Origin of the sequence: Kroppenstedtia sanguinis (assembly GCF_050433445.1) — a bacterium.
GTDB classification, from domain to species: Bacteria; Bacillota; Bacilli; order Thermoactinomycetales; family DSM-45169; genus Kroppenstedtia; species Kroppenstedtia sanguinis.
The window spans coordinates 1-57,671 of record NZ_JBNPXF010000020.1 but is presented as its reverse complement, the minus strand read 5'-3'; the positions used below and the strand labels follow the sequence as shown (position 1 = coordinate 57,671).

The 57,671-nt window shown below is 50.3% G+C and carries 52 protein-coding genes, 12 tRNA genes, 3 pseudogenes and 1 riboswitch; of the genes and pseudogenes, 20 read left to right on the top strand and 47 right to left on the bottom strand.

All coding sequences use genetic code 11. The features are described from left to right. Window positions 1-224 precede the first annotated feature (224 nt). Genes JOD24_RS12325 through JOD24_RS12310 form a run of 4 tightly spaced genes read right to left on the bottom strand, consistent with a single transcriptional unit; the run spans window position 225 to window position 4,135 of the window. A complete protein-coding gene (locus tag JOD24_RS12325; protein WP_429246999.1) occupies window positions 225-1,028 on the bottom strand; it encodes an ABC transporter ATP-binding protein in 804 nt (267 codons plus the stop codon). Next, window positions 1,028-2,065 (bottom strand): FecCD family ABC transporter permease, encoded by a 1,038-nt coding sequence (locus JOD24_RS12320; RefSeq protein WP_380164641.1) that lies wholly within the window; start codon window positions 2,063-2,065, stop codon window positions 1,028-1,030. Before JOD24_RS12320 ends, JOD24_RS12325 begins: the two co-directional genes overlap by 1 nt. Then, window positions 2,062-3,105, bottom strand: coding sequence for a FecCD family ABC transporter permease (locus tag JOD24_RS12315; RefSeq protein ID WP_429246998.1), 1,044 nt, complete (start codon window positions 3,103-3,105; stop codon window positions 2,062-2,064). Before JOD24_RS12315 ends, JOD24_RS12320 begins: the two co-directional genes overlap by 4 nt. Beyond that, window positions 3,095-4,135 carry an iron-siderophore ABC transporter substrate-binding protein gene (locus JOD24_RS12310; RefSeq protein ID WP_380164645.1) on the bottom strand — a complete coding sequence of 347 codons (1,041 nt, stop codon included), beginning with the start codon at window positions 4,133-4,135 and terminating at the stop codon, window positions 3,095-3,097. The genes JOD24_RS12315 and JOD24_RS12310 overlap by 11 nt, the downstream gene beginning before the upstream one ends. Before the next feature lie 204 nt (window positions 4,136-4,339). Here JOD24_RS12310 and JOD24_RS12305 point away from each other — a divergent pair. Further along, window positions 4,340-4,942: pseudogene (locus JOD24_RS12305) on the top strand (magnesium transporter); the annotation flags it as partial. A gap of 345 nt (window positions 4,943-5,287) precedes the next feature. Further along, complete coding sequence (locus JOD24_RS12300; RefSeq protein WP_380164647.1) at window positions 5,288-6,727, top strand: glycoside hydrolase family 30 protein; 1,440 nt, start codon at window positions 5,288-5,290, stop codon at window positions 6,725-6,727. A gap of 1,771 nt (window positions 6,728-8,498) precedes the next feature. On the opposite strand, the gene guaA is transcribed toward JOD24_RS12300, so the two are convergent. Then, window positions 8,499-10,025 carry a glutamine-hydrolyzing GMP synthase gene (guaA, locus tag JOD24_RS12295; RefSeq protein WP_380164659.1) on the bottom strand — a complete coding sequence of 509 codons (1,527 nt, stop codon included), beginning with the start codon at window positions 10,023-10,025 and terminating at the stop codon, window positions 8,499-8,501. Window positions 10,026-10,140: 115 nt separating this feature from the next. Further along, window positions 10,141-10,242, bottom strand: a riboswitch (purine riboswitch). A 254-nt stretch (window positions 10,243-10,496) separates the two neighbouring features. Here guaA and JOD24_RS12290 point away from each other — a divergent pair. Further along, window positions 10,497-11,360 carry a cation diffusion facilitator family transporter gene (locus tag JOD24_RS12290; RefSeq protein WP_380164661.1) on the top strand — a complete coding sequence of 288 codons (864 nt, stop codon included), beginning with the start codon at window positions 10,497-10,499 and terminating at the stop codon, window positions 11,358-11,360. Next, window positions 11,329-11,550 carry a hypothetical protein gene (locus JOD24_RS12285; protein WP_429247003.1) on the top strand — a complete coding sequence of 74 codons (222 nt, stop codon included), beginning with the start codon at window positions 11,329-11,331 and terminating at the stop codon, window positions 11,548-11,550. Before JOD24_RS12290 ends, JOD24_RS12285 begins: the two co-directional genes overlap by 32 nt. A 372-nt stretch (window positions 11,551-11,922) precedes the next feature. Here JOD24_RS12285 and JOD24_RS12280 read toward each other — a convergent pair whose 3' ends face one another. Beyond that, on the bottom strand, window positions 11,923-12,162 hold the full coding sequence (locus JOD24_RS12280; protein WP_380164665.1) for a hypothetical protein: 240 nt from the start codon (window positions 12,160-12,162) through the stop codon (window positions 11,923-11,925). A gap of 557 nt (window positions 12,163-12,719) precedes the next feature. Between JOD24_RS12280 and JOD24_RS12275 the strand changes: the two genes are divergently transcribed. Further along, entirely contained in the window at window positions 12,720-13,154 is a 435-nt protein-coding gene (locus JOD24_RS12275) for an Hsp20/alpha crystallin family protein (protein WP_380164667.1), read from the top strand. A 206-nt stretch (window positions 13,155-13,360) separates the two neighbouring features. Here JOD24_RS12275 and JOD24_RS12270 read toward each other — a convergent pair whose 3' ends face one another. Both JOD24_RS12270 and JOD24_RS12265 read right to left on the bottom strand, forming a co-directional pair. Further along, window positions 13,361-14,017: a hypothetical protein gene (locus JOD24_RS12270; RefSeq protein ID WP_380164669.1), complete on the bottom strand. Its 657-nt coding sequence runs from the start codon at window positions 14,015-14,017 to the stop codon at window positions 13,361-13,363. A 307-nt stretch (window positions 14,018-14,324) separates the two neighbouring features. Next, a complete protein-coding gene (locus tag JOD24_RS12265) occupies window positions 14,325-14,594 on the bottom strand; it encodes a hypothetical protein (protein ID WP_429246997.1) in 270 nt (89 codons plus the stop codon). 84 nt (window positions 14,595-14,678) lie between these two features. Between JOD24_RS12265 and JOD24_RS12260 the strand changes: the two genes are divergently transcribed. From JOD24_RS12260 to JOD24_RS12235, 6 genes are all read left to right on the top strand, one after another. Beyond that, a complete protein-coding gene (locus tag JOD24_RS12260) occupies window positions 14,679-17,426 on the top strand; it encodes a sigma-54-dependent transcriptional regulator (protein WP_429246996.1) in 2,748 nt (915 codons plus the stop codon). Window positions 17,427-17,571: 145 nt separating this feature from the next. Next, on the top strand, window positions 17,572-17,874 hold the full coding sequence (locus JOD24_RS12255; protein WP_380164675.1) for a PTS sugar transporter subunit IIB: 303 nt from the start codon (window positions 17,572-17,574) through the stop codon (window positions 17,872-17,874). A 49-nt stretch (window positions 17,875-17,923) separates the two neighbouring features. Then, on the top strand, window positions 17,924-19,231 hold the full coding sequence (celB, locus tag JOD24_RS12250) for a PTS cellobiose transporter subunit IIC (protein WP_429247002.1): 1,308 nt from the start codon (window positions 17,924-17,926) through the stop codon (window positions 19,229-19,231). 139 nt (window positions 19,232-19,370) lie between these two features. Next, window positions 19,371-20,117 carry a chitin disaccharide deacetylase gene (chbG, locus tag JOD24_RS12245; protein ID WP_380164677.1) on the top strand — a complete coding sequence of 249 codons (747 nt, stop codon included), beginning with the start codon at window positions 19,371-19,373 and terminating at the stop codon, window positions 20,115-20,117. Window positions 20,118-20,139: 22 nt separating this feature from the next. After that, on the top strand, window positions 20,140-20,472 hold the full coding sequence (locus JOD24_RS12240) for a PTS lactose/cellobiose transporter subunit IIA (RefSeq protein WP_380164679.1): 333 nt from the start codon (window positions 20,140-20,142) through the stop codon (window positions 20,470-20,472). Beyond that, window positions 20,469-21,806, top strand: a complete 1,338-nt coding sequence (locus JOD24_RS12235) for a 6-phospho-beta-glucosidase (protein WP_429246995.1) — start codon at window positions 20,469-20,471, stop codon at window positions 21,804-21,806. Before JOD24_RS12240 ends, JOD24_RS12235 begins: the two co-directional genes overlap by 4 nt. A 97-nt stretch (window positions 21,807-21,903) precedes the next feature. On the opposite strand, the gene JOD24_RS12230 is transcribed toward JOD24_RS12235, so the two are convergent. From JOD24_RS12230 to JOD24_RS12195, 8 genes are all read right to left on the bottom strand, one after another. Continuing rightward, window positions 21,904-22,263: a DUF4870 domain-containing protein gene (locus JOD24_RS12230; RefSeq protein ID WP_429246994.1), complete on the bottom strand. Its 360-nt coding sequence runs from the start codon at window positions 22,261-22,263 to the stop codon at window positions 21,904-21,906. A 133-nt stretch (window positions 22,264-22,396) separates the two neighbouring features. Further along, the gene (gene splB / locus JOD24_RS12225; protein WP_380164685.1) at window positions 22,397-23,425 is read right to left on the bottom strand and encodes a spore photoproduct lyase; all 1,029 of its coding nucleotides are present in this window, start codon (window positions 23,423-23,425) and stop codon (window positions 22,397-22,399) included. Continuing rightward, complete coding sequence (locus tag JOD24_RS12220) at window positions 23,418-23,684, bottom strand: transcriptional regulator SplA domain-containing protein (RefSeq protein WP_429246993.1); 267 nt, start codon at window positions 23,682-23,684, stop codon at window positions 23,418-23,420. The genes splB and JOD24_RS12220 overlap by 8 nt, the downstream gene beginning before the upstream one ends. Window positions 23,685-23,944: 260 nt before the next feature. Continuing rightward, window positions 23,945-25,579 (bottom strand): chaperonin GroEL, encoded by a 1,635-nt coding sequence (gene groL / locus JOD24_RS12215; RefSeq protein ID WP_380164689.1) that lies wholly within the window; start codon window positions 25,577-25,579, stop codon window positions 23,945-23,947. 50 nt (window positions 25,580-25,629) lie between these two features. Then, window positions 25,630-25,911, bottom strand: a complete 282-nt coding sequence (gene groES / locus JOD24_RS12210; protein ID WP_380164691.1) for a co-chaperone GroES — start codon at window positions 25,909-25,911, stop codon at window positions 25,630-25,632. Window positions 25,912-26,488: 577 nt separating this feature from the next. Beyond that, window positions 26,489-27,283, bottom strand: coding sequence for a twin-arginine translocase subunit TatC (tatC, locus tag JOD24_RS12205; RefSeq protein WP_380164693.1), 795 nt, complete (start codon window positions 27,281-27,283; stop codon window positions 26,489-26,491). Window positions 27,284-27,318: 35 nt separating this feature from the next. Then, window positions 27,319-27,999: a redox-sensing transcriptional repressor Rex gene (locus JOD24_RS12200; RefSeq protein WP_380164695.1), complete on the bottom strand. Its 681-nt coding sequence runs from the start codon at window positions 27,997-27,999 to the stop codon at window positions 27,319-27,321. A gap of 56 nt (window positions 28,000-28,055) precedes the next feature. Continuing rightward, entirely contained in the window at window positions 28,056-29,051 is a 996-nt protein-coding gene (locus tag JOD24_RS12195) for a molybdopterin-binding protein (protein ID WP_429246992.1), read from the bottom strand. A 536-nt stretch (window positions 29,052-29,587) separates the two neighbouring features. Between JOD24_RS12195 and JOD24_RS12190 the strand changes: the two genes are divergently transcribed. Beyond that, window positions 29,588-29,794: a hypothetical protein gene (locus tag JOD24_RS12190; protein WP_380164699.1), complete on the top strand. Its 207-nt coding sequence runs from the start codon at window positions 29,588-29,590 to the stop codon at window positions 29,792-29,794. 60 nt (window positions 29,795-29,854) lie between these two features. Here JOD24_RS12190 and JOD24_RS12185 read toward each other — a convergent pair whose 3' ends face one another. Next, window positions 29,855-31,399, bottom strand: a complete 1,545-nt coding sequence (locus tag JOD24_RS12185; RefSeq protein WP_429246991.1) for a C69 family dipeptidase — start codon at window positions 31,397-31,399, stop codon at window positions 29,855-29,857. Window positions 31,400-32,562: 1,163 nt separating this feature from the next. On the opposite strand from JOD24_RS12185, the gene JOD24_RS12180 reads away from it, so the two are divergent. Next, window positions 32,563-33,798, top strand: a complete 1,236-nt coding sequence (locus JOD24_RS12180; RefSeq protein WP_429246990.1) for an MFS transporter — start codon at window positions 32,563-32,565, stop codon at window positions 33,796-33,798. A 468-nt stretch (window positions 33,799-34,266) separates the two neighbouring features. On the opposite strand, the gene JOD24_RS12175 is transcribed toward JOD24_RS12180, so the two are convergent. Continuing rightward, complete coding sequence (locus JOD24_RS12175; protein WP_429246989.1) at window positions 34,267-34,863, bottom strand: 5-formyltetrahydrofolate cyclo-ligase; 597 nt, start codon at window positions 34,861-34,863, stop codon at window positions 34,267-34,269. 15 nt (window positions 34,864-34,878) lie between these two features. Between JOD24_RS12175 and JOD24_RS12170 the strand changes: the two genes are divergently transcribed. After that, window positions 34,879-35,091 carry an ATP-binding cassette domain-containing protein gene (locus tag JOD24_RS12170; protein WP_429246988.1) on the top strand — a complete coding sequence of 71 codons (213 nt, stop codon included), beginning with the start codon at window positions 34,879-34,881 and terminating at the stop codon, window positions 35,089-35,091. A gap of 7 nt (window positions 35,092-35,098) precedes the next feature. Here JOD24_RS12170 and JOD24_RS12165 read toward each other — a convergent pair whose 3' ends face one another. Then, the gene (locus JOD24_RS12165) at window positions 35,099-35,371 is read right to left on the bottom strand and encodes a DUF2651 family protein (protein ID WP_429246987.1); all 273 of its coding nucleotides are present in this window, start codon (window positions 35,369-35,371) and stop codon (window positions 35,099-35,101) included. Between the two features lie 492 nt (window positions 35,372-35,863). Continuing rightward, complete coding sequence (locus JOD24_RS12160) at window positions 35,864-36,046, bottom strand: 5-formyltetrahydrofolate cyclo-ligase (protein ID WP_429246986.1); 183 nt, start codon at window positions 36,044-36,046, stop codon at window positions 35,864-35,866. Between the two features lie 121 nt (window positions 36,047-36,167). Between JOD24_RS12160 and JOD24_RS12155 the strand changes: the two genes are divergently transcribed. From JOD24_RS12155 to JOD24_RS12140, 4 genes are all read left to right on the top strand, one after another. After that, complete coding sequence (locus tag JOD24_RS12155) at window positions 36,168-38,081, top strand: ABC-F family ATP-binding cassette domain-containing protein (RefSeq protein WP_429246985.1); 1,914 nt, start codon at window positions 36,168-36,170, stop codon at window positions 38,079-38,081. A gap of 96 nt (window positions 38,082-38,177) precedes the next feature. Beyond that, on the top strand, window positions 38,178-39,563 hold the full coding sequence (locus JOD24_RS12150) for a vWA domain-containing protein (protein WP_380164715.1): 1,386 nt from the start codon (window positions 38,178-38,180) through the stop codon (window positions 39,561-39,563). A 38-nt stretch (window positions 39,564-39,601) separates the two neighbouring features. Further along, on the top strand, window positions 39,602-40,072 hold the full coding sequence (locus JOD24_RS12145) for a hypothetical protein (RefSeq protein ID WP_380164717.1): 471 nt from the start codon (window positions 39,602-39,604) through the stop codon (window positions 40,070-40,072). A 91-nt stretch (window positions 40,073-40,163) separates the two neighbouring features. After that, on the top strand, window positions 40,164-40,277 hold the full coding sequence (locus tag JOD24_RS12140) for a cation diffusion facilitator family transporter (RefSeq protein WP_429246984.1): 114 nt from the start codon (window positions 40,164-40,166) through the stop codon (window positions 40,275-40,277). Window positions 40,278-40,447: 170 nt separating this feature from the next. On the opposite strand, the gene JOD24_RS12135 is transcribed toward JOD24_RS12140, so the two are convergent. The 25 genes from JOD24_RS12135 to JOD24_RS12015 all read right to left on the bottom strand — a co-directional run bounded on the left by JOD24_RS12135 (window position 40,448) and on the right by JOD24_RS12015 (window position 55,220). Next, window positions 40,448-41,227, bottom strand: coding sequence for a putative hydro-lyase (locus JOD24_RS12135; RefSeq protein WP_380164719.1), 780 nt, complete (start codon window positions 41,225-41,227; stop codon window positions 40,448-40,450). Between the two features lie 11 nt (window positions 41,228-41,238). After that, window positions 41,239-42,186, bottom strand: coding sequence for a 5-oxoprolinase subunit C family protein (locus JOD24_RS12130; RefSeq protein WP_380164721.1), 948 nt, complete (start codon window positions 42,184-42,186; stop codon window positions 41,239-41,241). Between the two features lie 4 nt (window positions 42,187-42,190). Continuing rightward, window positions 42,191-42,976: a LamB/YcsF family protein gene (locus tag JOD24_RS12125; RefSeq protein ID WP_380164723.1), complete on the bottom strand. Its 786-nt coding sequence runs from the start codon at window positions 42,974-42,976 to the stop codon at window positions 42,191-42,193. Beyond that, a complete protein-coding gene (gene pxpB, locus JOD24_RS12120; RefSeq protein WP_380164725.1) occupies window positions 42,973-43,659 on the bottom strand; it encodes a 5-oxoprolinase subunit PxpB in 687 nt (228 codons plus the stop codon). Before pxpB ends, JOD24_RS12125 begins: the two co-directional genes overlap by 4 nt. Before the next feature lie 159 nt (window positions 43,660-43,818). Beyond that, on the bottom strand, window positions 43,819-46,050 hold the full coding sequence (locus tag JOD24_RS12115; protein WP_380164727.1) for a hypothetical protein: 2,232 nt from the start codon (window positions 46,048-46,050) through the stop codon (window positions 43,819-43,821). A gap of 327 nt (window positions 46,051-46,377) precedes the next feature. Next, window positions 46,378-47,385, bottom strand: coding sequence for a tRNA (adenosine(37)-N6)-threonylcarbamoyltransferase complex transferase subunit TsaD (gene tsaD, locus JOD24_RS12110; RefSeq protein ID WP_380164729.1), 1,008 nt, complete (start codon window positions 47,383-47,385; stop codon window positions 46,378-46,380). Continuing rightward, window positions 47,357-47,851: a ribosomal protein S18-alanine N-acetyltransferase gene (gene rimI, locus JOD24_RS12105; RefSeq protein WP_380164731.1), complete on the bottom strand. Its 495-nt coding sequence runs from the start codon at window positions 47,849-47,851 to the stop codon at window positions 47,357-47,359. The genes tsaD and rimI overlap by 29 nt, the downstream gene beginning before the upstream one ends. Then, the gene (gene tsaB / locus JOD24_RS12100; protein WP_380164733.1) at window positions 47,848-48,561 is read right to left on the bottom strand and encodes a tRNA (adenosine(37)-N6)-threonylcarbamoyltransferase complex dimerization subunit type 1 TsaB; all 714 of its coding nucleotides are present in this window, start codon (window positions 48,559-48,561) and stop codon (window positions 47,848-47,850) included. Before tsaB ends, rimI begins: the two co-directional genes overlap by 4 nt. Further along, window positions 48,558-49,019, bottom strand: a complete 462-nt coding sequence (gene tsaE, locus JOD24_RS12095; RefSeq protein ID WP_380164967.1) for a tRNA (adenosine(37)-N6)-threonylcarbamoyltransferase complex ATPase subunit type 1 TsaE — start codon at window positions 49,017-49,019, stop codon at window positions 48,558-48,560. The genes tsaB and tsaE overlap by 4 nt, the downstream gene beginning before the upstream one ends. A 274-nt stretch (window positions 49,020-49,293) precedes the next feature. Then, window positions 49,294-49,367 (bottom strand) — tRNA-Gly (locus JOD24_RS12090). 25 nt (window positions 49,368-49,392) lie between these two features. Continuing rightward, window positions 49,393-49,469: transfer RNA gene (locus JOD24_RS12085), tRNA-Pro, on the bottom strand. A gap of 19 nt (window positions 49,470-49,488) precedes the next feature. After that, a tRNA-Leu gene (locus JOD24_RS12080) sits at window positions 49,489-49,575 on the bottom strand. A gap of 20 nt (window positions 49,576-49,595) precedes the next feature. Beyond that, a tRNA-Leu gene (locus JOD24_RS12075) sits at window positions 49,596-49,679 on the bottom strand. 159 nt (window positions 49,680-49,838) lie between these two features. Beyond that, a tRNA-Lys gene (locus JOD24_RS12070) sits at window positions 49,839-49,914 on the bottom strand. Between the two features lie 8 nt (window positions 49,915-49,922). Continuing rightward, window positions 49,923-49,997, bottom strand: a tRNA-Gln gene (locus tag JOD24_RS12065). A gap of 16 nt (window positions 49,998-50,013) precedes the next feature. Next, window positions 50,014-50,088, bottom strand: a tRNA-His gene (locus tag JOD24_RS12060). 11 nt (window positions 50,089-50,099) lie between these two features. Further along, a tRNA-Asp gene (locus tag JOD24_RS12055) sits at window positions 50,100-50,176 on the bottom strand. 32 nt (window positions 50,177-50,208) lie between these two features. Beyond that, window positions 50,209-50,283 (bottom strand) — tRNA-Val (locus JOD24_RS12050). 94 nt (window positions 50,284-50,377) lie between these two features. Then, window positions 50,378-50,453 (bottom strand) — tRNA-Glu (locus JOD24_RS12045). A 17-nt stretch (window positions 50,454-50,470) separates the two neighbouring features. After that, window positions 50,471-50,561: transfer RNA gene (locus JOD24_RS12040), tRNA-Ser, on the bottom strand. A 6-nt stretch (window positions 50,562-50,567) separates the two neighbouring features. Beyond that, window positions 50,568-50,642: transfer RNA gene (locus JOD24_RS12035), tRNA-Asn, on the bottom strand. A 598-nt stretch (window positions 50,643-51,240) separates the two neighbouring features. Then, on the bottom strand, window positions 51,241-51,729 hold the full coding sequence (locus JOD24_RS12030; protein ID WP_380164735.1) for a MogA/MoaB family molybdenum cofactor biosynthesis protein: 489 nt from the start codon (window positions 51,727-51,729) through the stop codon (window positions 51,241-51,243). Continuing rightward, entirely contained in the window at window positions 51,698-52,216 is a 519-nt protein-coding gene (gene moaC / locus JOD24_RS12025) for a cyclic pyranopterin monophosphate synthase MoaC (RefSeq protein WP_429246983.1), read from the bottom strand. Before moaC ends, JOD24_RS12030 begins: the two co-directional genes overlap by 32 nt. 14 nt (window positions 52,217-52,230) lie before the next feature. Continuing rightward, complete coding sequence (gene moaA / locus JOD24_RS12020; RefSeq protein WP_380164739.1) at window positions 52,231-53,259, bottom strand: GTP 3',8-cyclase MoaA; 1,029 nt, start codon at window positions 53,257-53,259, stop codon at window positions 52,231-52,233. Next, window positions 53,256-55,220: a molybdopterin-binding protein gene (locus JOD24_RS12015; protein ID WP_380164741.1), complete on the bottom strand. Its 1,965-nt coding sequence runs from the start codon at window positions 55,218-55,220 to the stop codon at window positions 53,256-53,258. Before JOD24_RS12015 ends, moaA begins: the two co-directional genes overlap by 4 nt. A gap of 127 nt (window positions 55,221-55,347) precedes the next feature. On the opposite strand from JOD24_RS12015, the gene JOD24_RS12010 reads away from it, so the two are divergent. Beyond that, a complete protein-coding gene (locus JOD24_RS12010; RefSeq protein ID WP_380164743.1) occupies window positions 55,348-56,451 on the top strand; it encodes an aminotransferase class I/II-fold pyridoxal phosphate-dependent enzyme in 1,104 nt (367 codons plus the stop codon). A 90-nt stretch (window positions 56,452-56,541) separates the two neighbouring features. Here JOD24_RS12010 and JOD24_RS12005 read toward each other — a convergent pair whose 3' ends face one another. After that, on the bottom strand, window positions 56,542-56,793 hold the full coding sequence (locus JOD24_RS12005; RefSeq protein WP_380164979.1) for a hypothetical protein: 252 nt from the start codon (window positions 56,791-56,793) through the stop codon (window positions 56,542-56,544). Window positions 56,794-56,805: 12 nt separating this feature from the next. Here JOD24_RS12005 and JOD24_RS12000 point away from each other — a divergent pair. Beyond that, a pseudogene (locus JOD24_RS12000) lies at window positions 56,806-56,916 on the top strand (helix-turn-helix transcriptional regulator); the annotation flags it as partial. A 395-nt stretch (window positions 56,917-57,311) separates the two neighbouring features. On the opposite strand, the pseudogene JOD24_RS11995 reads toward JOD24_RS12000, so the two are convergent. Beyond that, window positions 57,312-57,671, bottom strand: a pseudogene (locus tag JOD24_RS11995) (transposase); the annotation flags it as partial.

The following is a 57,671-nucleotide window of genomic DNA, read 5'->3' as shown; positions in this document are numbered from 1 at the left end:
CCTGTTCGCTCGGATCTGGGCTTAAAGCCTCACTCAATCATAGTTTAAAGCTACCCGATCGGAAGATTCTTAAGCAGTTGGTGAATCTCAAGGACATCCGCTGGCAAATGAAGATTTTTTCGTGGCTCAATCAACATCTAAAAGTTGCGATTCTGAGCTTGTATAGCCTCTGTTTTGCTTCATGTCCTTTATCACTGGAAGAAGCCTCACCGCATCAATATATGTCAATCATTTACATGATAACGTCCTTTGGGAATAATTAAAGGGGTATCTGAAACGGGATCTGGAATGACAACACAGTTTAAATCAAAAACAGATTTGACAAGATCGCTTGTTAAGACTTCAGTAGGTTTTCCTTCTGCAACCAGCTCTCCACTTTTCACGGCAAAAATATAGTCTGCATAGCGTGCGGATAAATTAATATCGTGCAATACCATGACGATCGTGGTTCCATATTTCCGATTTAAATTTGTTAGTAAGTCCAGGATCTCGATCTGATACGTGATATTTAAAAAGGTCGTCGGTTCATCTAGAAATAAAATATCTGTTTGTTGGGCTAGGGCCATGGCAATCCATACACGCTGCCTTTGTCCCCCTGAGAGTTCATCAATATCATGATTTGCAAACTCAGTAATATTCATAAATTCCATCGCATCTTCGACAGCTTCATAATCCTTTTTCGTCCATCCGCTAAATAATGATTGATGCGGAAACCTCCCTCTACCGACTAAATCCGCAACCGTAATCCCATCAGGAACGACGGGAGACTGCGGAAGAAGCCCCAAAATACGCGCCAATTGCTTGGGAGGATATTTGTGAATCGCTTTACCGTTGAGCGTGACATTCCCTTCTGTAGGTTTGATCAGTTTGGCCATCGTCTTTAACAATGTGGACTTTCCACAACCATTTGCACCGATCATGACACTGATTTTGTTTTTTGGAATTTCAAGGTCAATTCCATGAATGATCATGTGATCGTCATAGCCAGAAATCAACTGATCGACTCGAAAATCATGTGTATTGCTCATTACAATTCTCCCTTTCGGTTCATTCGGATGAGTAAATAGATTAAATAGGGCGCTCCGATTAATGCCGTAATCACACCGACTGGGAATCTATATTCAAATGCAAACTGTCCGATTAAATCTGCAAATAATACAAGATTCGCACCCACTAAACCTGCTGGGAGAAGATTTGAAGCACTCACACCCACGAGCCGATTCGCGATGGGCCCCGCTAAAAAGGATAGAAAAGCGATGGGTCCCGTGGTTGCTGTAGCCATTGCAATCATAAATACGGAACTTACGATTAAGATCACTCGCAATCTATCGGTTGCTACACCCAGTGACGTTGCCATGGGGTCGCCTAATTCGAGCATGCTTAACTGTTTGCTAAGTAATAGCATGATGGGTGTCAATACAGCCACTATGGTCATTAGAGGAAGTACTTCATCCATTTTTATGCCATTTAAACTACCACTTAACCATCTCAGTGCTCCCGCAATATCTTGTTGAGCACTTTGAAGAATCAAATACGAAATAACTGCATCTAACATCGCTTGCAACCCAATTCCAACTATAATTAAACGGCCAATAGAGAAAGATCGGCCACGAGAAAATAGATACATGACGATGACTGTAATTAATCCTCCAATAACAGCTGCAATAGATTCAACCGTTTTACTTGCATGGAGTACGGTAATACAAAATACAGCGGCAGCACTGGAGCCAGAAGTAATCCCTAAGATATTGGGATTGGCTAATGGGTTTCGTAACAGCGTTTGAAAAATATACCCGGCTACACCAAAAGCAAATCCAGCAAATAAGCCCGAGAGCATTCGCGGAAGTCGAATCATATTGACTGCAAAATTGGCTCCTGGGATTTCTTCGCCTAATAATGAACGAATCACGACATCCACTGGATAAATCGTATTCCCTAATAATAGCATGGCACAACAAAGTGCCACAGCTAAAACACTTAGAAGTGAGGTCACAAAAACCCAACGTCTTTTCCTTTGATGCATACCTTCCTTAATCAAATTCACTTCAGCAAATTGCTTGCTCATAATGACCTCACCTTCGATTTCTTAGCTAGTAAGATGAGGATGGGTGCACCGATAAACGCTGTAACAATACCTACTTCAAGCTCTCCAGGGCTTCCGATCAGTCTACCAACCACATCAGAAAATGTTAAAATAATCGCTCCAGCCAATGCTGACATAGGAACTAGAAAACGTAAATCTGGACCAACAACTAAGCGCATCGCATGTGTGGCTAAAAGGCCAATAAAGCCAATGGGCCCCGCCAAAGCAGTCGTTACTCCGCATAAAATAACGCCTGCACAAATTGCAATGACTCGTAGCAAACCCGGCCTTACACCCAGACCTGTGGCAGTATCATCACCTAATGCCAATGCATTTAGTGCAGGTGCTGAGATAAATGCAATCACCACTCCAAATAGTAAAAAAGGTAAAAAGCTGATGATGGAATCCCATGATCCTGAGCCGACACTCCCTACCTGCCAATATCTAAATTGATCCATCGCATATGAACTCGGAATCATAATAGCTGTTACCAATGAAGATAAAGCCGCACTCGTGGCAGATCCGGCTAAAACCAATTTAATGGGCGTGGCGCCGCCACGCCCCATAGAACCTATTCCAAATACGAAAACGGCTGTTACAGTAGCTCCGATTAATGCTAACCCAATGTACTGACCTGCTGAAGTGATATTAAAAAATGTAATACCACTTACTACAAACAAGGCCGCACCTGTGTTCACGCCTAAAATACTCGGGTCAGCTAATGGGTTACGTGTCACAGATTGCATAAGCACACCCGCAATTCCTAATGATGCACCACAGCACAAACTAAAGATCGTCCGCGAAATTCGCTTTTGCACTACGATCGCACCATAAGAATCCTGATTTTGATAAAACAACCCATCTATTAATTCTTGAAAACGAACCACCTTAGCGCCTAATACAAGTGAAGCCATGATTGTCACAATCAATAAAACAAGTCCCACCACTAAAATGAGCGAAAAGTGCTTCGGTACATGTAAATCAAGACGCTTTTTAACAGAGGGAGAGGAATTATTGTTCAATTTTATCTATTGCACCACCAATTAACTCCAAATATTCATCAATGGTATATTCGATGGAAAGTGGGGTTGGAGTTCCTGCCGCTACAATAGGCGATTCACTTGGAATGAAGGCCACAGAGCCTCTTTTAACTGCAGGAATTTTCCCTAGTAGCGGGTCTGCTTTAATTGTTTTGTATAAAGCATCATCCCCATAACCCACGATGAGATCTGCATCGTATAAAGCCTCTACATTTTCAGCACTCAACCTCAAAGTGTAGTCCTTTGGATCTTTAATCATTTCCTTAACACTATCTGGATACTTCAAACCAAACTCTTCCAAAAGAGCTCCGCGGGAATCAGCTGGAGTATAAATGTGCAATTGAGATAAATCTTTAGCTGAGAAGTTCACCCACACTACTTTTTTACCTTTAATTTGTGGGTAATCAGCTAATTTTTTAGAAATGAGGTCTTCCGTGTCTTTAATTAATTGTTCACCCTCTTTTTTCATACCCATGCCGGCAGCATTCAATTTAACTTGTTCACGCCATGTAGTTGTCCATGGTGAAGATGGATAGGCAACCACGGGAGCAATTTGGGATAATGTTTCATAGTCTTCAGCTGTAATGCCAGAATATGCAGCAAGAATGACATCTGGTTGCGCATCCGCAATCGCTTCAAAATCCAGACCATCCGTATCTTGGAAAACATTCGGTTTCTTTTCTCCAAGTTTATCTAGCTCTTTCTTTGTCCATGGTAACAAACCACTATCATCTTGAACACCAAAGTTTGCAGCTGAAAATCCAACTGGCACGACTCCCAGTGCTAAAGCAATATCCTGGTTTCCCCACTGAATGGTTACAATTCGTTTGGGTTTGCTTTTGATCACCGTCTCACCTAAAGCATGTTTAATCTTGATGGGATATTGTGCACCAGTTTTCGTTTCAGTTGATTCAGACTCACTTTTTGCAGACTGACTCGAACAACCTACTAATGCGAGAGAAGCCACGATCCCCAATGTTAACAGGAGTAAAAATGTTTTTTTGATCTGCATATGTACTCTTACCTACCTTTTATTTTTTGAAATGAATCAGTCGATTGTAAAACCTAACATCATACCTAATCGATAATGATTATCACTTTTAGATAATGTAAGTTATTTTTCTTATGTTGTCAACAAGACTGCTTATTAACCGTAATTTGGATAAAGCTGCGATATCTCGGTATTCCAGGCGTGTTGATTCGCCCTATTCATCATGTCATCCATCAAGAAGCTGATGAAGATATCGGGAAGCTGACGGCTTCGGGAAAGGAAATCGATTTTCATACCAAACCTCTTGTGGCAGCAGGGAAAAGACTTCCTTGGCTAATTCTATTATTATTCATCGGATTAATTTCCGGGGGAATTATTGAAAGTTTCGAGGAGACTTTAAAGGCCGTGGTCGCTCTTGCCTTTTTCATGCCGATGATTGCCGGTATGACAGGAAATACAGGGACACAATCTCTTGCAGTCGTCGTTCGTGGCCTGGTATCTGAACCCCTGGATCTGAAAAAGGCTACTAAGCTTCTATGGAGTGAGCTATTAGTAGGGATGATTATTGGACTCACTTGTGCGATCCTCATTGCGACGGTCGCCTATGTCTGGAGAGGACGCTGGATACTTGGCTTCGTTGTCGGTCTCTCCCTCTTAGCCACCCTGATCATCGGAACCCTTGCTGGAACCATCATCCCGCTAATTTTGTATAAATGTAAAGCCGATCCGGCTGTTGCATCAGGGCCCTTGATTACAACGATCAATGATATCTTGTCCCTGCTGATTTACTTCGGCATTGCTATCCTATTCATTTCCTATTTGACGTAAAGGAAAATTTAAACCCAGTGACGAATATGGATATTTGTCACTGGGTTTAAATTTGCTGTGGGATATTACGACTAGGACAGAAATCTGACCAACAAACAAATGAACCGAGGAGATCCATTTAACCAACACGGTAAAAAGTATACAATTGAAAGGCTGTTCAGGAGTGTAGATAAAATGAAAGCCAGTACAGAAGCGCGGAAACCAAATCGCCTGCTTGATAGCGAGGTCAGATCAACGCGCGTAAGATCGTTATTGATAATGTGAATGTCTCCTTTGGAGAGAAGGTAGTATTTTCCCAATTGTAAGTCTATTTATGGCAGACTATTAAAGGAGGTAATTTCTTCAATGAGATTTTCCTGGCTTAGAACCACTTGGAAACTGATGTCCATTTCACTCGTTTCCGTACTAGTAATCACCATGCTTCCAACGACTGGAGCAAACGCTGCATCTACATCTGAAGTCTGGCTGACTGATATGGCGCAGGGCTCAAAACTTTCGAAAAAACCCGACACCACTTTCATCGTGGACGACGGTGCCCCGGGCCTTGCCATCGTGGTGGACGAATATACCACCTATCAGCAGATGGATGGCTTTGGTGCCTCGCTAACGGACGCATCCTCCTGGCTACTTCAATACAAGCTGTCCACGGGCAAGCGGGCGGAGGTCATGGAGAAGCTGTTCGGACAGACGGGGATCGGACTTAGTCTGTTACGGCAGACCATTGGCGCATCGGATTTTAATTGGGAGGCTTATAGCTACAATGAAACCGCTGGCGACGTGAACATGAATAATTTTTCCATACATCGGGATCTACCCTACATCGTGCCGATGGTAAAGCAAGCAAAATCTATCAATCCGCAGCTAAAGGTAATGGCAGCGGCCTGGAGTCCGCCCGGCTGGATGAAAAAAGGCCAGTTTTCTAATGCCCAAAATTCGATGAACACCGGATATCTGGATCCTCAGTATTACGGCGCTTATGCCAATTATCTTGTGAAATTTATTCAAGCTTATACGGCACAGGGCATTCCGATTTATGCTATCAGCCCGGTGAACGAGCCGGGTCTTCAAAACCCGGAATATCCGACAACCTATATGTCCATATCGGATCACAATAATTTTATTAAAAACAATCTGGGGCCGGCTATTAAAAACGCAAGACTAGACACGAAAATCATGGCTTATGATTTTAACTGGGACAACCTATCGTTCCCGCAGCAGGCTTTGGCTGATCCTGCTGTCAATGCTTATATTGCGGGTACAGCATTCCATCATTACGGCGGCAGTCCGTCTGCAATGACTACATTGCATAATGAGTACCCGAGCAAGGACATCTGGTTTACGGAAGGCGGATTCGGCTCATGGAATCCCAGCTTTAACGGCATGATGCGCGAAATGATTGCCGTTCCTAGAAACTGGTCAAAATCCTATATTTTGTGGAACCTTGCGCTAGATCAAAACAACGGTCCGACGCTACTGTCCAACAGTATTAACTGGGGAACGATCTCCGTGCGTTCCGACAAGATGGACAGCGTGACCTTCAATGATCAGTACTATGCCATCGGACATTTCAGCAAATTTGTCGTTCCCGGCGCCCACCGGATTTCTTCCACCACGTACGGCACGGGTACACTGGATCAGGTGGCATTCAAGAACCCTGACGGCACCAAGGCGATCGTAGTCTTCAACTACGGCAGCGCAAGCAATACATTTAAGGTCGTATGGAACGGGCAAAAGATCACCTATACCTTGAACCCAAATGCTGCGGTAACCTTTAAGTGGAGTTAAGTAAGATGAAAAAGGAACTGCACCCAGAGTATCGGCCAGAATTATATTTTTTTGATCATAAGAAACTTGTTTTGTTTTCTTAACCTATAAGGTAACTACCCTTGATCATTGACCGTATTGCAGTCCACCACAGATTTTACATTGAAGCAAAATTTATGCTTTCCGTTCCCTCCTGATAACGTATAACCACTTCTAATTTTTTTCGTCCTGAACTAAATTTGGCCATAGAAAAACTGCACCTTCTATGTTAGTTGGTGTCCAACATGGAAGGTGCAGTACAAACGTAAGCGTCAAACCCAGTACAGCTGGTGAAAGTGACATTAAGTTAGAAAAACCAATTGAACTTCTTTCTATTCAACAATCATAAGTGCAATCTTAAATACTATCATACAGACGTGTTGATTATCCATATTTCGGGTGAGGAGAGTTCGAGTCCACCCACGCGACCGTTGTCATCCGGCAAGGAAGTGAAAACTATCCTCTCCAGATTCTCCGCTGAGTAGGATGGCAACCTTGCTATCGAGATTGTAGTGCCTGTGGTGCTACCTTCATCTAGAGCTTTAGCTCATCGAGGTTGTAGTGCCCGTGATACAAAGGTCGTTTGGGTAGCACACCACTCCCTTCCGTCACTCATTTTCTAGTTAATCAACAGCCCTGACCATAACGATTTCTTTTCGTTCACCTTAGATTATTAACTCTTTTTACAATTAATTGTTCTGTAATTAGTGACTTAACAGATGGTAAGATAAATATGAGAGAAGCGGGGTAACGTGTTGTAGTAAAAATGTGATGATGTTACCGATTAATGACGAAGATAGAAGCGAATTCGAAGATTCTTTTCGTGTTTAGATAAGAGAACATTGCCTATACTGCCTAACAAGAACTTGATAAAGGTGGTGTGTGGCTGATGTGGATTCCTGTGGGGAAGATGGGTATTTTATTTACGACATATTTGAAGTAGCTCTTGAAGAACCGTGGAAATTAATGAACCTTGAGTTAGGTGAGGGGCCTCTCAAACTTGACACTTGCACATCGTTTCAAACAAGGCGCCACTTTTACATGACAGCTTTGTGGTTCCGTCATCAGGACCCTTGATTACAACGATCAATGATATCCTGTCCCTGCTGATTTACTTCGGTATTGCAACCCTGTTCATTTCCCATTTGACGTAAAGGAAAATTTAAACCCAGTGATAAATATGGATATTTGTCACTGGGTTTAAAATTGCTGTGGGATATTTACGACTAGTACAGAAATATGACCGGCAAGCAAATGAACCGTAGAAATCAGGTGCTTAGCGATTCACGTCTGTCCATTAATTTGGAGAAATACATATCCAATAAGGAAAGTTGGCCGAACATGTAACGTTACCGTTGGAGGAAGTAACAGGTGAAACTAGTCAACAAGCCGCTGTAAGGGAAGTGAATGACATGGTACTAAATAAATTTGTTATGAATTCTTTGGCTAAAATAGGGGGTTTAAGGTGTTAAGTTTTGAATCCTTTTGGCTTAAAATCGCTCTTGACCGCTCTTTTGTTCTTCCCTCTTTCTCTTGGCATTCAGTATCTTTACCACAATGCAGCGCCTTGGTTGAATGCTGGGACGAGTGCACTCCTACTCTTTGCTGCCTTGCTGGTAATAGAGTCTGTTTATAAGAGGAGAACAAAAAAGGAATAGTCCGAAGCCTCCACGGCATCCTAAAGGAGAATCCAGAGGGATCTTATGTAACAGCAAGATCCCTCTGGATTCTCCTATTTCTTGATCTGTACGAATTATTCCCACTCAATGGTGGCCGGCGGTTTGGAGGTGATATCGTAGACCACTCGGTTGACCCCGTCCACTTCATTGATAATGCGGTTGGAGATCCGCTCCAGTATGTCGTGGGGGATTCTGGCCCAGTCGGCGGTCATACCGTCGATGGAGGTAACCGCCCGGATGCCAACTGTGTAGGCATAGGTGCGGGCATCCCCCATCACACCCACACTTCTGAAGTCAGGCAAAGCGGTAAAGTATTGCCAGATTTCGCTGTCCAGTCCTGCTTTTTGGATTTCATCCCGCAGGACGGCATCAGATTCCCGCACGATTTTCAGCTTCTCCTCCGTCACTTCACCGATCACACGAATTCCCAATCCTGGCCCAGGGAAGGGCTGACGCCAGACGATTTCCCGGGAAAGTCCCAGCTCCTCGCCGACCTTACGCACCTCATCCTTAAACAAGGTGTTGACCGGTTCCACCAAATCCATCTGCATATCTTCCGGCAAGCCACCTACATTGTGGTGGGACTTGATCGTCTGTGCCGTCTCCGTCCCCGATTCCACAATATCGGTATACAGAGTTCCTTGGGCCAAGAAATGGTGCTTGCCCAGTTTCTCCGTCTCCTCTTCAAAGACACGGATAAACTCATTGCCGATGATCTTCCGTTTTTGCTCGGGGTCGGTCACACCCTTCAATTTGCTCAAAAACCGCTCCCGTGCGTCCACTTGGACCACATGCATATGAAAATGGTCGGCAAAGGTGTCCATGACGCTTTCTGCTTCTCCTTTGCGAAGCAAGCCATGATCGACAAATACACAGGTAAGTTGGTCTCCGATGGCACGATGGATCAGTGCAGCCACAACGGAAGAGTCCACTCCGCCGCTCAAAGCGCAAAGGACCCGTTTCTCGCCGATTTTCTCCTGTAGCTCTCTCACCGTATCCTCGATGAAGGTCTCCATACTCCAGTTTCCTTCACATCCGCACACATCGTACAAGAAACCCCGAATCATCTCATCCCCCTGCGGGGTGTGACGTACTTCGGGATGAAATTGAACGCCATGGATCTGACGAGCCCGATCACTCATCGCCGCCACAGGAGCCGAGGTGCTCTGGCAGTCCACCTGAAAGCCCTGGGGTGGAGCGATTACGACATCACTGTGGCTCATCCAGACGTTTTGCCGGGTACCCAGTCCTTGAAAAAGTGGGGAATCAGAGAGGATTTCCACATCAGCTTTTCCGTACTCACGCTTTTCTGCCCCTTTGACCTCGCCCCCGAAATGGGCACTGATCAGTTGCATTCCGTAGCAAATGCCCAAAATCGGAATCCCCAGCTCAAAGATGGCCGGATCACATTTGGGAGCCCCATCCGCATACACACTGGCCGGCCCCCCTGAAAATACAATACCCTTTGGTGCCATCTTTTTCAGCCGTTTCGCATCGGTATGATGTGGCAACAACTCGCTATAGACTCCCAGATCCCGAATCCGCCGGGCGATCAGCTGATTGTATTGCCCACCGAAATCCAGCACTACCACTTGTTCCATCGAAGACCCCACCTTCTCCAATTCAGAAATTCATCAGAAAAAGGCCGGCGCCCGCACCGCTTCTCCTTAGCGATACGAAGCCCCGGCCATTTCTTTCGTTTGCACAAAAGAAAAGCACCGGTGACCTAGCGCTCGTAGTCCAGCCATTTACGGTGGCCGGGTAGAGACGTTCAGGCCCTATCCCTGAAAATATACGAGTCAGATCAACCCTGTGGAAATAACTATATAATTTCCGTTTGCATATCTGCATGCGTACATGATACCAATCGGAAAAAATGAAATCAAGCGGACGCATTTTTCCAAGGTCCGCCTCGCCTGAGTTGAAAGGAGATGGCTCCGCCAACCTTTGCCCTGGTACAACTCTGTTTTACCGGGTATGAAAACCTTGCGCCAGAGCAATCATCTTGCTGTAGACCCACATGCTCTTTGTCGGGTACCCTAAGGTGGATCACCTCCGAGGAGAGAAACATCATGCCGAATCGAGCGGAAACGGGAGTCTGGGTCAGCCTCATCGCTTACCTTTTCCTGAGTACAACCAAAGTAAGCTTGGGTTATTTACTTTCCTCTCAGGCCCTGACAGCAGATGGCCTGAATAACGTGACGGATGTGCTCGCTGCCATAGGAGTCCTCATCGGCCTGCGGATTGCCCGGAAACCCCGGGATGAAGACCATCCCTACGGACATTCCCGCGCAGAGAGCATCTCAGCTCTTATCGCTTCCTTTATCATGGCCACAATCGGCCTGGAAGTGTTGCAAAGCGGAATCCGGACTGCATGGCAAGGTAGGACGACACCACCTGAGTTGTCAGCAGCCTGGATCGCTTTGGGATGCGCCGGCGTGATGTTAGCCGTGTTCGCTTACACCCGGTATCTCGCCCATCGCACCCGTAGCAATGCCTTGGGAGCGGTCTCCAAGGACAACCTCTCTGACGCCCTCGTCAGCATCGGCGCCGCCGCAGGCATCATCGGTTCCCAATGGGGCCTGTCTTGGCTGGACCCGGTGGCCGCCATCCTCGTCGGTCTGATTATCCTGAGAACGGCTTGGGGGATTTTCAAGGAGATGTCCCATCTTTTAACCGACGGCTTTCATGAAGGGGAGCTCTCTCGATACCGGAGCACTATGGAGGAGATCAAAGGCGTAAAATCCGTAGTCGACCTGAAAGGCCGTCTGCAGGGGAACGAGGTCATCCTCGATGCGGTGATTGAAGTGGATCGGGATCTTACGGTGGAAGAGAGCCACCGGATCACCGAGATCCTCGAATCGGAGCTGGCCCGCAAGCATCAAGTACGGCAGGCCCATATCCATGTGGAACCCGATGGTCCTGATAACTCCTAATCTCTCTCGTTTCTCTCCTCTCTCAGAAAAACCAAATGACCCCTGCTTCTCCATGTCGGAGTGTGAACTGGATGATATTCCATCAGGCGCAGGCGTGTTGATCAGCTATATTTTGGGTGGGGAGATCGTGTTCACCCACGCGACCGTTGCCATCCAGCAAGGAAGTGAAAACTGGCCGCTCCAAACCTGACCATCGGGCAAGGGCAAAGCCTTACGGAAGAGAATGATGCCCCTAAACCCCCTCTCGTAAGACTTCTCCGCTGGGCAGGATGGCTTCTTTAATCTAGAGCTTCAGCTTTTTAAATTGTAGTGCCTATAGCGCATCCCTCATTTCAAATTGTAGTGCCTGTGGTGCTACCTTAATCTAGAGCTTCAGCTCCCTTGGATTGTAGTGCCCATGGCGCAAAGGTCGCTTTGGTAGCACACGACTCCCTTCCGTCGCCCATTTTCTAGTTAATCAACAGTCCTGATATTCCATATACAAAAAACGCCCACCTGCTACGACGGGCGTTTCCACTGCAATGGATCCTGTTGCAAATCATGAGTTGGCATTTTTGAAATCTTAGACCCTCCAGGGTAACCTCTTGGGTTGGTATAGGTTTTTTTCACTTTCCTCCTGGTCACTACGATAAGCTTCATAGGCCTCCACAGCCACTTCAACGTGTTCCCAATACCGAGTTCCTTTGGCGATCTCCACCAACATCTCGATCAGTTTGGTTTCCGGTTCCTCCCCCTCCCGAGGTGATTTGCAAAGATCCTGAATATCCGAGGAGAGTGAAGCCACATCCTCAAATTTCCCCATTTCATCAAACCTCCCCATCCATACCACCAATAAAAAATGCAAAAAAAAAGACGGATTAATAAACTTATTATCCTACAAAACAAGGGGCGGATGGAAGCACAGTCCTGCAAAATTTTTAAGACGCTGATGACAAAGAGTGTTTTTTTACATTTATTCATAAAAGAGGTGTCCTGCCAAAGTTAGTGATGACAGGTGGACACCCACTTCCCTTCTTAATACTCAAATTGCCGGTAATACCTCCGCAAATCCATGAAAAAACTCGGATGAAGAGACTGCTTTCCTCCGCACCCACTGCATTTCTTCCAAAATACACATGACGAAAAGATAGACTTCTGCCCACATCTCACCACCGCCAACCCAAATGTTGTATCGATGTTTGGATTTGTTCAATCGCTTTACGCAAACTGCCTTTTTGATCCGATGAATTGATCAAATACATCGGATTCAATCTCTGTTTTCCCTTACATCTGATCACGAAAGCCCGGTTTAGAGCATAGAGTAAAATAACACTTCATTCCGGTTTAACAATCGGTAATGAGATCAGAGGTGGAATCGGGTTGAAAAAAGACTCTTTCGATGGATCCAATTTACAAGGGAAAATGGGAGGCATCTTGGGCGATAAGTTTTGGAACGAATTGCATCACGCCCTTCCCCGTAAGGGACCCGATGTGGACATCTATGAAACGAAGCAGGAAGGGATCATCGTCGTAGAAATTCCCGGACTCTCTTCTCCAAATGATGTCCAGATCACCCTGGAGTTTCAAAGCTTGATCCTTCAAGGAGAAATCCCCTACGAATATCCCGTGGCCAAGGAAAAGATCTCCCTCGGTGAACGACGATTTGGCCGATTTAAACGAAGAATTCAGCTCCCTTTCCACTATTCCCCCGATCAGATCCAGGCCCATTACAAAAATGGTCTCTTGGAGATTCGTTTACTCAAAAAGGTGGTAAGTAAAGAGGTAGAAATTCGTTTTGAGGAGGAAAACTCCTGACTGAAAAAGCCGTTTCCCTATCGAGTGAGGGAAACGGCTTTGATAATTTGGGGATCTAATGCCCCCTCAGGGATCATTGTGTGGAAAATCACAGAAGGGCAGGCGGAGAGCCTTTAGCTCTTTGCAAGAGATCGGAGCCGCCTTACCATCCTGTTCCCACCCCGCTGAAAAACAAGATCAAGGTTGCTGAAGGCACTCTAGTCCCTCTACTTTTTCTTCTTTGGAAAGATCGTATAATAGAAAGAGCTGATCCCATCGATCAAAAGAATGAGCACCCAGATCCGACTGAGCTGATTGATCTGTTCATTGCGGAAGGGAAAAAGTTCCGGCGTATTCCAGGTATCGATCCAAGTCTCCACCCATTCTTCGGCTCCACCCACCGATTCCCACCCAAAGATCACGGCAAAGGCCAAATGGACGATCAAAAACAGCAACAGATGGAGATACCAACTCCTGCGTTGCCTGCGAGCATGGGGGCGCCCATAATTCTGCTGCTCTTCCTTTTCTCGCTCTTTCCGGGAGCGGGCTTCCTCTTCCGGAGGTAGACGTTCCCCTTTCCAGCGGGCTATTTTTCGCCCCATGTATCGATCCAGCTTTTTCAGATCCTGGGGACCATAAGTCACACTGTAAATTAAAGCAACCACGATCACCACCTGAAAGGTGGAGAATTGCCCAGTTTCTTGGTAATCGACGATCCCTAACGCCAGAAAACTGAGCAAATTCAAAACAAGCAACCACAGGAACCCCCGGGACCGCATCCCAAACCCGTAGCGCATGACCAGAAAACCGATGATCAACACCCAAAAAGAGACCTCCACAGCGATGAACAGCCACCAGCGATGAGTCGCAATCCACTCCAGCAATGTTCTGTTCCCCCAAACTATTTTCGCTCAAATTCCGGCTCTCTCTGTCATTATCTCTTCTCTGCAAACAACCTCTTCCCCACGCACATGAAACTGGAGTCGAATGCCTTTATGTTCCCTCACCCTGTCGGATCTCAGACTCTCTGTAAGCATAGAAAGAGCGAAAGCTACCCTATCCGTCAAGGAACGAGCTCTGGAACTGATTTTCGGCAGGTGGCGAAGAGGCTCCCATCCCATGCCAAGATTTTGCCTCCCCACGCCTGCCGATAACTTTTCAGCGGCAAAAGCGCATGCCGCAAACCTCTTTTTATCCCATTCGATGGATCAATTGTAGTACCTGCTCCTTCGCCGACTCCTCCGTCTCCGGTGGCTCCGCGTATTCCTCTGGATTGGTTCCGAACCAGTTTTGCAGTTCATCCCATAGGATCTGTTTCTGCTCTGAAGTCAGTTCCAAGCAGCCCACCAGGTGATGGTATAACTTTCTTCCTTGATTATCGTCCATCTCGATCACCCCGCAATTTCTTCCCAGTTCCTCATTGAGCTGGTATATGGATTCATTATACAACACGGTATCCAATCCTTCTTCATCTCACTTCAGAGATCCCCCTGAAACTCCGGATCTCCTCCAGCCAAGTATTTTCGGTAAAAGGGAGTTCAGCTGATGATGGAGAAATTGTCCATAGCGATCATGAAGGAGGGAAGAGAGCTGTCCAATCATCAAGAACCCACGGAGACTTCTCTGAGCAGGAAAGAAATCATCTTGCGGAAATTGAATGAGTTGGGAGCCAACGCAGAGGTCAGCGCCAGCGAACTGGCTGATTTGCTAGGGTTGGACCGGGCCAATGTCAGTCGTCTGTTAAATCAACTATGGCGGGAGGGAAAGGTGGGCAAAAGTGCTGGCAGACCGGTTCTTTTTACTGCCATCGAGCAGGAGTATTCCCCGCCAACCCAGACCACCCTGGATCGATTGCTAGGCGTGGACGGCAGTTTAAAAAACGTCATTCAACAAGGGAAAGCAGCGCTTCTCTATCCACCTCACGGCATGCACATCCTTCTATTGGGTGAAACCGGTGTCGGCAAATCGATGCTGGCAGAATGTTTGCACCGCTACGCCATTGAAGTGGATCGCCTGGTGGATGATGCCCCCTTCATCATCTTTAATTGCGCCGATTACGCGAACAATCCGCAGTTGCTACTGGGTCAGTTATTCGGCGTTTACCGGGGGGCTTTCACCGGAGCCCGGGAACAAAAAGGAATGATCGAAAAAGCTCATGGCGGAATTCTGTTTTTAGATGAAGTTCACCGTCTGCCCGCTGAAGGGCAGGAAATGTTATTCACGTTGATCGATAAAGGGATCTATCGCCGTCTAGGGGAATCAGAAACGGAGAGGAAGGCCCAGGTACTTCTGATCGCCGCTACCACTGAAGATTCCGACTCCAGCCTCTTGCGGACATTTAAGAGACGGATCCCCATGGTGATTCGAATCCCTCCTCTGAGAGAACGGAGTATCGAGGAGCGGTATCGACTGGTGTTGCATTTTTTCAAGGAAGAGGCGATCCGCCTGGGAAAAGAGATCCATGTCTCTCCTAACACGATTCGGGCCTTATTACATTATCCCTGTCTGAACAACATCGGTCAGCTGAAAACGGATATTCAACTCACCTGCGCCAAAGTATACGCCGATTTCGTCAGTGCCAAAAAAGAGCGTGTCCAGATCCACAGCTCCGATCTGCCCCCCGGTGCGAAAGAAGGGCTGTTATTAAGCAAAGGATCCCGGAAAACAGTGGACCTTCATGACGGTCTGTATCTATTTCATCCCCAGCAGGCGGATACGCTTTTTGCTGTGACACCCGAGGAACCTTCCTCCTCTGTATATAAGAAGATTGAAAAAAGATATAACGAACTGAAATCACGCGGTCTCCAGGAGGACGAACTGAACTCCCTGATGACCCTCGATATCGAAAACTACTTTACCCAATATTTCAAAAGGATGAACCGGAAACTGGGAGAAGGTAACCTGGCCAAGATGGTCACCCCTGGGATCATGAAACTGACAGATGAGATTGTCCGCTATGCGGAAGCCCAGCTGGACACCCGTTTGAGTGAAAAGGTGGTGCAAGGGCTGGCGTTGCATATCCAGACTTCCACTGAGCGGATCGAAAGCGGAAAAACCATCATCAATCCGCAACTCAACCACGTACGACGAATGTATAAAGATGAGTTTAGCGTGGCTCTAGACTGTATCAAATTGATTGAGGAAAAGACGGGGATGGATGTTCCCATCGATGAAGCCGGATTCCTTACCATGTTTTTTGTGCTCGATGAGACAGATGCGGAGGAAGCCGAGGAAAGTGTACACATCCTGGTGATCAGCCACGGCAACGGGGGTGCAACTGCAATGGCGGAGGTCACTCGGGAACTGTTAGGTACCGAAGGGCCCGCTGCAATCGACATGCCTCTTCATATGGATCCGATCGAAATCTATGAACAAACCAAAACCCATCTAAAAAAATATGCCACCCACAGGGGCGTGTTGTTGATGGTGGATATGGGGTCGCTGATGAACTTCGGCAAAATGTTGGAAGGGGAGCTCGGAATTCCAATCCAAACCCTCCCCATGGTAAGTACCCCTCACGTATTGGAAGCGACGAGAAAATCTATCCTCGGATATTCCCTGGAACAGTTGGTGGATGACATCAAACAACTCACACTTTTTGAAACAGACTCCTCTTCGAAAAACGGGAGTAACAAAGGAAACAAACGGGCCATTGTGACAGTGGGTTCAGCGGATTCCATCGACTCCCACACCCTTCAAAAGGTGTTGACCCAACATCTAAGCTTCGATCCCGCGGGATTGGAGATAATTCCTTTGGATGGCGCCAACCAAGAAGAGCTGGAAGAGAGTATTTTGCACCTGAAACAATCCCGACCCATAGTGTGCATTGTAAGCGATTTTTTCTTTCAGATCGATCTCAGACAATTTCCTGCGGAGGAGGTGATCCATGAAGGGATTGAGCAGATTCAACACCTGATCGACACAGAAGAGGCTTATGACAAAATGGCCGACACCCTGCAACACCATCTGTTGCATGCTGACCCAGGTCAGGTGGTCCCGGATTTCAAGAGTTGCTTTGAGGAACTGCAACAGCGTCTGAAGATCTCCGTCCCCACCAAAGATCTGATCGGGATGGTGCTCCACGCCTGTTGTATGGTGGACCGTCTGCTGGCCGGGGATTCATCGGTGATCTTCAAAAACAAGGAAAAATACATCCGATCCAATCCCTCACTCTACACAACCACACGGGACGTGTTAAAGAGATTGGAGGACACCTATGACATTCAGTTGTCCGATGATGAAATCTGCTACATGATGAGTTTTTTCGATTCTTCCAAACGGACTTCTTCATAGAGTGTAAACCAGGAACCCCCTTGATCGACACACTGATGACACGCATGACACAGTAGGAAAACGATCAGCCTCCCACAGGCTCCAACAAAGATTGGCACATCTTTTGCGTTAAGAATGAGGTACATCGGAGAAGGAGGAGTGTTCAATGAATATTTTGTTATGTTGTGCAGCAGGAATGTCGACGAGCTTATTAGTGTCACGGATGGAACAAGCCGCCCAAGAGAAAGGGGTGGACGCCAAAATATGGGCGGTTTCAGCGGATGAAGTAAACACGCATATCCCAGAGGCCAACGTATTGCTGGTAGGTCCTCAAATCCGCTATAAGCTGCCACTGTTAAAAAAGGCGGCAGAGCAACAAGGGATTCCGGTGGAAGTCATCAATCCCGTGGATTACGGAAGAGTGGACGGTAAAAAAGTATTGGAGTTTGCCATCAACTTGAAGAAATAAGGAGGGATTCTCTGTGGGAGGTCTGGTGGGTTTTCTGGAAAAGCATGTGATGCCTGTTGCCGGAAGAATTGCCGAGCAGAAGCATTTGCAAGCGATTCGTGACGGACTGATTCTGGCCATGCCTTTGTTGATTATCGGATCCATCTTCTTGGTGATCTCCGCCCTGCCGATCCCAGGTTACCCGGAATTTATGGCGGGATTTTTCGGGGAACAGTGGCAGGACAAACTGTTGTATCCGGTGAGTGCCACCTTCGATATTATGGCACTGATCGTCAGCTTTGGAGTCGCCTATCGGCTGGCGGAAAAATATAACGTCGATCCGGTGTCGGCAGGGGCTATTTCTGTATCAGCCTTTTTGCTGGCCACTCCCTACACGGTGGCTTTCACTCCGGAAGGGGCTAAGGAAGCCATCGATGTTACCGGAGTGATCCCGGTTCAGTTGATGGGCAGCCAAGGATTGTTTGTGGCGATGGTGCTGGGACTGGTCGCAACAGAAATCTACCGTTATATCATTCAGAAGAATATCATCATCAAATTACCGGATGGGGTCCCGCCGGCAGTTGCCAAATCCTTTGTCGCCCTGATTCCCGGTCTGGTGGTCATTTTAGTAGTGTGGGCAGTCCGCCTGTTGATTGAAGTCACTTCTTTCGAAAGTATTCACAATATTATCTCCACCCTTCTCAGCAAACCCTTGGGGCTACTAGGCGGCAGTCTGATCGGAGCTCTGATTGCCGTACTGCTGGTTCATCTGCTTTGGTCTACGGGTTTGCATGGCGCAGCCATCGTAGGCGGAGTGATGGGACCGATCTGGCTTTCCCTCATGGATGAGAACCGTCAAGCCTTCCAGGTAGATGCTTCCGCTGAATTGCCCAATGTGATCACGCAACAATTTTTTGATCTTTGGGTCTATATTGGAGGCTCCGGTGCCACCCTCGCCTTGGTAGTGGTCATGATCCTTCGGGCCAAGAGTGCCCAGGTGAAAAGCTTGGGCCGGCTGGCCATCGGGCCGGGGATCTTCAATATTAATGAGCCGATCACCTTCGGTATGCCGATTGTGTTGAATCCCTTGTTGATCATTCCCTTTGTGCTGATCCCCCTCGTGCTAACCATCACCACTTATGTAGCCATGTCTACTGGCTTCGTCGCCAAACCCAGTGGTGTAGCCGTTCCCTGGACGACTCCGCCTCTGATCAGCGGTTACTTGGCCACGGGAGGGAAAATATCCGGCATCGTCATGCAAGCTATCAACTTTGTCATCGCCATCGGCATCTACTATCCTTTCCTAAGGATCTGGGACAAACAAAAACTAAAGGAAGAGCAAGGAGCAGAGTCCTCCGCCGAGCAAGCCGCCGTATAGAAGCGTGTTGAAAGAGTCGACACCCAAGGGAACAAATTTCACAGCAGGCATCTCAGGATGATCGGAAATTCACCATCAGAGTAGGCAATCCATCCCCACCCTCTCCGATCAACAACACCTCTTGGAAAGTGGGAATCTTATGACCCAACTGATTATCAACGCAGATGACTTCGGTTATTCCAAGGGAGTCAATCTAGGGATTTTGGAAAGTTTTAAAAACGGGGTAGTCACCTCCACCACGCTGATGACCAATATGCCCGGGGCCGAACATGCTGCCTCGCTGGCCAAGGCACATCCGGATCTGGGCGTGGGAATTCACCTCGTCTTAACCTGTGGCGCCCCTTTATGCGAGGATGTGCCCTCGTTGGTAAATCCACAGGGCCTCTTTCGATCCGGAAAGGAATTAGAGAAGGTGGCTGAGCCGGAACACATCGAACGGGAATTGACCCGACAGGTGGAAGCCTTTTTCTCTCTGGGATTGGAACCGACTCACCTCGACAGTCACCACCACGTCCACAGTCACGAGAAGGTGGCACCCATTGTCTTGAAGTTGGCCCAAAAGTATCGCCTGCCGGTTCGTAAAATTTCAGTCGATCCCCGGCACAGGAGCAACCGGGAGATCCAAGGGACGGATCTATTCCTCGCTGATTTCTACGGAGAGGGAGTGACACAGGCTAGACTACTGCGGATCCTGGAACAAGGGGCTGCCGTTGAAACAGCAGAAATCATGTGTCATCCCGCCTATCTCGACTATGAGCTGCTAACCGGTAGCTCCTATACCCTGCCACGAGCAAAGGAGCTGGCCATCTTGACTGACCCTGAAATCAAAGACTGGATCCGGACACAGAGGTTGGAATTGATTTCATATAAAGAATGGAAAGTCTGATGTGAATAAGGGGAGAGAGCCGATGGATGCATCTTCAGAGGAAACCGTATTTGAAATGATCCTGTACGGAGGCAATGCACGGAGTTGCGCTATGGAAGCGATCAGCTTTGCAAAAAAAGGAGACTTCGACAAGGCACGAGCCAAACTGGATCAAGCTGGGGAAGAGATTATTAAAGCCCACCGGATTCAGACCACTTTGATTCAGCAGGAAGCCGGTGGAAATTCTCAACCGCTCACCTTATTGATGGTACATGCACAGGATCATCTGATGAATGCCATTTCCATCAAGGACCTCGCCGTAGAATTTGTCGATCTATATGAGGAAATTCATATTTCTGGAGGTGTCCAAAGATGAAGGGATTGAAAATCGCCACCATCGGCGGAGGTTCCAGCTACACTCCCGAATTGGTGGAGGGATTTATCAAACGGTATGATGAACTGCCGGTACGGGAACTGTGGCTGGTCGACATTCCAGAAGGAGAGAAAAAACTGAACACCGTGGGGGCATTAGCCCGACGAATGGTAGAAAAAGCCGGAGTTCCGATGCAGATCCATCTCACTCTGGATCGCCGGGAAGCGTTGAAGGATGCAGACTTCGTCACTACACAGATTCGTGTCGGCTTGTTGGATGCTCGGATCAAGGATGAACGGATCCCCCTGAAGTACGGCGTGATCGGACAGGAAACCAACGGCCCAGGCGGATTGATGAAAGCACTTCGAACAATCCCGGTCATCCTCGACATCGCCCGGGAGATGGAGGAACTATGTCCCCAGGCTTGGATGATTAACTTTTCCAATCCCGCCGGGATGGTCACTGAGGCCGTCCTCCGCCACAGCCACATCCAAAAAGTCGTTGGTCTGTGTAACGTTCCCATCGGGATGCGCATGGGCGTCGCCAAGCTCCTCGATGTGGAGGCCGATCGTGTCCAGATCGATTTTGCCGGTTTGAACCATATGGTGTTCGGTCTGAACGTCTATCTCGATGGCGAGAAGATCACCGACCGACTGCTGGAGACGTTGACCAGTGGAGAAAAATCTGGCGTCACTATGGAAAATATCGCCGATCTCGGTTGGGAGGCCGATTTTATCAAAGGACTGCGATTGCTTCCCTGCCCTTATCACCGCTATTACTACCAGACCGACAAAATATTGAAAGAAGAAAAAGAAGCCGCCCAGGAAAAAGGAACCCGGGCTGAAGTGGTGAAACAGTTGGAGCAGGATCTGTTTGAACTGTACAAAGATCCCGACCTGAACATCAAACCCCCCCAACTGGAAAAACGCGGGGGTGCCTATTACAGTGATGCAGCTTGTAGCTTGATCCACTCCATCCACAACGACACAGGGGACATTCAGCCAGTCAACGTCCGAAACAACGGAACCATCGCTGGGATCCCACCTGAATCAGCTGTAGAGGTCAACTGTGTCATCACTCGGGAAGGTCCTCGGCCCCTGACGGTCGGTGAGCTGCCAGTGGCGGTTCATGGATTGGTGCAACAGATCAAATCCTTTGAACGGGTCACGGTCGAGGCTGCCGTCACCGGGGACTATCATCAGGCGCTACTGGCGATGACGATCAATCCCCTGGTTCCCTCAGACACTCTGGCCAAAAAGATCCTGGATGAGATGCTGGAAGCCCATCGAGATCATCTGCCGCAATTCTTTCAGAAAGCTGAGGGAGCTTCCGCCTAAAGCCAAATCCATCCAGGTTCGATCCACACGAAAAACACCCGCCTCATTGAAGGTTGCGGGTGTTTTTTCCGCCTGTAAGGGCAAAAACGGCTTCTCATTACAACAATTTCTCCGCAATTTCGCTTGCTACCGGCAAACGATACCACTCTTCTTGGTAAGCTTTCACCATCAAGACGATCCAGAGAACCAACGTGACAGGCCAGATCAGAACTTGAATCATATCTCCCAGAATCGGGATCACTCCCACCACCATTTTTAAAAGCGTTAGGGAGCCAAAGACGACAATCGATTGTGCTGCGTGAAACCGGACAAACCGGTTCTCCTTCTCCAAGAGTAAAAAGATGAGACCGCTCACCCACAGTAGCAAATAGCTTAATACCGCCGACACTTTGGGGTCCAGGTCAATAGACGATGTAGATTTCCGTTCCTCGGACGGAGGATGGTTCCCCTGTTCCATCATGTGCCTCCCCACCGATTTTTCCGGTCTGCAAACCGGTTGATTCACGCAAAGTATATCTGATAATCATTTCCCGCTTCAAGCCCGGAGAAGGCCCTCCTTTCAATGGAAAAACATCGGAGGGCCTCCGTAGTCAAGTAAAGTATTCCAGTGTTGCAGTCGGGAAATATTCCTCCAGATATGTTCCCAATCGGGTTTTGATGTCCTCCTGCTCTTCATCAGTGTAAACGTACTTCCCGATTCCATAGCGACCCCATTTCCATTTGCGGCGCATTTCGTCCATTTCCAGCTTGGTCATGGGATAGTTTTTTTGGATGGTCCGTTTGGCCGGTTTGGTAAAACGATGCTGGATAAACTCGAAAGTCAGGTCTTTTTTGGCGACATCCGGCAATGAATCTTTCAGTTTCTCGAACATGTGGCGATACCCCTCTTGCCACCCTTCGTGCAAATAGATCGGGGCAACGATAAAGCCCAGAGGGTAACCGGCTTGGGCCACCTTGGCGGCGGCGGCGAAGCGATCTTTTAAAGAAGAGGTGCCGGGTTCCAGATATTTAATCACGTAATCGGCGTTGATGCTGAATCGAAAACGGGTTTTTCCATGATGCCGGGCGTCGAGAAGATGGTCAACATGGGCAAATTTGGTCACGAAGCGGAGCCGACCGGTTGTCGACTCCCCGAAGTACTCGATTGCCCGTTTCAACGAATGGGTGAGATGGTCCACTCCGACGATGTCCGAGGTGCAGGAGGCTTCAAACCGGGTCACTTCCGGAGCCCGTTCCTGCATGTACTTTTCAGCGGCGTCCAGAATCTCCTCGACGTTCACATAAGTACGGATGTAAGGTTTACTCCCCATGGTCGTCTGTAAGTAACAATAGTGGCAGTGTCCCATACAACCCGTCGCCAAGGGAATCGCATACTCTGCAGAAGGTTTCGAGGTGTCGAATTTGAGGGTTTTTCGGACCCCCACGACCAGTGTGGATTTCGCTACCCGGTACCTCTGGAAATCGTTTTCCCCAGGCAAGTTGCGAACCTGGTTGTGGGACGTGGTTTCCCGGATCTCGATCCCCATGTCTGTAAATTTCTTGTTTAGCCGCCGACCGAGAGGATATTCAAGGGCACGTGGCTCCATGTATACCAATTGTGGCAGGAATGGCTTAACCATGAGAGTCCCCTTCTCCTGAGAAGCCGAAATAATACTGATATGCCTGCTCGGCTTCTTCTTCCGTACGGTAAACCGCAATTTCTTCATTCATGGGGTAGTGGGTTTCGTACAAGAACAGGCTCAAATCGCCAGCTCCTTTTGGATCACGAACCACTGCGGCTTCCTGTATGTTGGCCACGTCTTGCGCGTGAGGATTTCGCACCATTACATAAACGATGTCTCCTGCCTGAATCGGCGAGTGTCCCTGATTTTCATCCATGGTATCACCTTTCCACAGCTTTGGATGCCCTTATGTTTCCCAGATCCGGGAAAGGTATTTGACGTTGAAATCTGAATCAAGGTGCAAGCTCGATCGAGAAGAAGAAAAAAGAGGCTTCCCAAAAGTTGGCTGAACTCATGGGAAGCCTCTCAAAACCTACCCTATATGGGCAAATTGTGGGCTAAGCCCTTGCTTTTTTAAATAAAAACCTTAATACATCCATGTTTATGGGGGATGGTTACATCGTTTATGGGGGATGGTTACATCATACCGCCCATACCGCCCATGCCACCCATATCCGGAGCAGCAGAAGCACTTTCTTCTTCCGGTTTGTCAGCCACAACCGCTTCGGTGGTCAGCACCATGGCCGCCACGGAAGCTGCGTTTTGCAGGGCAGACCGGGTTACTTTGGCCGGGTCGACAATTCCGGCATCGATCATATTTACCCATTCACCGGTAGCGGCATTGAAACCAATGCCCACTTTTTCTTTCTTAGCCTGTTCCACCACTACGGAGCCTTCGAGACCCGCGTTAAAGGCGATTTGACGAAGCGGTTCTTCCAAGGATCGACGAATGATGTTGATCCCGGTTTGTTCATCATTATCTTCGCTCTTCAAGTTTTCCACCGCGTGCATGACGTTGACCAAAGCGATTCCACCGCCGGAAACCATGCCTTCTTCCACACCGGCACGGGTGGAGTTAAGAGCATCTTCGATACGAAGTTTACGCTCTTTCAGTTCGGTTTCAGTGGCGGCACCCACTTTGATGACGGCTACGCCGCCAGCGAGTTTGGCCAGACGCTCTTGTAGTTTCTCTTTGTCAAACTCGGAAGTGGTTTCCTCCAGCTGTTGCCGGATTTGGTTCACACGGCTGCTGATCTCACCACGGTCCCCGGCACCATCGACGACGATCGTGTCATCTTTGGTGACACGCACTTGACGAGAACGGCCCAGTACGCTGAAGTCGGCACTCTTCAGGTCCATACCCAGATCTTCGGTGATCACTTGGCCGCCGGTCAGTATAGCGATATCCTGCAACATCGCTTTCCGGCGATCGCCGAAGCCTGGAGCTTTGATAGCCACCGCGTTAAAGGTGCCCCGCAGTTTGTTGACCACGAGGGTGGCGAGTGCTTCCCCTTCCAGATCTTCCGCAATGATCAAGAGGGGTTTGCCCTGTTGAACCACCTGCTCCAGCAAAGGCAGGATCTCCTGCACATTGGAGATTTTCTTGTCGGTGATGAGAATGTAGGGGTCGTCCAACACCGCTTCCATCTTGTCGTTGTCGGTTACCATGTAGGGAGAGATGTAGCCGCGATCAAACTGCATCCCTTCGACAACTTCCAGTTCGGTGAGGAACCCTTTGGATTCTTCCACTGTGACCACGCCGTCGTTGCCCACTTTCTCCATCGCTTCGGCGATCAGCTGACCCACTTCATCATCGTTAGCAGAGATGGCTGCCACTTGGGCGATAGACTCTTTGCCTTCTACCGGCTTGGCAATGTTCTTAATCTCATCGACTGCCGTCTTGACCGCTTTTTCAATCCCGCGCCGAATCACCATCGGGTTGGCGCCAGCGGCGACGTTCTTCAGACCTTCACTGATCATCGCTTGGGCTAATACCGTCGCAGTGGTGGTCCCGTCTCCAGCCACATCGTTGGTCTTAGTGGCCACTTCCTTCACCAATTGCGCACCCATGTTTTCAAACTTGTCATCCAGTTCGATTTCCTTGGCAATGGTGACGCCGTCGTTGGTGATCAACGGAGAACCAAATTTTTTCTCCAGCACCACATTGCGTCCCTTAGGCCCAAGCGTCACCTTGACGGCGTCAGCCAGGGCATCCACACCGCGCAGCAGAGAGCGGCGGGATTCTTCACTGAACTTGATCTCTTTCGCCATTGTTCCTTCTCCCTCCTATGTAGGGGTTTTTATTCGACGGGGTGGAAAGATCAGTCGAGAACAGCCAGAATATCGTTTTCACGCAGAATGAGGTATTCCGTGTCTCCCACTTTCACTTCCGTACCCGCATATTTGGAGAAGATCACCCGGTTCCCCTCTTTGACTTCGAGGTCGACTTTCTGTCCATTTTCATAGCGGCCAGAGCCCACAGCAACCACTTTGCCCTCCTGAGGCTTCTCCTTGGCCGTCTCCGGCAGAACAATGCCGCTAGCCGTTTTCTCTTCTTGTTCGATAGCTTGCAGAACGACTCGATCCCCCAAAGGTTTGATCACGTCTGTACACCCTCCTTTATGGGTGAAATGTTTTTCTGTTAGCACTCATCAGGCCTGAGTGCTAACACCAATTACATAATATCTCCACTGACTTCGTTTTGCAAGACCTCCTCTAAAAAAAATTATTCACTGCAGTAGCAGTAGCTGAAGGAAGTCCCTGCCCGGATCCATCGCCGATTCCGACTTGGATCAGGGATCATGCCATCCCCCAAGGAAGTGGAGAGGGAATCTTGTCATCGGGCAGAGGCAAGACGGAAGCCACACCAGGATGAATATGGCCCCTCAGCACCCTCTTCCCAGATTCTACCCTGGGTAGGATGTCATCCCTTTCTCAGATTGTTGTGCCTGTGGTACTTCCTCTATCTCAGATTGTTGTGCCTGTGGTGCATAAAAGCTTTGCACCCATAGGGCACAAGTCTCGCCAGGGTCGCTTCCGCTCCCTGGTCTCGCTATGGCAGCACACGACTCCCTGACGACTATTTTCTGCTTAATCAACAGTCTCAGACCTGAATCAAGATTTTTGCAGTTTCACTGACAAGAAAAGGAGAAGAGGGCTTCCCCCCTTCCCACATTTTTCTTACCATCCGTCATCCAGATCTTCTTTTTCCTGTTCTCTCCATTTACGCTCCCACTCTTCATCTTCCATCTCGATCTGTTTGTAGACCCGTGCCGACAGCCAGATACTCACCTCATAAAGAAGAATGAGCGGAATACTTACTAAGATGTTGCTGACAAAATCCGGCGGCGTCAACAAGGCAGCCAACACCACCATGAGCAGATACGCAAAGCGACGCCCTTTCCGCAAAAGATTCGGATTCAACACCCGGATTCTCGTCAAGAACAGAATGATCACCGGCATTTCAAACAAAACGGCTATCGGAAACACGATCCGGAACATAAAGCGAAAAAACTCATACATTCCGTAGGTTTCCGTCGCCCCCAATGAAGATGTCAACTTGAACATAAAGTTGAGGAGGAAAGGAAAGATCCAGCAATAACCGAAAAGGAGTCCCAGGATAAAAAGAAAGGCGGCAAACGGAATGTAACGCAAGGTCGCCCGTTGTTCCCGAGATGTCAATCCCGGCCGGACAAAGGACCAGGCTTGGTACAATGCGATCGGAAGTGTGAAGGTGACCCCCACTACAAAGGCGAACTGCATATAGATGGCCAGGGCTTCCCCCGGAGAAAAGATATGCAACTGCAGGGTTTCTTTGAGGGACCCCTGAAGCAAATCCTCTTTCATAAATTGGATCATCGGTTGGGCAAACAGGAAGCCCACGATCAACATGATGATAAAAGTGGCCAAAGTGACCAGAATCCTGTTGCGAAGTTCACCTAGATGTTCGGTCCAATGCTTCTCTCCACCACTCATGGTTGTCCCTTCCCTCTCCCTTTTCCACCCGCCTGTCAGTCTTGTCCACTTGTAGGCTCATCCTCTTCGGAAGGGATGTCCTCTTCCGGGGGAAAATTTTTCAGAAAGTAGATCAATGTCTGTAGTTCAACGGTCAGATCGATATGATGTAACCGAACATTCCGCGGCACCGTCAGCCGGGATGGCGTGAAATTAAGGATACCCCGAATCCCGCTTGCCACAATCCGATCGGTGGTGACCTGAGCCTCAGCCGCCGGAACCGTCAAAATCGCCACTTCCACATTGTGCAACTCTTTCATTTCGGAAAAACGATCCATAGAGAATACAGGGATTCCCTCCACCGCGGTTCCCACTTTACTCGGGTCCGTATCAAACCCCGCCACAATCTTGGTGTTGTGACTCCGGTAAAAATTATATCCCAGCAATGCAGTGCCCAAATGACCCACTCCCACCAGTACCACATGGGTCACTTCATCTTGGCGCAGAAACTCTCGCAAAAATTGCAGTAAATAGTTGACATTGTATCCATATCCTTTTTTACCTAGTTCACCCAGGTAAGAAAAATCCCGGCGAATGGTGGCGGGGTCAATCTGCAAAGCATCGCTCAGCTGCGACGAGGAGACGCGTTGCTTTCCGATGATGTGCAGTTTCTCCAGGTAGCGGTAATAAAGGGGTAACCGCTTGGCCGTCACCTGGGGAATTTTCATATCTGACATATTATGCCTCCGAAATATCCGTCGGGCTTTTACAGACGTTCTCTTAGTACATCAGGTCAACATGAATGCAACCCGCCGTAACCCAACTGGACAATATCCTCCCGCTTCACCTTTTCCCCTGCGAGGATCCGAGGCAAAAAGAGATCGAAGGAGGTGTACTCATCATGAATCACACAACCGGGGAGTCCCAAGACCGGAATCTCCCGATAATAGGCGATCATCAACATGGATCCAGGCAACATCGGAGTGCCATAGCTGACCACCTCTGCGCCGATCGCCGCAATCGCACCAGGGGTCCGGTCATCAGGGTCGACGGACATGCCTCCGGTCACCAGGACCAGATCGGCTCCCCGATCCACAAAGGCGCAAATTTGGGATTGGATCAACTCCTTGTCGTCGCCGGCCAATGTCTGTCCCATCACAGTGGAACCGAAGGATTGAAGCTTTTCCTGAACCACCGGGCCAAACCGATCCTGGATGCGCCCATGGTAGATTTCACTGCCTGTGGTAACCACTCCCACCTTCAAGCGCCGGAAGGGGAGCACCTCCAGCACCGGCCTGTCCCCCTCTGCAGCGATTCGCTCCACCTGTTCGATCCGATCCTCAGGGTAAACCAAGGGAATCACCCTCGATGCAGCCACAACTTCTCCCTTTTGAACCGGTATATCCGTTTTTAGAGTGGATAAAACCGCCTGTTCCACCTCATTGATCCCATGAACCCGGGCGGCGTCCACTTTTAAAAGTCCATCCCGATTGGAACTCAACTGAACTTTACCTTCCGCTGGCGCACTCAGAGTCAGCTGGGGTCCACCGACAGCTTGGGCAATCCGACGGGCGGCATCATTCTCGTGAAGTTCCCCTTTTGCCAATTCCATCACATAGATATGTTCCTTGCCAATCGACAAAAGCGCCTCAAAGTCCGCTTCCCGAATCACGTGTCCTTTTCGAAAACGGGGTCCCTTAAACTGTCCTGGGATCACTTGGGTCAGGTCATGTGCCAGCACCCTCCCCACCGCCTCTGTCACATGCACTTCCCGCAAGGAGCTTTTCACTTTTCGTCTCCCCTTCCGCTATGGGGGATGGATTCCCTTCTCATGAGACAGACAAAAGGGCAACACCGGTCTCGCGTTAGATAGCTACCTTCATCTAGAAGCGTTATGATTTACATTGATCTTGCACAACGCTTCTAGAGCTTCAGCCCATCTGGCTCATCGTCCCCTGCGTGTAAAGGCCAATCTCGTCATCCCCCACCTTGCTCGTCTGCAATTTCCACATCCTGTTCGGTAAATCCACACCCTTGTCCGTGTCTATATTTTATCAACCTTACGCGGTTTTGTGTATGAATTCACTAGATCTTAATCCTTTTCACTTCGAACCCCATCTAAACCCTTCGGCTATGGGACCCAACCCGGGGAGGATAGCTGAATCACCTAGCAAAATGCGCCTTCTGTCGTATTGTGTCAGGGACGTTTCCGGAATAAACTGAACATGTCCATCCGCGGACTCATCCATACTATTATTCCCTTATCCTCTATTCAACAGCCCGCAATTTGTGGGCTGTTTCATTTTTATGCAAAGGAAGATTCCCTTGTCTCAGATCTATCGTGAACAACAAAGAGCACTTTTTTTAACAAAAAAAATCCTGGAGGGAAGAGAACTTCGGGATCAAGCCATGGCGGCTGGCCATCGGCAAAGCGCCGAAGTCTGGACTGCCGACCTCACGTTTTGGGAGCTAGAGCTCCGTCGCTTGCAGGAAAAGTTAGGATTGCTGGCCTGCTTCGTAAAGGAAGAATAGATTTTGCCCATTGTTGAACGACCTGCCACCCCTAAACACTTCCCGTGGCCAAGGAAGTGTTTATTTTTTGCTGTAAATTCCAAACCTACGAGGATACTCATCCAACCTGGGATCGTAGCAAGTGACCATGTCCTCATTTGATTCCTGTACCATCGACTGGCTCCAAGGAGGAGTGGTCTCACCCGGGGGTGCCGTATCTTTAGGCATCCGAATGCCAAACCGCTTCCGTATTTCAGATTCAACCTCCTCTGTCAATTTCATCCCCAAACGAAGACTTTTTAAAAACCATTTTTGTACTTGCCCATTGATTAATTGCTGCGCATCCTCCTGTCTGTGGCAGGCCAGGAGTTGGAGAACTCTTGCTTCCAGTTCTCGATGTTCTTCTAGCATTTTTTGCTCCAACTTTTCGATTTTCCCCGTGACCGGATGTAAGAAGTACTCTGGATGTTCGCTCGTAAAATACAGCAATCGTTTAAATTCACGTGTTGCATATCTTGTGGCCTCTTGAGGTGCATAATCTGCACTTAGATATTCCGAATCCGAATACTTTGTCATATACCGATGTTGAACAAATTCCGGGGGAACCGCCAGCGGGTCCGTCGCGATAGGAACCGGAACATATGGGGTGGTCACCGCTGCGGTAACGGCAATCCAGAGAGTCTGTAACTGGCGATGTACGTGGGGACGAATATGAGCTTCCTGCCCATAACCGGAATGATCATTGGACCAGCGGGGATCACGTACCAGTGCCAGCATATCTTTCAGACGAACTGGAATCAGTGTAGCCAGCTCTTGTTCACGTTCCGGGGGTACGCGCATGGCTGTAAAGGGATCTTCTTCTTGACTGACGCCTTCTCCGGGAAACGGGGTTCCGTAGACTTTTTGTAGATTCAAATAATCGGGGTGATCCCGTTGTGGATCCCACCAACCTTTCTCTCTTGCAAATTCAACAATGTTGTCGGAGCCCATGAAGTTTTCATTATGTTTAAAATCGATGGGGAAGTTATGGATATATCCTGGGTAAGACACACGTACTTCATCGGGTCCTAACCGTTCGGCGGCCCATAATCCTTGCCCCCCGGCGTATTCAATCATCACCCATCCTTCGTTCTGATCCGCAAAGAGGTGGGAATTTCCCCCGTACGTGGATTCCCCGTACTGATTGATGAGATCGCCGATGATTTCTACAGCTTCACGAGCTGTCCTGGCCCGTTGCATGGCGATCCGTGCGAGATCGCTATAGTTCGGCCCACGTTGGGGTGTTGGCGTCATGTCCACCAATTCCTGGCGAGAATCGGACCAAATGTCCCGTCCCGCCACTCCATGTTCGTTTAACCCGCCATTCGTTAATGGAGGTGGAAATCCTTCAAACTCAGAATACGAGGAACTGATAAATTTGTACGTATGTTTCACCTGGGGGATCTCCATCCGTTCTCCAGGAATCTCTGCCTCCTCAGTCACTCCAACCTGGGTTGTGGAACCTTCAGGATGATCCTGGGCCGGAATGATATCAATCCAGTGGCTGGAGGGCTCATGGCCAAACCCTCCCAGCAATGTGGAGCCATCCGCTGTCAAATCTTTTCCTACATAAAATCCAATACTCATCGGTATAACTCCTTTTCGCAAAAGAGGATATTAGATCTTATGTTTTGACAAGGGAAGTATTCTACTGTGGACGCAGATCGGCTCCACCTCTTTCTGCTACCCTGATGAGGTTCGCAAGATGTTCCCTGTTGCGTATGATAATATATGCCAAGATGAACAAGCATTATATCGAGGCTGTTGAACCATAAAATGGATGATGAGAACGAAACGATCCTTTGGCTCTTCCCATTGCCTCCATCGTAAAGTATTGCTTGAGAGGACGGGGATGGTGGGACGTCTACGATCTCTTGCAAAGAACGCAAAGGCTCTTCGCCACCCCACCATCCCGACCTTATTTTCTACTTAAAATATGGCTAATCAACACACCTGATATTGGTTAAGTAAAGTAAAGTTAGTAAGGTATCAAAATTCAGTTGTATCTCCTTCAACATTATGAAACATGGATTCAGTCCAACAGTGTACATAAATTCAATGAAAATGATGGAGAAATGTCGGGTAGGTTGTAGAGTAGAGTACTGAAAAGAATGGAGAAAATGGGCCATCCGCTAGAGGATTTGCGTGATGTCCGCCAGGGATGACCTGACTTTGGACTATGAAAGAACTCGTCTCAGAGCCTTTCGTAGTCCATGTCATAGTTCGGCCTTCCATGCAGAAATTAGGAAATAGTTCTACTTGCTCGCTTAATCAAAGGAATGTACGGATCGAAAAACAGATCGATGACATCGGCTAAGAAATATTTATCCGAAAAGCCGCCAGCTTCCGACGGGAATGAAAAGATAACAGAAGTCCTTGGGCCTGCTCTAACAAACGACGTCCCGCCTTGGTTTCCGCTTTCCCTGTGACCAGGGTGGCCAGTAAAAATGAATTTGAAAGAAGTCTCTGCTACATAGTAAGTCAAAAAGCTTCACTTCGTTTCCTTTCCAAATACTTTAGGAAAGAGGCGGGCACGAGTCATTAACGGAATGATGAGTTCAGTTGGGAAACTTATCGCTATGAAAATATTTACACATATTAGACGATTGTTAAATTTTTTCGGAACATACGTATTTCTCCTCTATCCCAATTTGATTGCTCTTTTGGTATACTTCGACCGACATTAAGAAGCAAATTCCGCTAACAACTTTTTCCGCAACGATTTTACTATTTGGTTCAGGAGGATAATAATGGGCGAAGGAAAACTATGGAATCGAAACTTTATTTTATTATGGTTAGGAAATGCTCAATCAGCTGTTGGAAACACTTTGTATATTGTTGCGCTATCTTATTTAATATTGGATTTAACAGGTTCTCCAAAGTACACTGCTATCACGATGGCAGCTGCAGCTCTGCCGTATATATTCAGCCCTTTTGCAGGAGCTATTGTCGACCGAATTAACATGAAGAAGTACCTTGTAATTGGCGATTTTATTAGAGCCGGTGGCATGTTCTTCATTTGTTGGCTTGCTTTTTATAATCTTCTTCATGTGTTATTGATCATTGGAACAGCGTTTCTTCTTGGGATCGTAGGCCTTATTTATAGGCCATCTTTTGCAGTGTTGTTACCCCGTCTGATCCCATCATCTGAGATTGCTCGAGCAAATGCTTTAAATAGCACAACCGCACGAATAGCAAGCTTGTTAGGCTTTATGTTCGGCGGCATTATCGTCTCTTGGTTAGGATCCATACCAGCAATTTTGATTAATGGATTTTCCTTCTTTATTATGTCATTCCTTCTTATGATCATTGATTTTCCTGAAATAAAGCACCCACATAAAACTAGCGATGGAGTATGGTTAGAAGTCAAAGAAGGCTTTAACTACCTTCTGTCAACGAAATTACTTTTAATGATACCTATCATTTTTTTTATAATGAACGTAAGCTATAGCCCTTTGGAAATACTAATGCCGCTGAAGATGCAGGAAATGAACGAAGGGGCAAAGGGATACGGAACATTTTTCGCTTCCTTATCAATTGGAGCAATCGTTATCAGTGCGTTTATTTCAAAGTTCGGCAAGAACCTAAATACCAGATCTTTCACTATTATTGGGTTGTCTGTTATGGCTATCTCCATGGGCGGAATTGCCTTATCGAATAATCTTTTGGTCGCATGTATCTTCTCCTCTCTCTTCGGTGCAGGATCTTCTCTTGTTGGAATCAGCAATATCACATATGTTCAAACCGAAGTGGATGATAAATATCGTGGTAGGATCTTCGGGGTGTTCGGGACTATAGAACAAGCAGGAATGCCTGCATCACTAGCGCTAATTGGGTTTCTGGTGGATTATGTGGAAGCAAAGTCTTTTTTATTATTCTTTGCTTTCTTATTGGCTCTGGTAGGTATACTTTGGTTTATTTTCAATTTAGGGTTTCGACGCCAAAATCAAAAATCACACCCAACCCATGAACAGCAAAATTTTTAAAGGAATGTTCTTTTGTGGCAACAATGGCCCTACCTTTCTGTAGTCATGGATTTATTTAACAACGAAACCGTGGCTTCTAGTCCACAAGTGAAACCATAATGTCCTAGTCCTTCAGACAGTGGAACAATCTCAAAAAAAAGGATGTTCCGGAACGGCCCTCAGGACTCCAGTATACATCCCAAGCTTACCACGACATGCTTCATCGAGTGGTCTTAACACCCATATATCGCGGCAAGGCAGATGTTCTACAATTCCTGTTTCCCACTTGAGGAGAAACACTTTGTTCTATAACGAACAGCCAATTCAATTGAAACAAAACAAGTTGACACCTGTGAAGTACACTCGTTGCTTAACCTGGTTTTTTTGTGTCTATAAATTAGGGATCTGGCCGCATTTGTCCATCTGTAAAAGATGGACTTTTTTCAGTGTCTACCGCAAGAGGGTAATACCACGGACCGTCGACCACTCTTATTTTTCATTTCTGCCTCGTTCCCCTACAAACTGGATCCCAGTCGGTATCACCACTCCGTCCATGGCTTGATCATGGGGCTCGGGGTAAACGGTGGGCACCCATTGAAAGGAGTAGGCCACCCCGATACGGGTCGCTCCTTTGCCTGGACCGGCGAAGAATCGATCATAATAACCTCCACCGTATCCCAGACGATAGCCGGCTGGGTCAAAGCCGACTCCCGGCACCATCACCAGCTCCACCTCCTCCGGTGCGACCCAGTTGCCATCGGTTGGCACCGGTTCCTGGATCCCGTAGGCTCCCCGAGACACCTCCCGAAAGCTTTCAATCCAGTACAACTCCAGTTCCCGGGTGCGGGGAACCGATCGGGGGAGAATCACCTGTTTCCCCTCCCGCCAGCCCAGTTCCATCAAGGGTCGGAGATCTACCTCCCCTTTGTGCGGCATATAAAAAAGAATTTTGTGTGCTTCCTGGTAGACAGGTTCCGCCCCCAACACCCCGCAAACGGCGGCAGATTCCCTCCTAGCGACGACTGGATCCATCCCCTCCCGCAAAGAGAGTAGACGGCTGCGCAACTCCTCTTTTTCGGTAGTCATGATGATTTCCCTCCTTTGCACCCGAATCTTTACACCGATTGTACCACTCAGCCCCTAATCACCTCTACCAATCTCCAGCTGGAGCGGGGAGATCGAATCGCTCTGTTGGGTCGCAACGGAACCGGCAAATCCACCTTGCTGAAAGGATCAAAAAACCGTTGCTTCGCTGTCCGGAATGCCTGCCATAGTACAACGAAGAAAACAAATCCGGAACAAGCCAGTTTATGATGATGACTTACGTGTCCAATTTTTTCTTCTTGTCCTTGCTCCTTAAAATGGTTCTCTGGATCCCATAAACCATCAAAGCTCCGATGAAACTGACAACAACATTGATGACGACCCACATGTAATATTCCAGATCACCAAAATAGAATACCATATAGATCTGGAACAAACCTGCCAGTAGAGGACCCAGCCAAAGACGCTTCGGCCATATTTGAAACAGAATTCCCACCAGGAAAGAAGTGACTGGAAAGTCCACCAGTATGTGTCCCATCTCAATCTGCACCTTGCTACCCCCTTGATTATCTTTTCTCAAGCAGAACAAAGTCACTCACACTCGTATCGCGGATGATCGGAAGATCGACTCTTTTTTCTCTTTTCATCGTTTGTTTGGGGACATCGTCCCCCACAGAAAAATTACTTAGTTACTTATTTGTTGTAATACGCCACGGTATGTTTGCTTTTAATCAAGTCCACCGGCCACACAGAAGGACCACCATCATAATCCAGGTTTTTGCCGCCTTTCTTTTTCCAAGCCCGCTAGAATAATACCGCAAATTCCTCTGTTTTTGTTTTTAAAATTCCGACATCGTTCGACGATGATTCACATGTTTTTTAGCTTTTTTCAAGGAGTATGTAGTTAATTTTTTAAAATTATATGTTTTATACCCTTGATCTCAACTGCTGTAAAGATCCAAAAAAACCTTCCCCGAATTCGGGATAGGCTTCAACTCCATTCATCCTCATTTCCTCCTTCCCCCAGAACCCGAACACCCTCCTACGTCACCACTCCGTCCATGGCTTGATCATGGGGCTCGGGGTAAACCGTGGGCACCCATTGCAAGGAGTAGGCCACCCCGATACGGGTCGCTTCTTTGCCTGGACCAGCGAAGAATCGATCGTAATAACCACCACCGGATCCCAGGAGGTAGCTGCGCAACTCCTCTTTTTCGGTAGCCATGATGATCCCCCTCCATTGCACCCGAATCTTTACACCGATTGTACCACAGACAGGCTTTCCCCCTCTTTTTTCCCCGCCTTGCATGGGATACAATGAGAACGGCCTGTAACTGAAGAGGTGAATGATATTGAGTATCCTGCAAGTCAATCAGATCTACAAATCCTTCGGCGCAACTCCCATATTGGAGGGGATCAGCCTCCAAGTCGAAGAAAAAGAACGGGTCGGCCTGATCGGACCCAATGGGGCCGGAAAGTCCACCCTTTTGAAAGTGATCACCTCCCACATCCCCGCGGACAGTGGCGAGATCCACATCCCCAAAAAGGCCCGTATCGGCTATCTGGCCCAAAGTATGGAGCCGGAGACGGAGGGGACCGTCTGGGAGGAAGTGATGAAAGCCTTCCACCATCTCCGAGAGATGGAGAGCCAACTGCGAAATTTAGAACAGGAGATGGGCCGATCCTCTGTAATCGCTGCGGAGAAACGCTACCTCCAAGTGACGGAACAGTACGCCCGCTTGCAGGAATCCTTTGAAAAAGCAGGGGGATACAGCTATGAAGCCCAAGTCCGAGGTGCCCTCACCGGTCTGGGACTCGGCGGGCTCCACTGGCAAGACACACCGGTCCGCACCTTGAGCGGCGGTCAGAAAACCCGACTCGCTCTGGCCCGGTTGCTCCTGGAACAGCCAGACCTGATCATCCTGGATGAGCCGACTAACTATCTGGATATGGACGCCCTCGCCTGGCTGGAACAGACCTTGGACAGTTATCCTGGGGCCTTGTTGGTCGTCTCCCATGATCGCTATTTTCTCGACCGGATCGTCTCGGTCATTTATGAATTGGATCGTAACCGTATCACCCGTTATAAAGGAAACTACACCCGGTATGTTCAGCAACGGGAAGAGCAGATGCTCCTGCAGGAAAAGGCATATGAACAGCAACAAGAAGAGATCCGCCGGATGGAGGAGTTCGTACAGCGCAATCTGGCCCGGGCCTCCACCTCCAAACGAGCCCAGAGTCGGCAAAAATCCCTGGAGCGGATGGAACGGATCCAGCGCTCTCCCGGTGACCGGAAAAAAGCAGCGATCCGTTTCACCCCCTCGGTCACCAGCGGACAACAAGTGTTGAAAACGGAAGACCTCACAGTGGGATATGATTCCGCCCATCCCCTGATCGCCCCTACCAATCTCCAGCTGGAGCGTGGAGAGCGGATCGCTTTGCTAGGCCGCAACGGAACCGGCAAGTCCACCTTGCTGAAAACCCTGGCCCATATACTGGCTCCCCTGTCGGGAACGGTCACCTTCGGCACCCAGGTTCACCTGGATTACTACGATCAGGAGCAGGAAGAATTGAATGAGCAAGAGACGGTTCTGGAGGAGGTGTGGCAGGCCCATCCTCAGCTAGACCAGACACAAATCCGCTCCTACCTGGGCCAGTTTCTGTTCAGCGGAGAGGAAGTCTTTAAGCGAATCGCCTCCCTCAGTGGCGGGGAAAAAGCCCGTCTCTCCCTGCTGAAGCGCCTCCTGAACCGGGCCAACCTCCTCCTGATGGATGAACCCACCAACCATCTAGATCTGGAAAGCAAGGAGAGGCTGGAGGAAGGATTGGAGTCTTTTCCCGGCACTCTGCTCTTCGTCTCCCATGATCGCTACTTCATCAATCGACTGGCCACGGGGATCTGGGAGGTGAAAGAGGGACACTTATCGGTCTTCAAGGGAACCTACGAAGAATTTTTGGCACAGAAAAAGGAGAGCCCCCCTTTGGAGGTTGACGTTGGAAAACCGAAGCTCGATTATGCCGAAGAGACCCGGCAAAAACGGAGGAAAGAGCGAGAGGAGCGCCGCCGTCAGGAAGAAGCCGACCGACTGGAAGCGGAAATCGAAACCCTGGAAGAGGAGAAAACCCGAATTCAGGAAGAGCTGTGTCGGGAAGAGATTTACACCCGGCCGGAGGAAAGCGTCCCCCGTCAACGCCGCCTCGCCGAACTGGAAGTTTCCCTCGCGGAAAAAACAGAACGCTGGACAGAAATTGCGGAATAAGATCCACTATTCCTTTTGGGTTACTGACAAGGGGCGGGCCTTTGTTTAAAATTGTAATCGTGTTCACAAGTTTGGAAAAGAGAGGTGATGATGGGATTGCCCAAACTCAAGCGCTGGGGAACCAGTCTATTGATCGCGGTACTGGTTTTCAGTACCGGTTGTTCTCTGTCCAGCCCCTTTGCCGGCAGCGATGAGAAAGACGCCTCGGCATCCAAAACAAAGGAGTCCAAAGCCAAGGAATCCGGGAAATCGGAATCATCCGTCCAATTGGACACCCTTCCCTCCGCTCTGAAAGATTTGCAACACATTCAGGAGGGAGCCGGCCGCTATGGAGGGGATGCCTATGATCTGAACAAGATCCGGCCCGAGCTGAAAAAAATCCCTAAGTACGTTAACAGCGATGAATTGCACAAACGGCTCCTCAACCTGATGGCGGAGGATTACCGTCCGTCGATACATGCCTTGGATACCTTCGACACCTCCATCATCGATGTGGGGGACGGACCCGGAGGCATCCGTGCTTTGAAGGTGCCGGAAAGTCAGGAAGTGAACATCATGATCCTGCTCGACTCCAGCGGCAGCATGGCTGACAAGGTGAAAGGCGGAGTCAAGATGGACTTGGCCAAAAAGGCAGTAAAAGAGTTCGCTTCCAACATGCCGGAAGGCGCCCAGGTCTCCCTGGTTGTCTATGGCCATAAGGGCTCCAACGCCGGAGCGGATAAAAAAGTCTCCTGTAAAAGCATCGAAGAGGTCTATCCCTTGGGCGCTTACAAAGGGAAAACCTTCCAAGATTCTCTGGCTGAGTTCCAACCCACCGGCTGGACGCCGCTAGCCGGTTCCATGAAGTTGGCCCAAGAGAAGCTGGCCTCCCACACCGGGAGCAACGTGCAGAATATCGTATATGTGGTCAGCGACGGCGTGGAGACCTGTGACGGAGATCCGGTGAAAGCGGCTGAAGAACTGAACGAATCCAATATGAAGGCCGTCGTCAACATCATCGGCTTCGATGTGGACAACAAGGGACAGAAAGACCTGAAAAAAGTGGCTGACGCCGGTGGTGGCACTTATAAGACCGTCGGTTCCAAGGTGGGGCTCCAGGAGTATTTTGAAGGAGAATACGACCGCCTCTATGACCAATGGGGCAAATGGGCCAGCGACCATTACGACAAGGCCCAATATGTATCCAGCATCAAGTATGACCGAGCCGGCGATCTCAAGCAATCTCTCTACGAACAGGCGGAAAAGGAGAAACATCATCTCTATGCGGCCACTGAATACCTCAAAGAGAAACAGGACTTCGACTATGATGTGATCAGTGAGGTTCAATCCCGAATCTATGATCGCAGAGACACACTCCAAAGCTACTCGATCGATCAACGGGACGCATTGCAAGAGGAAGTCGTCGAGAAACGAAACCAGATTCAAGACAAAGTCACCCATCAGCGTGACACTGAACAGAATGAACTCTCCAACTCCCGATAGCGACACCTTTCAACTCAGAAACAGAGGAGGTTATTCCTTTGATGAAACGTACCCTGGCCCTCCTGCTGCTCCTCAGTATGGCAGTCCTGGGCACCGGATGCGGCCTGCTCACAGAGGAGAGCCCAGAGAAGGCCGAGGCGGACAAGCCCAAAGAACCCAAGGTGGCCAAGATCACCTTCGGGGATTATCCCGAGGACGACAGTATCAAGGGCTTGATCAAAACCCGCGGCCACTTTGGAGATGATGAGGATTTTGCACTTCATTTCAAACTCTCCAATGGGGAAAAGTTTGATACCAAATACATCAAAGTGAAGATTCTTAAGCAACCGGGAGAAAAGTTGATTGAGGAATTTACTGAAGATGTAGATCCCACTTGGAAAAGTTTGAAATGGAAATTCACCAGTCACAGCGACTTCCACGGCTTCTACGACCCCGGTAAATACAAGATCCAGATCCTTCGGGGGGAAGATTTGCTGGCAGAAGGGACTCTGACGATCGTCGAACAATAAGACCGCATCCAGCGGTCTTTTTTCATACAAAAATACCCCCTTGGGAGGTGTTTTTTAGGGTGTGGCAGGTTAATTCAAGTTTCCGTGGAATGTGAGACATTTTAGAGCAACAGAGAGAGGGGGGTTCACATGGAGTGATTTTGGATCGACAGAACAACGAAAACGACATGTGAAACCCAATCCCGACCGTCCAAGAATGCACTAAATCACAACGCTTCTAAGGCCCCCTTCAGGCAACTTTAATCCTGTTTTTCAGCATGTCGTGGACAGGACGGTGAGGCGGCTCCGATCTCTTGCAAAGAGCGCAAAGGTTCTTCGCCTCCTCACCGTCCTCGCCTTTCTGTGATTATCCACACAATGTTCTCTGAAGGGGCATTAGTTCATCAGTTCACTCTCTGTCATCTCAGTAATAAACATATGTCCCGGTGCATGGGTGATCATCCACTCGGGGCGGCTGGCGACGGCCACGGCTTGCGGGGTGACGCCGCAGGCCCAGAAAACAGGGAGTTCCCCCGACCGGATGGTGACGGCCTCTCCGTAATCTGGCCGGTTCAGATCTTCGATGCCGATTCCAGCAGGATCCCCGAGATGTACCGGCGCTCCATGAACCTGTGGATAGCGAGAAGTGATCTCCACGGCACGAATCGCCTCTTGGGGAGGGAGGGGACGCATGCTGACCACCAGATTCCCGTGGAAGGAGCCTGCCGGTTCACAAGGGATCGACGTGCGGTACATGGGGACATTTCTCCCCTCCTCGATATGACGGACCGGCACACCACTTTGCAACAGAATAGATTCAAAGGAAAAGCTACATCCCACCAGGAAGGCGACGGCATCTTCCTGCCAAAGATCCTGGATCTCCTTTCGCTCCTCCACCAACTCTCCATGACGCCAGACTCGATAACGGGGCAGATCTGTCCGCAGGTCGGCTCCCGGCGCTGTTTTCCACGGCACCGGATCCCCTGGATTCGTCACTTCCAACAGCGGACAAGGTTTGGGGTTGCGGGTGCAAAAGAGTAAAAAATCGGCGGCCTGGGACTGGGGGAGGATCACCAGATTGGCCTGAACAAACCCAGGGGCCCATCCAGCGGTGGGCCCCGCCCACTCCCCGGTGCGAATCGCGGCGCGCACGTCTTCTATGCTTTCTTTGTTCATCAGACATCCCCTCACTTGGATCGGATTCCGATCTCTAGCATCTTCAAGCGTTTTTCCTGTTCTATCGCCAGCTCCTGGGCTTCATCCAGACTCACCTCGTGAAAGGTGATCCGGGTTCCTGGCCTGGCCTGGGCCAAGCGGGGCAGATCCACGGAGATGACAGTGGCGATCTTCGTGTATCCCCCGGTGGTCTGCCGATCCGCCATCAGGATGATGGGGCGTCCTTCTGCCGGAACCTGAACTGCCCCAGGGGCGATGGCGTCGGAGATGATATCTGCACCGGTGCGGTGGCGGATCACCGGCCCCTCCAGACGATAACCCATCCGGTCCGACTGGGGAGTCACTTCAAAATCAGCATGATAGAAAGTATGAAGCCCCTCCTCCGTAAACGCCTCGGCCTGGGGTCCAGGGAGGGTACGCAAGCGAATTTCTTTCCCGTAGCGGGGGCGCATGGAAGCCGCTGGCTGTCGGCCGACCCTGTCGGCGAGCTGCAGCGGTCGCCCGGTCTCCAGGACATCCCCGGATTGCAAGGCTCGGCCGTGGAATCCCCCGATCCGCCCCTTAAGATAAGTGGAGCGGCTTCCCATCACAGTGGGTACCTGAATTCCTCCTGCGACACAAAGATAAGTGCGCATCCCTGCCACCGGCCCCTGAAATCGCAACTCTTGTCCTTTCTCGATGGAGATGCTTTTCCAGAGAGGCACCGGTTTCCCATCCAGGAGTGGCCCCAGATCCGCCCCAGTCAGAGCAATCACCGTATCCGTCTCAAAGCGGAGCACCGGTCCCAACCAGGTTATTTCCAAGCCTGCCGCGCCGCGCCAATTGCCCACTAATAAATTTCCTACCTGGAGGGAGTAATCATCCATCGCTCCTGCCACCACCATGCCATACTGCTGATAACCCATCCGTCCCAAATCCTGGACCGTAGTCAGCAATCCCGGTTTTATCACTGTGATCATGGGATTAACTCTCTCCGATCCTGCGGACCCGGATCCCCTGTTCTTCCAGCCCCTTGCGCAAACCTTTCGCAAAGGCCAAAGCTTGGGGATCATCCCCATGGACACAGACCGTGTCCGCCTGCAAATCCACCTCGGTACCATCCACCGCCGTCACTTTTCCTTCCTTCACCATACGGACTACCCGGTGGACTGCCTGCTCCGGATCCTCGATATAGGCTCCAGGCTGAGTCCGGGGAGTCAAGCTTCCATCAGGTTGAACCGTACGGTCGGCGAACACCTCCCGTGCCACCTGAAGCCCTGCTTTTTCCCCTGCGCTCACCAATTGGCTTCCTGCCAAGCCGAAAAGGATCAGTTCCTTGTCCACTGCGGCAACCGCTTCGGCAATCGCCTCGGCCACGGCAGGTTCCTTCCCCGCCATATTGTAGAGGGCTCCGTGAGGTTTCACATGTTGCAACCGCTTTCCCTCCAGAGTAGCGAAACTTAGCAAAGCCCCCACCTGGTAAACCGTCATATTAAATACATCCTCCGGCTCGACCGCCATATAACGGCGCCCAAATCCGAGCAAATCCGGCAGACCCGGATGAGCTCCCAAGGCCACCCCCCGCTCTGCCGCCATACGGACTGTCTGTCTCATCACGTTGGGATCACCCCCGTGGAATCCACAGGCGATGTTGGCGGAGGTGACATGATGCAAAATCGCTTCGTCCTGTCCCATCACATAGTTGCCAAAGCTTTCTCCCAAATCACTGTTCAGATCGACGGTCCATTGTACCCGCTTCCAATCCTTCATAGCCCTTCCACCTCCATCTCCCGATAGGTTTCCCCAGAGATCGGTCGGAACCGAACCAGATCCCCCGCCCGCAACAGAACGGGGGGATTCCGATCCGGATCGTACAGGCGCACCGGTGTTCTACCGATAATCCGCCACCCTCCGGGAGTTTCCAAAGGATAGACTCCTGTTTGGGAACCGGCAATCCCTACAGAGCCTGCCGGTATTCGGGGACGAGGATCTTTTAAGCGCAAAGTGGCGATCCGCTCCGACATCCCCCCTAGATAGGGAAACCCGGGAACGAACCCCAGCATATACACCCGATAGGCGGGATCCGAGTGGATCTGGATCACTTCTTGAGGAGAGAGACCGTTCTTCTCAGCCACACGCCCCAGATCCGGCCCATACTCCCCTCCATAAACCACAGGCAACTCCACTACCCGCGTATCCTCCTCTGTCACCGGCACTCGATTCTCCTCGATCGCCTCCAGCTGTTGACACAACTCCCGATAACGAATCCGATAGGGTTGGTAGTAAACCATCACGGCACCATAGGTGGGTACCCACTCCACCACACCAGGAATCGGATGGCGTTCCAATTCATTGACAAAACTTCGTATCTCCCGATTGATCTCCGGATCAATCCGCTCTCCGAAACCGATCCGGAGCCCCATATCCCCTACCGGCTGGATTTTGATCGACAAACCCCTTCTCCCCCCTCTCCCCATACATCGAAGGGTCGAATTCCTGCCCCTAAAGGCCTCAAGACCTATTCTACACCGGGTTTGTCGAATTTCCCAAAACAAAAGTTACCATGAGAGACAACAAAACGGGCAAATGTCTTTGCCCGTTTGCTTCTCCATTCAAGAACGGCTTTTTTCAGGGGAAGCCACCCTCTCCACTCGGTTCCTGCCCCCGGTCCATTCCCGAATGCCGATGATCATTACTGGCATGACCACATATACGATAGCAGTAGCTGCAGATACGATCCCGGAGTCATTGAAAGCCAGTGCTGCCAGCGATCCTGCCAAAATAGCCGTAAAACCGTTAAACAGCTGTGGATAGCGCTGAGTTAACATCTTCAGTCCACCGGCGGGTCGAAATGCGAGTACCGCCATCGCCAACAAAGACAACAGGAAGACTTTCCCCCAGGAGGAGAAGCGGATCAGTTTCAGGTTCATCTCCAATTTTCGGTTGATGATCTGAACGATTTCTTCAAAGTTTCCCCCTTGAAGGTCGGAGAGGGCTTTACCGATATGGGTGGGAGTTTCCACGGGAAACCAGAGGTTTAATGTAACCAACGTGAATAGGCCGATCCCCGCCATCCCCAACATTTTCATAGCGGTTCCTCGGTTCCACTTGGTCTGGAAAAACCGGAGATAGGCCACTCCGAAACCGACAGCAGAAGCCAAAGCTCCTCCCGCATTAGTTCCCCAAAAGGGAGCCGCAAAAAAGATGAGCAAGGCGAAAAAAAACAACCCCACGCCTAAACGCACCCCACGGGAAAGAGTGGTACGACGTTCCAACCACGCGGCACAAGCGAGTATCGAGGATCCGAGAACCACGCCCATATACTCGTTGCCAATTCCGTAATAGCGAGCCCCCTTAATCGGATCGTACCCGAGGAAAGAGTGCCGAATTAACGGTCCTCCCAACAAACCATCCACCACCACGGGCAAGAAGCCGAGCAAACCCGCCCAAAACAGCAAGGGAAGAGTGGACGCCCGGGTGAGTACTTTGGAAAATACCAATCCTGTCAAGACCAACGTCCCCGAGACCATCCACCAGGAACCGGCGGTCACATCGGACAGAATCAGAAATAGAAAGGGGGTCAGCATCATCGCCAACAACACCGATTCCATCCAACCTTTTCCCCGACCGTTTTTCAAAATCAACGTGAGTCCAGTAACCAAAACCAATATCTGAATCAGGATATAAGAATAGAGAACCGACGGTCGCAATCGATTGATCGACTCCACCCGGTCCACTGTACTCCAAAACATCCCGTTGTTTCCCGCCACCCCTTGAGTCGGTCGGCCCAACATCTCTCCAGGAATCTCCACTCCCATACGATCCAACAGCGTCGGGGCGATATCGATATTGCTGATAACCCCGGTCCGGCGGGTCGTAGATGAGGTGAGCAGTCCCGACTGCTTTTTTGAGGATTGGTACATCAGAACAGGAAACAACCCTTCTTCCTCTGCCAATCCACTACCGGTGGAGGTGAGCATAACCAAGCGATCCTCTCCCGCCCGGCCCAACACCTCACCCAAAAAGTCATCCAGCTCTGCGAGAACTTGATGACGGATCTCTTGCCGCACCGAGGGCGACATCGTATCACCGAATTTTTCCAGACGGTACAAATCCCCGAGATCGACCACAGCGAGACCTGGTTTTTTCCAGGAAAACAGTTGATTTCCGATGCGTCGATAATCACTTTTCACACCGTAAGGCCTTTTGGAATCGGAGGCCAACACTTTTTTGCCCACAGATCCCTCCGGTGTAATCCCCTGGCTGTTCATAGTCAACAATGGTGCATAGCGAACCGGTTTATTTCCTTCATCCAGATTGCCCAACACCAAGGTGGACAATCCTTTGCGGTGAAGAGACTCTCCCAATGCGCCGGGCTTCACGGTAAAATGAATCTTTTCATTTTCTGTCCTATATTTCATGATTCCGGGGTAAACCACCGACCCCGCGGGAGCCTCTTCCCCCATGCGACGGGTGTAGAGAATACCAGCGGATGTACTTTCCATCTCCCCATGATCCACCACTGATTCATCCGGTTCATAAAAGCTTTCATCAGCCGGTGCCACTGCCCGGGTACCCGCTCCCAAAGCAGCATAACTGTTGGGAAGCGTCTCTTTGCCTCCTGTTTTCATATTCATGGCACCTACTGAAGCATGTTCCATCATCCAGTTCAGATGTGGCTGACCCGGGGTACGAAGATCCTGCAGACGAAGACCAGGAACATTCAACCACCAGACCTGTTGGAGGGAGGCATCTGCTGTCTGCGGGGCACAAAGGCCCTCCTGAATGCCAACCAGCCACAAGACCAGACAGAGAGAGAACCCTATTGTCTTTTTGACCTTCACCTTCAACCCCCGTTTCTCAGACTCTCCTCCTATCCTTCCCCAGGCCAAAAGAAGTATGTCGTATATCTATAACACTATATCCACAGGTTATCCACAGACTTATCCACAGGCAAAACCTTTGTATAGATCTATCCACACAACTTATCCACATTATCCACAAGTACTAAAGCTTTTTTATCCACATTCTGCATAAAACAAATGAAATATGGGCCCTAGGAACAGGATTATCTGCTTAAAATCAATAAATTCCCCCTTTTCCCTCATCACCGCCCCCTCCCCGTTGTGGATAAATAAAAAAACCGGCCACTTTCAGCCGGTTACAGGTTCTTACACTAATTTCAAATTAGGATCTGCATTTAGTTCCAATCCTGCCCGTTCCCCTTCCCAAAAGCAGTACGTCCCCGCCGCAGCGATCATAGCCGCATTATCCGTACACAGTTCCAGAGGAGGCGAAGAGAGATCCATGCCTTCTTGGCGACAACGAGCGGCCAAGGCTTCTCTCAAGGCCGAGTTGGCGGAGACGCCGCCAGCCAACACCAGGTGATGCACCCCTTTGTACTGGGCGGCACGCACTGCCTTTTCCGTCAACACCTCCACGACCGCCTCCTGGAAACTGGCAGCCAAGTCCGCCTTTTTCACCTGTTCTCCTCGTTGCTCCGTGTTATGCAGATAATTGATGACCGCTGATTTCAGGCCGCTGAAACTGAAGTCCAAGGAGTCCGCTTCCAACCAAGCGCGGGGAAAATCGATCACCGGTGTTCCCTGTTTAGCCAGACGGTCAATCTCCGGCCCCCCTGGATAGGGCAAGCCCAGCACCCGGGCCACCTTGTCATATGCTTCCCCCGCAGCATCATCCCGGGTCCGACCCAGCCTCTCAAATCGGTTATGCTCCGGCATATAGATCAGTTCCGTATGACCTCCGGAGACGACCAGAGCTACCAGTGGAAATTGCATGGGTTTCACCAGATGATTGGCATAAATGTGACCCGCTATATGGTGCACCCCCACCAGAGGAATTCCAGTAGCAAAGGAGAGAGACTTGGCCGCCGCCACTCCGATCAACAGAGCCCCGACCAAGCCCGGGCCCTGGGTCACCGCGATGGCGGATAACTCCTCCTGCCGCACCCCAGCATCATCCAAGGCCTGTTGCAGAATCACAGTAATCTGCTCCACATGGCGCCGGGAGGCGACTTCCGGGACCACCCCACCAAACCGGCTGTGAATTTGCATCTGGGAGGAGATCACATTGGAGCAGAGACGGTCTCCATTTTCCACCACCGCCGCTGCAGTCTCATCACAGCTGGTTTCAATTCCCAGCACCCAACACTTCTTCATCCTCTTCACCACCCAACTCCGCCCACATGATAAGAGCATCTTCCTGATTGTCCGTATAATAGCGGGGTCGAATCCCCGTCGCCTGAAATCCTTTTTTTCGGTAGAGGTTTTGGGCGATTTCATTGGATACCCTTACTTCCAGGGTCATCTTTTCCGCTCCGGACAGATGAGCCCAAGACATCAGATAATCAAACATGGCCTCTCCGATTCCCTGACCCCGCCAGTCCGGGTGAATGGCAATATTGGTGATATGAGCTTCATTCAGTATGAGCCACATGCCTCCGTAACCGATAATTTTCTCCTCTGTGATGGCTAGGATATAAGTCGCAAACGGATTATGGACCAACTCATTGTAAAAGGCTTGACGTGTCCAGGGCGTCGAAAAAGAAGCCTGTTCGACTGCGAGCACTCCGGGGATGTCAGTCCGAGTCATCGGTTGGAAATTCACATCCGGATGCTCCTTCATTTCGGTTCCCCTCTCTCCTGGGACCGAATCCATCGGGCCTCTGCTTCTGTCAGTTGCAAGTAGTTGGGGACTGCGTCCTCGCTCTCTGCATATTCCCTGGATTGCAGACGAGCCCAGGCCAGCTGCCCAAGGTGGGTAGCACTTACCGCGTTTTCCCTTCCCAGGCCGAATACCGCTTGTCCACCCAGGAGTTGAACCGTCTCCTCCCGAAATTTGGAGACATCCTCTCCCAAAAAGAGGAGGGGTCCCTCCTCACGAAGCTCCTCCAGCCATTTAGTAAAATCGGTCACCCGTTCTTCTTTCACCGGAACTAACCCGCCTCCATCTCCCTGAAACAGTCCACTATAAACCCGATGACGCCGGGCATCAAAAAGGGGGACAATTTTCCCAGGAAACCGAACACCGTTCATCGCCAAAGCAGCTAAACTGGACACAGGGAGTAGCGGAATCTGTCTGCTCCACGCGATCGTTTTGGCAGTAGTAAAACCGATCCGGATCCCTGTATAGGAGCCAGGCCCTGCCGCAACTGCAATCGCGTCCAGGTCCTCCACCTTCAATTCCAGTTCTTCCAGCAAGTGTGCGATCATTGGCATCAAGCGAACGGAATGGTTTTTATGGAGATGGGTCGTCACTTCCCCCAGCAGGGAACCTTTTTCCAATACCGCCACCCCTAGCACCAGGGTAGAAGTATCCATCGCCAATATCTTCATCTCAGATTCAGCCCCCCGCAGATTCGTTCCAAGGCCTCTTCAGGTGGTTCGATCCGGAGCTGGCGGCAGTTCCCTTCATGAGTGATTTCTACCTGAATCCGCTTCTCCGGCAACCAGGGAGCAATGCGGCTCGCCCACTCGACGAGGGTGACCCCTTCACCATAAAAATATTCATCCCATCCCAGCTCTTCCTCAGGGGATTGGATTCGATATACATCCATATGATAGAGGGGAAGCCTTCCCCCATGATACTCCTTGATCAAGGTGAAGGTGGGACTGTCCACCGACTCTCCTATCCCGAGACCAGTAGCTACTCCCTGAGCAAATGTGGTCTTTCCCGCACCCAGATCCCCTTCCAGAAGAATCACGTCTCCCGGTTGCAATCCTCTCGCCACAGACTGAGCCAGAGACCGGGTTTCCTCCGGGCTACAACTTTTAAACAGACAATCCTTTTTCATCTCACTCATCACCCGTCGCAAATGATCGTCCCCCATTTGGGTTCCGCCTTTCCCCTTTCCACAAGCCTAGGTTGGGGGAGAAGCTCTTGCAGACGTTGTAAAAACAGTCCTCCGGATGGATTTTAGAAAACCCGATCCCCACCGTCCACAATCTTTTTACACTGCTATGTAAAAAATGGCCAGTCTTCACCATGGTACCACAGGTGCCCCTATGGGATACACCCGAGAATCTTTTGGATATAGCAAAACCGCAACCTGGAAGGCTGCGGTCGATTGGAGCGGGTGAAGGGAATCGAACCCTCGCATTCGGCTTGGAAGGCCGATGTTCTACCACTGAACTACACCCGCATAAAATGTAATTGTATGTAACTGATGGTCGGGGTGACAGGATTTGAACCTGCGGCCTCCTCGTCCCGAACGAGGCGCTCTACCAAGCTGAGCCACACCCCGGAAACACTGATGTGTTAAATGGTGCGGTCGGCGAGACTCGAACTCGCACGGCCTTGCGGCCACTACCCCCTCAAGATAGCGTGTCTGCCGATTCCACCACGACCGCACAGGATCCACATTCAGCTTTGGTGCGGGTGGAGGGACTCGAACCCCCACGCCGAAGGCGCTAGATCCTAAATCTAGTGCGTCTGCCAATTCCGCCACACCCGCGAAGGCTACTGTTCCCTCTCTTGCAGGGAAATTTCACAAAGACAAGAACTATATTATCACGCCTTCGAATGACTGTCAAGAATTATTTCTTCCTCATCCTATCACACGGGAGCGAGTCTATTTATAACACCATCGTACATTTGTCTTTTCATCGATCACTGGTGACCCATCCAGGATTCGAACCTGGGACACCCTGATTAAAAGTCAGGTGCTCTGCCGACTGAGCTAATGGGTCTTATTCAATGGCTGGGGCGGTAGGGATCGAACCTACGCATGACGGAGTCAAAGTCCGTTGCCTTACCTCTTGGCTACGCCCCAGCACTAATATATAAAGTGGGGCGACCAGTGGGAATCGAACCCACGATGCCGGAGCCACAATCCGGTGCGTTAACCACTTCGCCATGATCGCCATAATTAAAATGGCGGAGCTGACGGGGCTCGAACCCGCGACCTCCGGCGTGACAGGCCGGCGTGAACTCCAACTTCACCACAGCTCCGCATATTGTGTGTGATCCGGGAAACCAGATCATGGTGGACGGTGACGGGTTCGAACCGCCGACCCCCTGCGTGTGAAGCAGGTGCTCTCCCACTGAGCTAACCGTCCAGATGAGAAGAGGAAGCGCGAGGCGAGAGGGGAGATTCAGAAATGCATAATGCATCCCCATTTCCCACAGCTCACATCTTACTTCCTTCCAGTATGGTGACCCGTAGGGGATTTGAACCCCTGAATGCCAGCGTGAAAGGCTGGTGTGTTAACCGCTTCACCAACGGGCCTTACGATCTACAATCGATGGCGGAGAGAGCGGGATTCGAACCCGCGCGGGGCCAAAACCCCCTAACGGTTTAGCAAACCGTCCTCTTCGGCCTCTTGAGTATCTCTCCGCAGAATGGCTCCTCAGGCAGGACTCGAACCTGCAACCTACCGGTTAACAGCCGGGCGCTCTACCATTGAGCTACTGAGGAACACTTTCGAAGCGACATATTTCATTTTAACCGATTGCGTTCAAATTTGCAAGAGGTTTTTTAAAAACTTTTGAGGTCACATCGCTAATGACCCCACAAGCAGGTACTTAATTAAATTAGCATAGGTGTGTGAGTTCCGTCAATCGTTTTTGCAACATTTTTCTGCGTGCCGTCACCAGATGCAGATCGAATCTGATGCCGGGGTACGCCGATCAGTCCACATGCAAAATGGGCTGTCGAACCATCGGAGCCTTATATCGGGTCATTTTGAATCCAGGCGTGTTAATTAGCCATATTTTAGGTAGGAAATCAGGACGGGATAGTGGGGCGGTGAAGAACCTTTGCGTTCTTTGCAAGAGATCGTAGCCCTCCCACCATCCCTGTCCCCTCAAGGGATATTTTACGATGGGGGCAACGGGAAGAGCGAAAGATCGTTTCGTTCCCATCATCTATTTTGTGGTTAATCTACATCCCTGCTCTGAATTATATAAAAAACCGGCGAAAATTTCGCCGGGACACTCGAATGTGTCTGATCCCTCCATAGCCGGAACTGGAGGCGAGTCCGTTGGCCCCTCACCTGTTCGATCCACTTTTCGGTTTAGTTCCCATGATCCCCAAAGACCCCTGTCACCGTCTCCAAGGCATGGGGCAACACGGGTAAAACTGCCTCCAAACATTCCTGAACCGCCTTGGGGCTTCCAGGAAGATTAAGGATCAATGTTTTTTCCCGCAACCCGGCCACCCCGCGGGAGAGCATCCCATAGGGGGTTTTGCGGAGCGAGGCGAGCCGCATCGCTTCCGGGATTCCTGGTACCTCCCGATGGATCACTTCCCGCGTCGCCTCCGGCGTCACATCTCGAGGGGACAGACCGGTTCCGCCAGTGGTCAACACCAGATTCAGCCCCTCTACGTCAGCCATCCGAATCAATATTTCTTGAATCCTCTTCTGTTCATCGGGCACCAATTCCCAGGCGGCCACCTCGAAATCCGGCTCATGGATCAGCTGCCGGATCGTCTCCCCACTCCGGTCCTCCCGCTCCCCGCGAGCCCCCTTGTCACTGGCCGTTACGATTCCGACACGCCACATCTGATCCCTCCTCCCCCGGTCTTTGATAATCCTTGCTTTTTCCACCGGTCTTGCGAATCAGACAGATTTCCTCCACCACCATGGACTTGTCGAGGGACTTGCACATATCATAGATGGTAAGGGAAGCGATACTGACAGCAGTCAGCGCCTCCATCTCCACCCCTGTCACATGGTCGGTTTTCGTCTCCGCCTCCACCACCAACAAGCTGTCCCCTTCTTCACGGAAGCGGATGTCGGCACCTTTAAGCGGAATGGGATGGCACATAGGGATCAGATCCCAGGCTTTTTTCGCAGCCATGATGCCCGCCACTTGGGCCACTGCTAGCACATTTCCCTTGTGAATTTCTCCTTGCCGGATTTTCTGGAGCGTCTGGGGACACATCCGGATCCGGGCTCGGGCGACGGCAGTGCGGCGGGTCACTTCCTTTTCCGATACATCCACCATCCGCGCCCGTCCTTGTTCGTTAAAATGAGTAAAATCAGCCAAGCAATCGCCTCCTGTTAGCCTCCGATAAAAGACATCTCTACTTTTTGTTTGCGGGGCAAGTCCTCTGTTAAGGTGTGTCGCTCATCGGAATACCGATCCTGTCGCCGGGACCAGACCCCCTGGATCCGGTTCAACAGCTCTTCCTCCCCAGCTCCCCCTCGCAATAGCTCCCGCAGATCGGTTCCCTCTGTGGCGAACAGACAAGTGTATAGGCGGCCATCCGCTGACAGGCGGGCACGGGTGCAGCTGGAGCAGAAGGTGTCTGTCACAGACGCGATCACCCCGATCTCCTCCTCACCGCCTTGGTAGCGATAGCGATCCGCCACTTCCCCGTAATAATTGGGCTCTATTTTCTCCAGGGGCATCTCTTGGTGGATCCTTTCCAAAATCTCCCGCTTGGAGACCACCTGTTTCAGATCCCAACCGTTGCTGTTGCCCACATCCATAAATTCAATAAAACGAAGGATCGATCCCTGCTCCCGGAAATAGCGGGCCATGGGCAAAATCTGATCCTCATTCACCCCTTTTTGCACCACCATATTCACCTTCACCTTCAACCCTGCGGCCTCCGCCGCCTCAATTCCCGCCAACACTCTGCGCACATCCGAGCGATGACCGTTCATTTGCGCAAACACCTGAGGGTCCAAGGCATCCAGACTGATATTGACCCGATCCAACCCCGCCTCCTTCAGGGGTTGGGCCTGTCGGGTGAGGAGGGAGGCATTGGTGGTTAATGCCACGTCCCGGATTCCCTCCACTCCTTTCACCATCTTCACCAACTGGGGCAGGTCTCGACGTAGCAAAGGCTCCCCGCCAGTGATCCGCACCTTCTCTACTCCCCCGGTGGCAAACAACTGAACCAAGCGTAGAATTTCCTCAAAGGTGAGTAGCTCTTCTCGTGGCAAAAAAGGATAATCCGGGCCGAACACCTCTGCCGGCATACAGTAGCGGCATCGGAAATTGCATCGGTCCGTCACCGAGATGCGAAGATCCCGGAGCGGACGACCCAGGGCATCACTCCAAGTCCTGTTTTCTTTGCTCATCGCTCCCACCTGCTTTCCCTGGGATTCATCCTGAGGGAGGAAGTGATGAGTTCCCCCGCCTGGGAGTCGTCATATCCCCCCAACTGTGCCGCCATCTCCCGCAATTCCGGGGAACTCAGAATTCGGGTGAGAACCTTTCCCCCTGCGCTCTCCGCCACCGATTGGGATAGCACCAGATCCAAGGGCTCCCGCCAGGCCGGCTTCCATTGCAATTCAAAGGCCTGGGCCACAGACCGGGGACCCACTGTCACCTCCGCAGTTCCTCCAGCCAGAGAAGCCGCCGCCTTCCAGTGAGAGCCTTCCGCCCTCTCCCAGCCTGATGGACGCCTCCCCTCGGCTCGTTCATCCAGAAGCTGTGTCAGTCGTTCCCGGATGGGGGATCCCGGTGGTTGGTTGATCAGGCGAAGCCCGGACCGAATTAAATCCTCCACTCCCCTGATCGGCGTGGGAACCATCGCGGAGGTGATCCAGCCCATCTCCCGTTCTGCCACCCGGAGTCGGATCATTCCCGGAAGGAGCTCTTGTCGAAGATCACCTGGGAGGGCAACAGCGTGACAACCGCCTCTTTGCAACAGGTCCAAGCCCTCCTCCGATCCGGTATACTCTCGAAAGAGTGACCAACCGGGAAACATGCGGCGGATCAGAGCGCCGACTCGATCCAAGAGAGGATCGTCACAACCTGTCAACACCAAGGTCTGCTCAATCTCCGTCGGTGTCCGTACCCATTCCAGTTCCACTGGTTCCCCGGCCTTCAACCTCTTCGTCTCCACTGGGAGACGAAGCCAAGCATCCGCTCGGACCACCGACATGGTGACTCCGCTCCCCTTTGCCAGGGGAAAAGCTGTATACTGGCCCTCTACATGAGCGACCCGCATCCGAATAAAGTCCTCTGCCCCAGTTCCTCCCTGCACCTCCCGAACCAACCGCGCACGGAGTGAAGGAGAAGTCTCTGCCCCCAGCCGATACCAATGTCGGATCAGGGGACGGACAAACCAGTCAAAGGCAAGATAAGCGGATACCGGATACCCTGGTAGACCAATCGCCGGCGTCTCCCCAATCTTCGCCAGCACCACCGGCCGACCAGGGCGGGTGGTCACTCCATGGAGAAGGACTTTCCCTACTTGCCCTAACACCTGTGGAGTAAAGTCCTTGCTACCAGCGGAAGAACCGGCATTCACCACCAGGATGTCGTATCGATCCGCCGCACTCAGCAAGGCCTCCCGGAGTGCTTCTTCCCGATCTGGCACCACTCCCCAGCGGTCCGGCTCCGCACCACACTCCTCCAGAAATCCTGCCAACACCGTGCTGTTGAACTCCCGCAACTGTCCCAGTTCCAAGGGAAGTCCCGGAGGGACCATTTCCGAGCCGGTGGGGAGGATCGCTACTCGTGGCGGACGCAAAACGCTCAACTGCTTCACTCCCGCTGCCAGCAACGCTCCTTGATCCACCGGGCGAATCTGGTGACCCGACGACAACACCACTTCCCCTGGGGCTACATCCTCCCCCGGTTGTCGCACATGTTTCCAGGGATGAGCCGGTTCGACCAGCTCCACTTCTCCCCGGTCCAGGAGTTTCACTTTTTCGATCATCACCACACTGTCCGCATGTTCCGGCAATGGGTCCCCGGTATTGATATATGAAAAATCTCTTCCCTCCTGGAGACGGAGGGGGTGGGTCGGAGAAGCCCCCTGAGTCACCTGCGACCGGAGAGCAATCCCGTCCATCGCCGCCGCCGGGTGGGGTGGCATCGAACTCTGGGCCACCACCGGCTCCGCCGTCACCCGCCCTCGAGCATCGGAGACAGGAATGATCTCCCTCCGAGGATGGAAGGTGACCGCATCCAGCAGACAGTGGAGTGCTTCTCTTCGAGATATGGAATCCAATCTATACTTCTGCAAAGAATCCTCCCCTTGATGATTCCATTCACCTTCAGAATATTCGCCGCAAAACCAGCATAGCACCTGTCTTCCCTCCCTGTCGAGGCGGAATCCGCCCACTGCTGGCAAAAAAGATGGGAATCCAACTCAATCTTTGGTACCGTAGAATCCAGAAGTATTATAATCACATCATCACCTGGAGGGATCTGACATGGCGGAGCAACCACCTCCTTTTTCCCAGATTGTCGCCGATCTTCCTGCAGCGGTACCCTTTGTTCCACCTGAGGAGATGGAGCGGAGAACTGGAGTCCAGGTTCGTCTTCGGCTGGGGGCCAACGAAAGCAGCTTCGGCATGTCCCCCTTGGCCCGGAAAGCGATGGAGAACTCACTGGAGGAGAATTATTTGTACGGAGACGCACTCAGCTTTGATTTGAAGGAGGAGCTGGCGGCTCGCAACGGCATCCCAACCAAAAGGATCGCCGTGGCCAGTGGCATCGATGAACTGCTGGGTTGGATCACCCGGGTCTTCCTCAACCCCGGCGACTCGGTCACTGCCTCCCTCGGCAGCTACCCTACCTTTCATTATCACGTGCAAGGATTTGGAGGCCGTCTGCACCAGGTTCCCTACCGAGAAGGAAAAAATGACCTGGATGCCCTGGTGGAGACCGCCCGTGCCACCGGCTCCCGTATCCTCTATCTGGCTCATCCGGACAACCCGACGGGAACCTGGTTCACCGCCGCCGAACTGAAGGAGTTTCGCCAGCAGCTCCCCACCGATTGTCTGCTTCTCCTGGATGAAGCCTATCTTGAATTCGCTCCTGAAGCCGCCCATCTCCCCCTGGATCCTGCGGATTCGGGAGTGATCCGGACACGAACCTTCTCCAAGGCCTATGGCATGGCGGGCTTGCGCGTCGGCTACGCCTTTGCCTCGGAAGAGATCATCACTGCTTTTGACAAGATCCGCAACCACTTTGGCGTAAGCCGGATCGCTCAGGCAGGTGCCCTGGCTGCCCTGAAGGATGATCTCTTTGTCCAACAGGTGGTAAAGGAAGTAGCTGCGGGCCGCCGGGAGTATGAAGCCTTGACCGAAGAGCTGGGCTGGACCGCCTATCCCTCCGCCACCAACTTCGTCGCCATCGACACGGGGGAGGCTCACCGCGCCGCCGCCATTCAAGAGGCCCTCTGGCAGCGGGGAGTCTTCATTCGTGTCCCTGGCGTCGCTCCCCTCAACCGCTGCCTGCGTGTCAGTGTAGGAACTCCAGCAGAGCGGCAGGAATTTGCCCGCATTCTGCGCGAGGTGGTAGAAGCGCTGTAAACAGAGGAAGACCACCTGTAGGTGATAAGCTCCCGAGGTGGTCTTCCTCTGTCCATCTCCAGTACGATCGGGAGAAAAATTCCCGATGGATCACGACTCTTGCAACACCATGAAATCATAGGATTGAAACCGCACCCGTCTTGGCAACATCTCCGTGATTCCTTTGATTTCCTGTCGCTTTTGCAAATGGCCGGTTTTCAAATCGTAGGTTTCTATCGTATGTTTCTTGGTCTTGGAATCGTATTTGTAGAAGTAGACATGGTGGTCTGTAAAGGTGGTCTGTTCACCATAGGAGTGTTCCCAAGTTGCCTTATAGACTTTAAGCGAAAACTTTTTCCCCACTTTCTCGGTTTTTCCTTCGAGAAGAATAAGTACAATCCTTCATTGATCTTGGCTTTCAAGATCTCTCATGCTTTTAACAAAACCCTGACGTCTATATTTAATTATGAGGAGGAGACTCAATAGTGGAAATTCTTGAATGGGTTATTCTTTTGTGGCGGGTACAGTCATTGTGAGTGAATCATACAAGGCATGGTTTGAAAGTAAACAAGAATCAAAAGACGAACGGGGACAATTACTGATTTATAAGTCGAAGGCTCTTTCCTACACCATTTTATCCTATGGTATTATCATAGGTGTAGTCTTAGTTGCGATTTTTGATGTACTATTGCCTCAGTACTTTATCTATTTTGTGATGTTGGTCATGTTTTTTCAGAGCATTGGCTCTTCCATTTACTTGAGCCTTTTGCAAAATGGCTTTCTGGTTCAATAAACCAGAATAACACTCAGGGAAACCAGTCTTTCACTTTCGCAAACTAAAGTGATATGGGCATACGGGCAGAATTTTGGAGATTCTCTTTTTAAGCTACTTCTTTGGAAGCCTGAGTTTTCTTAACAGCCAGCGCGGTCGCTAATAAAACGATGGCATTCAGGTACACGTGGGTGGTTCCCTTCGAAATCCCGCAAACATGAAGATCGTTCGTCGTGAGGTTTTCTTTTAATCGACCGTTACATCGTTCCACGCTCGTCCGTTCATCGTAAAGCTTTTTCCAGTTGCGCGATCCCCGATGCGGAAGGGAAAAACGCCGTAAATTGTCACGAATGTCCACTTTCTGTACCATCCCGTCCCGTAGTTGGAGCTCGAGCACCATGCCGTACCATGGGGACAGTCCACCTTGCCTGCCGCATGGGGGCAACGGAACTTTAAGCGGTGTTGATCT

What these genes read in the sequence shown, in the direction of transcription:
- chbG (WP_380164677.1), top strand. Translation starts at nt 19,371, where the DNA reads ATGACCCAACTGATTATCAACGCAGATGACTTCGGTTATTCCAAGGGA.
- JOD24_RS12325 (WP_429246999.1), bottom strand. Translation starts at nt 1,028, where the DNA reads ATGAGCAATACACATGATTTTCGAGTCGATCAGTTGATTTCTGGCTAT.
- JOD24_RS12175 (WP_429246989.1), bottom strand. Translation starts at nt 34,863, where the DNA reads ATGACTACCGAAAAAGAGGAGTTGCGCAGCCGTCTACTCTCTTTGCGG.
- JOD24_RS12180 (WP_429246990.1), top strand. Translation starts at nt 32,563, where the DNA reads ATGGGCGAAGGAAAACTATGGAATCGAAACTTTATTTTATTATGGTTA.
- JOD24_RS12160 (WP_429246986.1), bottom strand. Translation starts at nt 36,046, where the DNA reads ATGGCTACCGAAAAAGAGGAGTTGCGCAGCTACCTCCTGGGATCCGGT.
- JOD24_RS12240 (WP_380164679.1), top strand. Translation starts at nt 20,140, where the DNA reads ATGGATGCATCTTCAGAGGAAACCGTATTTGAAATGATCCTGTACGGA.
- JOD24_RS12230 (WP_429246994.1), bottom strand. Translation starts at nt 22,263, where the DNA reads ATGGAACAGGGGAACCATCCTCCGTCCGAGGAACGGAAATCTACATCG.
- tsaB (WP_380164733.1), bottom strand. Translation starts at nt 48,561, where the DNA reads ATGAAGATATTGGCGATGGATACTTCTACCCTGGTGCTAGGGGTGGCG.
- moaA (WP_380164739.1), bottom strand. Translation starts at nt 53,259, where the DNA reads ATGAGCAAAGAAAACAGGACTTGGAGTGATGCCCTGGGTCGTCCGCTC.
- JOD24_RS12030 (WP_380164735.1), bottom strand. Translation starts at nt 51,729, where the DNA reads ATGTGGCGTGTCGGAATCGTAACGGCCAGTGACAAGGGGGCTCGCGGG.
- tatC (WP_380164693.1), bottom strand. Translation starts at nt 27,283, where the DNA reads ATGAGTGGTGGAGAGAAGCATTGGACCGAACATCTAGGTGAACTTCGC.
- celB (WP_429247002.1), top strand. Translation starts at nt 17,924, where the DNA reads ATGCCTGTTGCCGGAAGAATTGCCGAGCAGAAGCATTTGCAAGCGATT.
- JOD24_RS12255 (WP_380164675.1), top strand. Translation starts at nt 17,572, where the DNA reads ATGAATATTTTGTTATGTTGTGCAGCAGGAATGTCGACGAGCTTATTA.
- JOD24_RS12200 (WP_380164695.1), bottom strand. Translation starts at nt 27,999, where the DNA reads ATGTCAGATATGAAAATTCCCCAGGTGACGGCCAAGCGGTTACCCCTT.
- JOD24_RS12135 (WP_380164719.1), bottom strand. Translation starts at nt 41,227, where the DNA reads ATGAACAAAGAAAGCATAGAAGACGTGCGCGCCGCGATTCGCACCGGG.
- JOD24_RS12010 (WP_380164743.1), top strand. Translation starts at nt 55,348, where the DNA reads ATGGCGGAGCAACCACCTCCTTTTTCCCAGATTGTCGCCGATCTTCCT.
- JOD24_RS12280 (WP_380164665.1), bottom strand. Translation starts at nt 12,162, where the DNA reads ATGGGGAAATTTGAGGATGTGGCTTCACTCTCCTCGGATATTCAGGAT.
- splB (WP_380164685.1), bottom strand. Translation starts at nt 23,425, where the DNA reads ATGGTTAAGCCATTCCTGCCACAATTGGTATACATGGAGCCACGTGCC.
- JOD24_RS12310 (WP_380164645.1), bottom strand. Translation starts at nt 4,135, where the DNA reads ATGCAGATCAAAAAAACATTTTTACTCCTGTTAACATTGGGGATCGTG.
- JOD24_RS12220 (WP_429246993.1), bottom strand. Translation starts at nt 23,684, where the DNA reads ATGGATGAAAATCAGGGACACTCGCCGATTCAGGCAGGAGACATCGTT.
- JOD24_RS12320 (WP_380164641.1), bottom strand. Translation starts at nt 2,065, where the DNA reads ATGAGCAAGCAATTTGCTGAAGTGAATTTGATTAAGGAAGGTATGCAT.
- guaA (WP_380164659.1), bottom strand. Translation starts at nt 10,025, where the DNA reads ATGGAACAAGTGGTAGTGCTGGATTTCGGTGGGCAATACAATCAGCTG.
- groL (WP_380164689.1), bottom strand. Translation starts at nt 25,579, where the DNA reads ATGGCGAAAGAGATCAAGTTCAGTGAAGAATCCCGCCGCTCTCTGCTG.
- JOD24_RS12285 (WP_429247003.1), top strand. Translation starts at nt 11,329, where the DNA reads ATGTGGAACCCGATGGTCCTGATAACTCCTAATCTCTCTCGTTTCTCT.
- tsaE (WP_380164967.1), bottom strand. Translation starts at nt 49,019, where the DNA reads ATGAAAAAGGATTGTCTGTTTAAAAGTTGTAGCCCGGAGGAAACCCGG.
- JOD24_RS12155 (WP_429246985.1), top strand. Translation starts at nt 36,168, where the DNA reads ATGATATTGAGTATCCTGCAAGTCAATCAGATCTACAAATCCTTCGGC.
- JOD24_RS12290 (WP_380164661.1), top strand. Translation starts at nt 10,497, where the DNA reads ATGCCGAATCGAGCGGAAACGGGAGTCTGGGTCAGCCTCATCGCTTAC.
- tsaD (WP_380164729.1), bottom strand. Translation starts at nt 47,385, where the DNA reads ATGAAGAAGTGTTGGGTGCTGGGAATTGAAACCAGCTGTGATGAGACT.
- JOD24_RS12185 (WP_429246991.1), bottom strand. Translation starts at nt 31,399, where the DNA reads ATGAGTATTGGATTTTATGTAGGAAAAGATTTGACAGCGGATGGCTCC.
- JOD24_RS12235 (WP_429246995.1), top strand. Translation starts at nt 20,469, where the DNA reads ATGAAGGGATTGAAAATCGCCACCATCGGCGGAGGTTCCAGCTACACT.
- JOD24_RS12125 (WP_380164723.1), bottom strand. Translation starts at nt 42,976, where the DNA reads ATGAAGGATTGGAAGCGGGTACAATGGACCGTCGATCTGAACAGTGAT.
- JOD24_RS12130 (WP_380164721.1), bottom strand. Translation starts at nt 42,186, where the DNA reads ATGATCACAGTGATAAAACCGGGATTGCTGACTACGGTCCAGGATTTG.
- JOD24_RS12300 (WP_380164647.1), top strand. Translation starts at nt 5,288, where the DNA reads ATGAGATTTTCCTGGCTTAGAACCACTTGGAAACTGATGTCCATTTCA.
- rimI (WP_380164731.1), bottom strand. Translation starts at nt 47,851, where the DNA reads ATGAAGGAGCATCCGGATGTGAATTTCCAACCGATGACTCGGACTGAC.
- JOD24_RS12260 (WP_429246996.1), top strand. Translation starts at nt 14,679, where the DNA reads ATGATGGAGAAATTGTCCATAGCGATCATGAAGGAGGGAAGAGAGCTG.